Source organism: Micromonospora sp. WMMD723, from assembly GCF_049863385.1.
Lineage (GTDB): Bacteria > Actinomycetota > Actinomycetes > Mycobacteriales > Micromonosporaceae > Micromonospora > Micromonospora wenchangensis.
In genome coordinates this window covers 460,060-517,730 of sequence record NZ_JBMKNR010000001.1, presented here as the reverse complement: position 1 = coordinate 517,730, position 57,671 = coordinate 460,060, and the positions used below count along the sequence as shown (strand labels likewise).

Genomic DNA, 57,671 nt, shown 5'->3' with positions numbered 1-57,671 from the left:
TACCCCAAACCGACACAGGTGGTCAGGTAGAGAATACCGAGGCGATCGGGCGAACTGTGGTTAAGGAACTCGGCAAATTGCCCCCGTAACTTAGGGAGAAGGGGGGCCGGAGACGTGAAGCCCCGTGCGGGTGGAGCGTTGTATGGCCGCAGAGAGCAGGGGGAAGCGACTGTTTACTAAAAACACAGGTCCATGCGAAGAAGTAATTCGATGTATATGGACTGACGCCTGCCCGGTGCTGGAACGTTAAGGGGACCTGTTAGCTCTTTCGGGGGCGAAGCGGAGAACTTAAGCGCCAGTAAACGGCGGTGGTAACTATAACCATCCTAAGGTAGCGAAATTCCTTGTCGGGTAAGTTCCGACCTGCACGAATGGCGTAACGACTTCCCCACTGTCTCAACCACAGGCCCGGCGAAATTGCAGTACGAGTAAAGATGCTCGTTACGCGCGGCAGGACGGAAAGACCCCGGGACCTTTACTATAGCTTGACATTGGTATCTGAATGGACTTGTGTAGGATAGGTGGGAGCCGGTGAAACCTGTACGCCAGTATGGGTGGAGGCAATCTTGAAATACCACTCTGGTTGATTTGGGTATCTAACTTCGGACCGTTATCCGGTTCAGGGACAGTGTCTGGTGGGTAGTTTAACTGGGGCGGTTGCCTCCTAAAGGGTAACGGAGGCGCCCAAAGGTTCCCTCAGCCTGGTTGGCAATCAGGTGTTGAGTGCAAGTGCACAAGGGAGCTTGACTGTGAGACTGACAGGTCGAGCAGGGACGAAAGTCGGGACTAGTGATCCGGCACTTGCGTGTGGAAGCGGTGTCGCTCAACGGATAAAAGGTACCCCGGGGATAACAGGCTGATCTTCCCCAAGAGTCCATATCGACGGGATGGTTTGGCACCTCGATGTCGGCTCGTCGCATCCTGGGGCTGTAGCAGGTCCCAAGGGTTGGGCTGTTCGCCCATTAAAGCGGTACGCGAGCTGGGTTTAGAACGTCGTGAGACAGTTCGGTCCCTATCCGCCGTGCGCGTAGGATACTTGAGAAGGGCTGTCCCTAGTACGAGAGGACCGGGACGGACGAACCTCTGGTGTGCCAGTTGTCCCGCCAGGGGCACGGCTGGTTAGCTACGTTCGGAAGGGATAACCGCTGAAAGCATCTAAGCGGGAAGCCTGCTTCAAGATGAGGTATCCCACCCCACTTTGTGGGGGTAAGGCCCCCAGCTAGACGACTGGGTTGATAGGCCGGAAATGTAAGCTCGGTAACGGGTTGAGTTGACCGGTACTAATAGGCCGAGGACTTGATAACAAGGCTGCTACGCGTCCACTGTGCAACTCTGAACAAACACCAAACAACCCCCCACGGTGGTAGTGGTTTTTGTGGGTGTGTGTGTTGTTTGATATGTTCATAGTGTTACGGCGGTCATGGCGGAGGGGAAACGCCCGGTCACATTCCGAACCCGGAAGCTAAGCCCTCCAGCGCCGATGGTACTGCACTCGGGAGGGTGTGGGAGAGTAGGACACCGCCGGACAACCTTTCAGTTGAGGCCAACCCCACCCGGGGTTGGCCTCAACTGCATTCCACACCACATCCCCCCCGGAACTGGCCCGCGCCACCGGTAGGAAAGGCCCGCCACCGGAAGCGGAAAGGTCATACCCTCCGGGACGTCTCGCCCCAGAACTCCTCGTCCCACGCCAAGGGCCCAAGGATTAGGGGCCCGAGGGTCAAGGGCCCGAGGGTCAACGGCTGGTAGGCGGAAGAAGCGGCCATCCCGACACGGGATACCCCTACACCCCCGATGTCGGCGATAGGCAGCCCGACACGAAAAGCCCCGCCCTGGGCCCTCGCCCCTCCGAGACTCCTCGCGCCAGGCCGAGGCCCGGGGTCAGGGCTGATGGGGCGAAGAAACGGCCATCCCGACACGGAATACCCCTACATCCCCGATGTCGGCGATAGGCAGCCCGACGTGGAGCATGCCCACCCCCAGATCCAGCGCAGACTCAGCATGCGATACCCCGACTTCCCCGACGTTGGAGCAATCCACAGCTGCTGAAGCAATCGACGACGACCACGCCACGACGGCACACCGAGCGCCAAGCCGAGCGACCCGTCACCACCACCCACCCCGGCAGCCCTGCACGGCCATACCGGCCGGCGTCGTCACGACGGCCCCGACCGCCCGGGATCGGGGCGGTCAGCCCGGTCCCGTGGACAGGGACCCCTTGGGTGGCGACGTCGCGGTAATGCTCGGCTGGGAAGGCGCAACGTCGCCGACATGGCACGGTCAACGCAAGGCCCGCCGAGCGAGCCCTGGAGCGGCGAGGGTAACCGGGGGCCTGGGCCTGGGGACGATCAAAAAGGTAACGGGCGCGCTGGGTGAGGGGAGAGGCCCGGCGGCGGTCAGTCCCGGGTCTGGATGCCTTCGCGGAGCTGGCGGAAGAGGCCGGCCGAGTCGTCGACGGAACGGTTGGCGAACATGCCCATCGCCACGCTGCCGTGGTCGGCCCAGCCGCAGATCGCGAAGTCGCCGCCGTCGCCGCTGGTCCGGCCGCACTTCATCACGCCGCCGTACTTCCCGGCGGGCACGGTACGGACGTCGGTCACCCGGCCGGTCTCGTCGGCCATCAACCGGAACAGGCTGTCCAGGTCGCGTTCCGGCTGCCAGAGCAGCGTGGTGCCACCGAAGAACAGCACCGTCCGCTTCTCGTCGGCGGGGTCGCGGTAGACCGTACCGATGCTGCGGTCCAGGTCGATGTCGGCGGCGAATCCGGCGCGCAGGTAGTCGGCGGTGCTGCGGGCCCGGTCGGAGTCGTCGCGGGTGAGACCGGCGAGGTGGCCGGGCGGGTCCAGCCGGACGTCCTTCTGTTGGGCGATGCGCCAACCGGCGGTGCCGAGCGCGGCGGCGCCGACGAGGCCGACCACGAGTGCGACGGTCAGCGCGATCCGCCGGCGTCGGGACACCGGGCGCCGCCCCTGGGGGCTCTGCTCCGGGTCGTGGGTGCTCAACCGGATCGGCTCGTCGGTCAGCTCGACCGGTTCGGGACCCTCGATGAGCTGACGCTCGGTGAGATGTGCGTCGGACATGTTCGCCACCGTACGCGAATGACCGGTGGCGCACGTCGGGTCCGCCGAAGCGCTCCGTAGACTTTCACAGGTGACCGAGAGACTGGATGCCCGACGCCCCGACGCCCCGACCCTTGCCGGCCAGTACCAGCCCGGCGAGGTAGAGCAGCGACGGTACGAGCAGTGGGTAGCCGCCGGCCACTTCCGGGCGTCGGCGCAGAGTGACAAGCCCCCGTTCACCATCGTGATCCCCCCACCGAACGTCACAGGTGTGCTGCACATGGGCCACGCCCTGGACCACACCGTCCAGGACTCGCTGGTGCGCCGTAAGCGGATGCAGGGGTACGAGGCGCTCTGGCTGCCCGGCACGGACCACGCCGGCATCGCCACCCAGAACGTGGTGGAGCGGCAGCTCGCGGGGGAGGGGCTGTCCCGGCACGACCTCGGTCGGGACAAGTTCGTCGAGCGGGTCTGGCAGTGGAAGGCCAAGTCCGGCGGGGCGATCCTCGGCCAGATGCGCCGGCTCGGCGACTCGGTCGACTGGGACCGGGAACGTTTCACCATGGACGAGGGCCTGTCCCGGGCCGTGCAGACCATGTTCAAGAAGCTGTACGACGAGGGCCTGATCTACCGGGCGAACCGGATCATTAACTGGTGCCCGCGCTGCCTGACCGCCCTGTCGGACATCGAGGTGGAGCACACCGACGACGAGGGTGAGCTGGTCTCGATCCGGTACAGCGACGACGTGGTGGTCGCCACCACCCGGGCCGAGACCATGCTCGGGGACACCGCCGTGGCCGTGCACCCCGACGACGACCGTTACCGGCACCTGGTCGGCACCGAGGTCGAGGTGCCGTTGACCGGCCGGCGTATCCCGATCGTCGCCGACGAGCACGTCGACCCGGCGTTCGGCACCGGCATGGTCAAGGTCACCCCGGCGCACGACCCCAACGACTTCGAGATCGGCCAGCGGCACGACCTGCCCGCCCTGACGATCATGGACGAGCGGGGCGTCATCACCGCGCCCGGTCCGTTCCAGGGTCTGGACCGGTACGAGGCCCGCCCGGCGATCGTGGCGGCGCTGCGCGAGCAGGGCCGGGTCGTGGCCGAGAAGCGGCCGTACGTGCACGCGGTGGGGCACTGCTCGCGGTGTCGTACCACCGTCGAGCCGCGGCTGTCGCTGCAGTGGTTCGTCAACACCACCCCGCTGGCGAAGGCGGCCGGCGACGCGGTACGCGACGGCCGGGTGAAGATCGAGCCGGCCGAGCTGGCCAAGCGCTACTTCGCCTGGGTCGACAACATGCACGACTGGTGCATCTCCCGGCAGCTGTGGTGGGGCCACCGCATCCCGGTCTGGTACGGCCCGGCGGGCGAGATCGTCTGCGTCGGCCCGGACGAGACGCCCCCCACCGGCGAGGGCTGGGTCCAGGACGAGGACGTCCTGGACACCTGGTTCTCCAGCGGCCTGTGGCCGTTCTCCACCCTCGGCTGGCCGGAGCATACCCCGGACCTGGCCAAGTTCTACCCGACCAGCGTGCTGGTCACCGGCTACGACATCCTCTTCTTCTGGGTCGCCCGGATGATGATGTTCGGCCTGTACGCGATGGACGGCCGGCAGCCGTTCGACACGGTCGCCCTGCACGGCATGGTCCGCGACCAGTACGGCAAGAAGATGTCGAAGTCGTTCGGCAACGTGGTCGACCCGCTGGACTGGATCGACCGGTACGGGGCCGACGCGACCCGGTTCACCCTGGCCCGGGGCGCGAACCCGGGCGGGGACGTGCCGGTCAGCGAGGAGTGGTGCCAGGGCTCCCGCAACTTCTGCAACAAGCTGTGGAACGCCACCCGGTTCGCGCTGCTCAACGGCGCGCACACCGAGGGCCCGCTGCCGGCGGCCGACCAGCTCTCGACCGTCGACAGGTGGATCCTGTCCCGGCTGGCGCACGTCACCGCCGAGGTCGACGAGCAGTTCGAGGCGTACGAGTTCGCGAAGGTGTGCGACCTGCTCTACCACTTCGCCTGGGACGACGTCTGCGACTGGTACGTGGAGCTGGCCAAGCCGGTGCTCGCCGCCGACGGGCCGGCCGCCGACGCCACCCGCCGGGTCCTCGGGCACGTGCTGGACCAGTTGCTGCGGCTGCTGCACCCGGTGATCCCGTTCGTCACCGAGGAGCTGTGGACGGCGCTGACCGGGGGCGAGACGGTGATGACGGCGGCCTGGCCGAGCGCCGACCGTACCCTCGTGGACGACGCCGCGGAGCGCGAGGTCGGCGCCGTCCAGCGGGTGGTGACCGAGATCCGGCGGTTCCGCTCCGACCAGGGGCTGCGACCCACCCAGCGGGTGGCCGCCCGCCTCGACGGGCTGGCCGGGGTCCAGATCGCGGCGCACGAGCCGTTGATCCGTTCGTTGGCCCGGCTGGACGCCCCGGCCGACGACTTCCAGGCCAGCGCCACCCTCGCCATGCCCGGCGAGGTCAGCGTGGCGCTGGACACCCGGGGGTCGATCGACGTGGCCGCCGAGCGGGCCCGGCTCACCAAGGACCGGGCGGCCGCCGAGAAGGAGGTCGCGCAGGCCCGCGCGAAGCTCGACAATCCGGCGTTCGTCGGCAAGGCGCCCGAGCCGGTGGTCGCGAAGATCCGCGACCGGTTGGCGGTGGCCGAGGCCGACCTGGTCCGCATCGACGCCGCTCTGGAGGCGCTTCCCTCGTGACCGACCGTACCGATCAGCCCGCCCGGTCCGGCGAGGGGCGCGGTGAGTTCGCCGCCGTCGACGCGGAGTTGGCGGCGCGCGGGTTCACCCGCATGCACTTCTCGCTGGACCGCATCGAGGCGCTGCTCGACCTGCTGGGGAGCCCGCAGCGGGCGTACCCGTCGATCCACCTGACCGGGACGAACGGCAAGACGTCCACGGCCCGGATGATCGACTCGCTGCTGCGGGCCTTCGGCCTGCATACCGGCCGCTACACCAGCCCGCACCTGGAGACCGTCCGGGAGCGGATCAGCCTGGACGGGGAACCGGTCGACGAGGCCCGCTTCGTGGCCACGTACCGGGAGGTGAAGCCGCTTGCCGACCTGGTCGACCAGCGGTCGGCCGAGCCGCTCACCTACTTCGACCTGACCACCGCGTTGGCGTTCGCCACGTTCGCCGACGCGCCTGTCGACGTGGCCGTGGTGGAGGTGGGGCTGGGCGGCGCCGAGGACTCCACCAACGTGCTCCAGGCCGGGGTGGCGGTGCTCACCCCGATCGGGCTGGACCACACCGAATGGCTCGGCGACACCCTGGAGGACATCGCCCTGCACAAGGCCGGCATCATCCACTCCGGCGCGACGGTGGTCGCCGCCGCGCAGGAGGAGGAGGCGGCCCGGCCGATCCTGGAACGGTGCGCCGAGGTCGGTGCCACGGTCGCCCGGGAGGGCGCGGAGTTCGGGGTGCTGCGCCGGGCGGTCGCCGTCGGCGGCCAGGTGCTGACCCTCCAGGGGCTCGGCGGGGTGTACGACGAGGTGTTCCTTCCGCTGCACGGCGCGCACCAGGCGCAGAACGCGGCGGTGGCGCTGGCCGCCGTCGAGGCGTTCCTCGGGGCCGGGGCGAAGCGGCAGCTCGACGTCGAGGCCGTCCGGGAGGGTTTCGCCGCCACCAGTTCCCCGGGCCGGCTGGAGAAGGTGCGCAACGCCCCGACGGTGCTGCTCGACGGGGCGCACAATCCGCACGGGATGGCCGCCACGGTCACCGCGCTCCAGGAGGAGTTCGCGTTCAGCAAGCTGGTCGGGGTGCTCGCCGTGCTCGGCGACAAGGACGCCGCCGGCCTGCTGGAGCTGCTGGAACCGGTGCTCGACTCGCTCGTCGTCACCCGCAACAGCTCTCCCCGGGCGATGCCCGTCGAGGAGCTGGCCGAGCTGGCCCGGGAGGTCTTCGGGCCGGACCGGGTCCAGGTGGCCGACTCGATGCCGGACGCCATCGAGGCGGCCGTCGCCGAGGCCGAGTACGACGTGCCCGGCGAGTTGGCCGGGGTGGGGGTGCTGGTCACCGGCTCGGTGGTGACGGTGGCCGACGCCCGACGGCTGCTGAAGCGATGACCGGCCCGACCCCGGGCCGCCCGCACCCGGACCGCCGCCCTGCCGACCATCCGGAGCCGGCCGGAAGCGCCGGCCCGGCCGGAGGTGCCGGAACACCCGACCGCACCGCCCCGGCCGTAGGCACCGACCCGGCGCAGGTCACCGACCCGGCCGCAGGCAGCGCAACGTCCGACCGTACCGGCCCGGCCGAGGGCGGTGGCCCGGCCGAGGGCGGTGGCCCGGCCGGGCGGCGTTCGGGGTTGCGTAACCCCGAAGCGGCCGTCCGGGGGCTCGGGGCCGGGACGCTCGGCCTGGAGGCGCTGGTGCTGCTGCTGGCGATCCAGCCGATCCGGCTGGTCGGCGGGCACTTCGGCGGGGCGGCGATCGCGGCCACCGTGGCGCTGGCCGTGGCGGCGGTGCTGCTGGCCGGTCTGATGCGCCGCCCGTGGGCCTGGTCGGCGGGCACCGTGTTGCAGGGACTGCTGCTGCTCGCCGGCCTGCTGCACTGGTCGCTGTTCGGGCTCGGGGTCATCTTCGCCCTGGTCTGGGCGTACGCGTTGCACGTGCGGCGGGTCATCCTCGGCTGAGCCGGGTCACGCCTCGGCGCGTTCCCGCCACTGGGTCAGCGCGATGCCGTGCCCGTCCGGATCCCGGAAGGCGGCGGCCCACACCTCCAGTTTGGTGCCCCGGTTGACCACCCGGGGCGCGTAGGTGAACCGGACGCCGGTGTCCTTGAGCCGCCGGTACGCCGCCTCGATGTCGTCGACCTCCAGGTTGACGTGGACCAGCCGGCGGCTGATCGGGGCGGCCCCGGTCACCTCGCGCAGCACCAGCCGGGTCTGCCCGGAGGCGAGCACCGCGTTGCCGGCGCCCCGGTCGAACTCCTCGAAGCCGAGGTCCCGGTAGAAGTCCAGCGAGCGGGACAGGTCGGTGACCAGCAGGGTCAGCCCGACGCCGCTGATCGGGCCGGCCGCATCGTCGCCCCCGGGGGTCGCGGCGGCCGGGTCGTACCCGAAGATCGCCTCGTCCAGGTCGGGGTCGAGCCGGCCGTCACCGGTGGTGGGCCCGTCCAGCGGTACGTCGACCGGGTCGAGGATCGGCGCGTCGAACCGTTCCTCGGCGGGCGGCCGTGGGGCGGGCGCGGCCGTGGGCGCAGCGGTCGCCGGGCCGGCGGCGGCACCGGCGGGGGCGGTGCCGGCAGGGGCGGTGCCGGCAGGGCTGGTGCCGGCGGTGGACGCGGTGCCGGCAGTGGACGCAGAGGCGGCGGTGGACTTGGTGCCGGCGGTGGACGCGGAGGCGGTGGGGGCGGTGGCGCGGCGGGGGAGTTGGCCGGTCGCCGGCTGCTCGACCAGGGTGCCCTCCAGCACCACCGGGCCGCCCGGTCGCTGGTGCACCACCACCGGCTCCCGCTCGTCGGTCAGCACCTCCACGTCGTCGCGCAGCGGCTCGGACCGGACCGGGTCCGGGTGCGGTGGCTCGGCCCGGAGCGGGTCGGCGGGCGGCGGGTCGCGCAGGTCGTCCCGGAACTCGTCGTGGAAGTCGTCGTCGGCCGTGCGGCCCGCCCACGGCGGGGCCTCCTGCTGGATCAGCATGTCGTCGAGCGGCTCGGCGTCGGCGTACTCCGGGGGCAGGTCGGTCACGCCCGCGGCGGCCTCGGTGTGGGTCGGTACCTCGTCCCACAGGACGCGGACGTGCCGCTGGTCGTCCAGGGCCACCCGGATCGGCAGGGTCTGCCCCAGCGACGGCCACTTCGCCACCGGTACCCGGGGCTCGATGATCTTCTTGGACCGGGGCGGCAGGCCCGGCGCGTCGATCACCAACTGGAGCTCGCACCGGCCGAAGGAGTACTGGGTGGGGGGTTCGGAAGCGCTGTGCACGTGCCCGACGCCGACCACCCAGGTGCGTCCGCCGCCGCGTACGGTGCCCAGGGCGACGGCGAGCACGACCAGGGCCACGCCCAGCGCGACGATGGCCCAGCTGGTCATGCCCAGCCCGAACAGGACGACGAAGACCGCCACGGTGCCGAGCACCGCGGCGATCAGCTTGCGTACCGGCGCGATGGTGCGGTTCCCGCCATTCGCCACAGTGGACCTCCCAGGGGTCAGAGCCAGGCTAGGCCGCGCGGCGACCGAGGGAAAGAGCAGCCGCCGCGCCGGTGCCGGTACCGGGTCGCTAGGCTGACCGTACCCAGCCGAACCGCCTTGTGCGCACAGGAGGAACCCAGCGTGTCCAGCAGCAGCCCGGATGAGCGCACCCTCGTACTGATCAAGCCCGACGCGGTGCGCCGTGGCCTGGTCGGCGAGATCATCTCCCGCTTCGAGCGCAAGGGCCTGCGGATCGACGCGTTGGAGATCCGGACGCTGGACGGCGGGTTCGCCGACCAGCACTACGCCGAGCACGTGGACAAGCCGTTCTACCCGCCGCTGAAGACGTTCATGACCAGCGGGCCGCTGGTGTCGCTGGTGCTCTCCGGCGACCAGGTGATCGAGGTGGTCCGGGCGATGATCGGCAGCACCGACGGGCGCAAGGCCGCCGCCGGCACGATCCGGGGTGACCTGTCGCTGTCCAACCGGGAGAACCTGGTGCACGCCTCGGACTCCACCGACAGCGCCAAGCGCGAGATCGCGCTCTGGTTCCCCGCCCTGGGCTGACCCCGGGGCACCCGGCCGGCGGCCGGGGGCGCGCTAGGGGACCGGGCGGTCCCGGAACGGGCGACCCCGGCCGAGCGCGTCGGCGTACCCCCAGCGGCCCCTGATGTCGAGCAGCTCGATCTGGCCCAGTTCCTCGGGGACCGCGGCGTCGACGGCGAGATGGTCCTCGTACGGCTCCAGCCCGAGCAGCGCGCGCAGCAGCATCAGGGGCGCTCCGGCCGACGGCGCGTACGGGCTGTCGGTGAACCCGTGCGGGACGGGGACGTGGGTGGTGGCCCGGTCGTAGCCGGTGAGGTACGCCGGCAGCCGGCCTTGGAAGTGCCGGGCGGCGTCGAGCAGCCCGGTGGCGACCCGGGCGGCCTGCGCCCGGAACCCGGACCGGCGCAGCCCCCAGGCGATCAGCGAGTTCTCCCAGGGCCAGACCGCGCCGGTGTGGTGGCCCAGCGGGTTGTAGTCGGCCGCCGTGCTGGCCAGGGTGCGGATGCCCCAGCCGGAGTACAGCGCCGGGGACATCAGGTGCGCCACCATCTGCTCGGCGCGGTGCGGGGCGACGATGCCGGTGCACAGCAGCTGCCCCATGTTGGACGTGAGGGAGTCCAGCGGGACGCCGTCGAGCTGCACCGCCACCGCGTAGTGGCCCTGCTCGGGCAGCCAGAAGTCCCGGTCGAACCGTTCCCGCAGCCGGGCGGCGTCGCGTTCGAGCCGGTCGGCCCAGGCGGGATCGTCCCAGAACCGGCGGGCCATCCGGGCGGCCCGGCGGCGGGCCTCGAAGGCGTACCCCTGGATCTCGCAGATCGCCAGGGGGTAGGTGGGTGGATGGCCGTCGGCGAAGCAGATCGCGTCGGCGGAGTTGCGCCAGCTCTCGTTCTGCGGCCCGGTGCGGGTCGGGCGGCGGGTGGACCAGACGTAGCCGCTGTCGGCCCGGTCCGCGTCGTGGTCGAGCCAGCCGATGGCGGCCCGGACCTCGAACTCGAACCGGCGTACCAGTTCCGCGTCGCCGGTCCAGCGTTCGTACTCGTCGAGCAGGATGACGAAGGCGGCGGTGGTGTCGGCGGCGCTGAAGCTGGCCGACTCCGGGGTGTCGTTGAACGCGCCGGAGTCGCCGTACCGGCTCTCCTGGAGGATCTTGCCGGGTTGCTCGCCGCGGAACGGGTCGTGCCGGACGCCCTGGCTCAGCGCCAGGATGCGCAGCGTGTTGACCGCCCGCTCGGGCATGAAGGGCAGCGCCTGGAAGCTGCTGACCAGGCTCTCCCGGCCGAGCAGCGCCATCGACCAGGGCAGCCCGGTGGCGGGCAGCGCGGTCGGGAAGTTCAGCCCAGGGTAGTGCAGCGCGGCCAGGTCCCGCACGCCGTACTCGTACGCCCGCTGGAGCGCCTTGTGGTCGGCGCGCAGCCGGGGCACCCCGGCGGTGCGTTCGGTGATGTCCCGGCCCCGCTGGTGCTGGCTGCGCCCCACCGAACTGGTGAGCCGTTCCCGCAGGTCACGGCGGTGCAGGTCGCGCAGGAGGGCGAGTACCCGCAGCCGGGTGGACCAGGTGCCGTGGGGGTCGACGGTGAACGTCCAGGTCAGACCGTGCTCGTCGATCCTGGCCGGCGTGCTGGAGGTGATCACGGTCTCCCGGTGCAGGCCGGCCCGCTTGTAGTGCAGCCGTAGCGCGTCGTCGGCGATGGTGACGGTCACCGGCCGGGCCCGGCGGAAGCCGTCGCGGACCTCCAGCACCTCGGCGAAGTCCGCACCCACGTCGAGCCGGACGACGTAGCGCACCGGTTCGGGCGCGTAGTTGAACAGGGTGATCTCCTCCTCGTACTCCGGACCGACCCAGCGGTGCCGCAGCACGGAGGTGGTGGCGTTGACGTAGTGGGTGGGTTCGCCGGGGACCAGCCCGAACTTCGCCTCGTAGGTGGCGACGTCGTCGACGGAGAGCACCGAGAGGGACTCGGTGTCGATGGTCAGCGCCCAGGTGGACAGGAACCGGGTGTCGAAGGAGAAGAGCCCGAGCGGGGAGGTCGGCGTGGCCCGCACGTCCCCGTTCTTCCCGCTGATCATGAACATGTTGCCGGCGAAGACGCTGGTGACCTCGTGCAGCCCGATGACACCGGAGGCGGTGTGGGGGACCAGTTCGGCGGCGGGTTCGGTGCCCACGCTGTCGGCGGCGACCGGGAGCAGCCGCCGGAAGGTGAACAGCAGCGCCAGGTCGCCGGCGACCGAGGCGTCGCCGCGCAGCAGCATCGACACCATGTTGTCCCGGCCGGCAAGCAGCCGGACGAACGCCTCGGGTCGGACCTCGACCGTGCAGTCGGGGTGTTCGCCGGTGCGCGCGACCCGGATCTGTGCGCCGTCGAGCCGGACGAACCAGGTGGCGGTCTCGCCGCCCTCGGCGACGATGTCGAAGCGGAGCAGTCCGCTGGGGGCGACGGGCAACCGGCCCCGGCCGTCGGCGGCCAGGGCGGCGAAGAACTCGTCGATCCGCCCGTCCACGGCCCGCTCCCGTCCCACCGCTGCGCCACCCGAAAAGGTCCAGGTGTGCCAAAAGGAACAATACGCCGTGCCCTGTCCGACCGGGCGCGCTTAAGTGGAAGGACGCCACTACCTGCGAAAACACCGGGGAGGGTTCGACGATGGACGGGCAGACTGCCGCCGGGATGCGGTACTGGACGTACGGGCACGGCAGGCGGAGCACCTTCCTGCTGGTGCACGGCTGGTGCTGCGACCACGACTTCATGGCACCCCTGGCCCGGCACCTGGCCACCCGCCAGGACCGGGTGATCGCCGTCGACATGCCGGGCCACGGGGCCAGCCCGCCCCCGGCCGACGGCTACGCGGTCACCGCGATGGCCGGTCACCTGCGGGCCTTCGCCGCCGCGCTCGACCTGCGCCGGGTCTTCGTGATCGGGCACAGCCTGGGCGGGGTCTGGTCGCTGCAGGCCGCCGCCGGGGACCGGGACCGGTTCACCCGGCTGGGGCTGCTCGACTCCGCGGTGGCCGGGGCACCCGGTTCCGCCGCCGCGATCGCCCAGGTGGCGGCGTCGCTGCGGGAGGACACCTCGGGCGCGGTCCGGGAGTCGATCGTCAGGTCGTACTTCCCGCCGTACTCCGACCCGCGCCTGGTGGAGCGGGTGGTGGCGGCCACCGCCCGCCCGTCGACCGAGGTGGCGTACGCGCCGATCGCCGGGCTGGCCGACTGGATCGCCGCCGAGCAGGACGTGGCCGCCCTGCGCCGCTGGGACCGCCCGCTGCTCTTCGTGGGCAGCAACGCCCCGTTCGCCGACTACGCCCGGCTGGCCGAACTCGCCCCGCAGGCGTTCATCGGGCAGACCGTGGGTTCCGGGCACTTCGTGCAGCTCCAGGTGCCGGCGCAGGTCGACGCGATGGTCGACCGCTACCTGGAGGTCACCGGCTAGCGCCGCCGGCTCAGAGGGTGTCCAGCGAGGCGCGGCGACGGGACTCCGCCTCGAAGACCGTCAACAGCCCGGCGGCCAGCACGGCGTAGCCGACCCCGACGGCCAGCTCCGCGCCGATCGCCGGCAGGACGTCGCCCAGCGGAGCGCCGCCGGCCAGCCGCCGGGCCGCGTCGGCGGCATGGGTGATCGGCAGCACCGCGCCCACCGCACGGATGCCCGCCGGCAGGTCGTCGGCCGGCACGTTCACCCCGGTGAACAGCAGCAGCAGCGCCACCGCCACGTTCGAGATCAGGAAGACGTCCCGGAAGCGCAACCCCAGCGCGCCCAGGGTCAGGCCGAAGAAACCGCAGGCCAGCGAGGCGGTGGCCAGCGCCAGCAGCAGGCCGGGCAGGGCGGTGGCCGGGACCCGCAGGCCGAGCAGGAGCGCGGCCACGGTGAGCGTGCTCGCCGCGATCAGCAGGCCGTTGCCGGCGTACGGCAGCACCCGGCCGAGGAAGATGGCAGTGCGGCTGCGCGGGGAGAGCAGCACGTGCCCCAGGGTGCCGAAACGCCGCTCGTTGGCCACCGCCATGGTGCCGCCGTAGACGCAGGCCAGCGCGGCGGTGAGCACCGCGTTGCCGACGATGTAGAACCGGTCGTCGGCGACCCCGAACTCCCGCCCCAGGTAGGCGAAGAAGAAGAGCTGGAACAGCGGGCCCACCAGCAGGGTGCCCACGAAGATCGACGGGGTGGTCCAGTTGAACAGGGCCCGGTAGGCGATGACCCCGCCCACCCCGACCAGCCGCAGCAGCGCGCCCACCGGTGCCTCCTCAGGCCAGGGCCAGGGTCGCGGTGACCCGGGCCCGGCGCTCGACGTACGTCATCAGGGCCCAGCCGGCGGCCAGGCAGGTCAGGCTGATCGCCAGGCAGACCGCCAGCGCCGGCCACACCGGCCCGCCGGACGCGGCCTCGTGCACCGCGCGGGCGCCCCAGGTGGTCGGCAGCACCGCGGCGACCGGACCGGTCCAGCCGGGCAGCGCGGTGACCGGCACGAGCATCCCGGAGACCAGCCAGATCGGGTACTCCAGCATGTTCGCCAGCGCGTTGGCGTGCCGCAGCAGCACGAAGCCGGACGCCAGCAGCAGCCCGAACATGCCCAGCCCGGCGATGCAGCCGGCGACGGCCACCGGGAAGGCCACCGGGTGGGCGAAGTCGAGCGGGATGCCGTACAGCAGCCGGCCCCAGGCCAGCGTGGCGAGCATCGCGTACGTGCCGGTGATGCCGGTGGCCAGGGTGACCGGCAGCAGCACCAACGCCGGCGACCGGGGCACCAGCATGATCATCTCCAGGGTGCCCTGCCAGCGCTGGTTCTGGATCGCCCCGCCGGAGCCGAACAGCACCGTCGACCAGACCCCCATCAGGCCCGCGCCGACCGCCGCCTCCAGCAGCCGGTCCGGCTCACCGCCGGCCCGGAACAGGTAGACCGCCAGGGTCGCCTGGACCACCGGGACGAACAACGCGATGGCGATCTCGAACGGGGACCGGCTGAGCTGCTTGACGTGCAGCAGCGCACCGACCGCGATCATCCGCACGGTGTTCACGCCGGCACCGGCCCGGCCACCGGCGTCGGCGCCGCCGCCCGGTTGACGATCGCCACGTACGCGTCCTCCAGGGTGGGCTGCCGGGCGGTCACCCGGCCCAGCCGTACCCCGCCCAGCTCCCGCAGCACGTCGGCCTGCACGTCCACCCCCGCGTCGGACTGCACCCCGAGGACCTGCGCCGCCCCGTGCACCGCCAGGCTCACCTCGCGGACGCCAGGCCGGGCCCGGATGGCGGCCAGCTGCCCGTCGGTCACCCCGTACGCCTCCACCTCCAGCACCCGCCGGCCGTCGGCGTGGTGACGCAGCTCGGCGGGGGTGCCCAGGGCCTGGATCCGGCCGCCCGCGATCACCGCGATCCGACCGCACAACTCGTCGGCCTCAGCCATGTAGTGCGTGGTCAGTAGCACGGTGGTGCCGGTGGCGGCGAGGTCGGCGACGGTCTGCCGCAGCTCCCGGGCGGCCACCGGGTCGACCCCGATCGACGGCTCGTCGAGGAACAGCACCCGGGGCCGGTGCAGCAGCCCCCGGGCGATGTGCAGCCGCTGGCGCATCCCCCGCGAGTAGCCCTCGACCCGGTCGTCCTCCCGGCCGGTCAACCGGACCAGCTCGAACAGTTCGGCGATCCGGCGCTTCTGCTCCCGGCCCGGCACGCCGTACAGCTCGGCGAAGTAGCGCAGGTTGTCCCGGGCGGAGAGCCGGTCGTAGAGCCCCCGGTCGCCGCCGAAGACGTACCCGATGCGTCGGCGCACCTCCCGGGTCTGCCGGACCACGTCGAAGCCGCAGATCCTCGCCGCGCCCGCCGTCGGGACCAGCAGGGTGTTGAGCAGCTTGATGGTGGTGGTCTTGCCGGCGCCGTTCGGGCCGAGCAGGCCGAACAGCTCACCGTGGCCCACCGCGAGGTCGACCCCGGCGACGGCGTGCACCTCCCGGCGCTGCGGTCGTAGCCAGCCGGTCCGGCTGCGGTAGCTGCGGTGCAGCCCCACCGCCTCGATCGCGTGCTCACCCATGGCCGCGAATCTATGGGTCGGCCCGGCCGCCCGCACCCCCGTTACTCGGCGGCGGTGACCCGGACAGGTCGAGTATCCTTGCCGGTACAGGCGACGACCCGGCCATCACCGGTGAGCCTCCGGAAGAAAGGGCCCGCAGGGCCCGAGTAGAACCGGACGGGGCGGCCCGTCACAGCCGGCCAACGAGCGGGCGGTCGATCCTGACCGTCAAGCGGGGTGGTACCGCGGGCCCGGCCCGGGGCGTCGACGACGGCGTACCGGACAGGGCTCGTCCTCGCAGACCACGACTGAGTGAGCTGCCAGAGGAGAGCGACCCCCGATGGGCTATCCGCTGCACGACCCGACCGCCGCCGGCGTCCCGGCGAGCCCGGACCTGCCCGACGTCGAGCGCCGCGTCCTGGAGCACTGGCGCACCGACCAGACCTTCGAGGCGTCGGTGACGGCCCGGCCGGCCGGCGACGACGGTAAGAACGAGTACGTCTTCTACGACGGCCCGCCGTTCGCCAACGGCCTGCCGCACTACGGCCACCTGTTCACCGGGTACGTCAAGGACGTGGTGCCGCGCTACCAGACCATGCGCGGCCGGCACGTCGAGCGGCGCTTCGGCTGGGACTGTCACGGACTGCCCGCCGAGGTGGTGGCCGAGAAGCAGCTCGGCATCACCAGCAAGGCGGAGATCCTCGACCTCGGGGTGGCCCGGTTCAACGAGGCGTGCCGGTCCTCGGTGCTGGAGTTCACCCAGGACTGGGAGCGGTACGTCACCCGGCAGGCCCGCTGGGTCGACTTCACCAACGACTACAAGACCCTCGACCTGGACTACATGGAAAGCGTCATGTGGGCCTTCAGGACCCTGCACGACAAGGGCCTGGTCTACGAGGGCTTCCGGGTGCTGGCGTACTGCTGGCGGTGCGAGACGCCGCTGTCGAACACCGAGACCCGGATGGACGACGTCTACCGCGACCGGCACGACCCGACGCTGACCGTGTGGTTCGGGCTGACCGCCGACGAGTCCGCCCCGGAGTTGCTGCGCGGGCCGGTGAAGCTGGGCGTCTGGACCACCACGCCGTGGACCCTGCCGTCCAACCTCGCGCTCGCCGTCGGCCCCGACATCGAGTACGCGGTGCTCGACCGCGACGGGGAACGGTTCGTCGTCGGCGCGGCCCGGCTCGGCGCGTACGCCAAGGAGCTGGAGGGCTACCGGCAGGTCGGCACCGTGTACGGCCGGGACCTGGTCGGACGCCGCTACACCCCGCTCTACGACTTCCTCGTCGAGCAGGCCGGCGAGAACGCCTACCAGGTGCTCGGCGCGGAGTTCGTCACCACCGAGGACGGCACCGGGATCGTGCACCTCGCCCCGGCCTTCGGTGAGGACGACCAGAACGTCTGCAACGCCGCCGGCATCCCCACCGTCGTCACCGTCGACGACCACACCCGGTTCACCGTGCTGGTCCCGCCCTACCAGGGCGAGCAGGTCTTCGACGTCAACAAGCCGGTGATCCGGGAGCTGAAGGAGCGGGGGGTGGTGCTGCGGCAGGACACCTACACCCACTCGTACCCGCACTGCTGGCGCTGCGACACCCCGCTGGTCTACAAGGCGGTGTCGTCGTGGTTCGTCGCGGTGACGCAGTTCCGGGACCGGATGGTCGAGCTGAACCAGCAGATCAACTGGACGCCCGGCCACATCAAGGACGGCTCGTTCGGCAAGTGGCTGGCCAACGCCCGGGACTGGTCGATCAGCCGCAACCGGTTCTGGGGCTCGCCGATCCCGGTGTGGAAGTCCGACGACCCGACCTACCCCCGGGTCGACGTCTACGGCTCCCTGGCGGAGATCGAGCGGGACTTCGGCGTACGCCTGACCGACCTGCACCGGCCGGCCGTCGACGACCTGACCCGGCCCAACCCGGACGACCCGACGGGCCGCTCGACGATGCGCCGGGTGCCGGAGGTGCTGGACTGCTGGTTCGAGTCCGGGTCGATGCCGTTCGCCCAGGTGCACTACCCGTTCGAGAACGCGGACTGGTTCGAGCACCACTACCCGGGTGACTTCATCGTCGAGTACATCGGGCAGACCCGGGGCTGGTTCTACACCATGCACGTGCTGGCCACCGCGTTGTTCGACAGGCCGGCGTTCCGCAACTGCCTCAGCCACGGCATCCTGCTCGGCTCCGACGGGCGCAAGATGTCCAAGAGCCTGCGCAACTACCCGGACGTCTACCACGTCTTCGACGCGTACGGCTCGGACGCGATGCGCTGGATGCTGATGTCCTCGCCGGTGCTGCGCGGCGGCGACATGCCGGTCACCGAGCCGGCGATCCGCGACGCCGTCCGGCAGGTGCTGCTGCCGCTGTGGAACGTCTGGTACTTCTTCTCGCTCTACGCCAACGCCGACGGGCACACCGCCCGGCGGCGGGTGGACAGCACACACCTGCTCGACCGGTACGTGCTGGCCAAGACCCGGGAACTGGTGGAGACCGTCGGCGCGCAGATGGACGCGTACGACATCTCCGGGGCGTGCGGCACCGTCCGGTCCTACCTCGACGCGCTGACCAACTGGTACGTGCGTCGCTCCCGGGACCGGTTCTGGTCGGGCGACGCCGACGCGTTCGACACGCTGTGGACCGTGCTGGAGACGCTCTGCCGGGTGGTGGCGCCGCTGGCCCCGCTGACCGCCGAGGAGATCTGGCGCGGGCTCACCGGCGAGCGGTCGGTGCACCTGACCGACTGGCCGTCGGCGCAGGACCTGCCCGCCGACCACGACCTGGTCGCGGCGATGGACGCCACCCGGGACGTCTGCTCGGCGGCGCTGTCGCTGCGCAAGGCCAAGGGGCTGCGGGTCCGGCTGCCGCTGCCGAAGCTGACCGTGGCCTCCCCGGTCGCCGACCAGCTCCGGCCGTTCGCCGACCTGGTCGCCGACGAGGTCAACGTCAAGGAGGTGGCGTTCTCGGCGGAGGTCGCCAGCTACTGCCAGCAGGTGCTGACCGTGGTGCCCCGGGCACTCGGCCCCCGCGTCGGCAAGCAGGTGCAGCAGGTGATCAGGGCGGTCAAGGCGGGGGAGTGGGAGCTGCGCGACGGCGCCCCCGTCGCCGCCGGGGTCACCCTCGCCGAGGGCGAGTACGAGCTGCGCCTGGTCGCCGCGGACGCCGAGCACTCCGCGCCGCTGCCCGGTGGTGAGGGCGTGGTGGTGCTCGACACCGAGGTCACCCCGGAACTGGCCGCCGAGGGGCTGGCCCGGGACGTGGTCCGGGTGGTGCAGCAGGCCCGCCGGGACGCCGACCTGGACATCTCCGACCGGATCGTGGTGTCGGTGTCGGGCTCCGAGCAGGTCCGGGCGGCCGTGTCGGCGTACACCGGGTTCGTGGCCCGGGAGGTGCTCGCCGACACGGTGGACTTCGCCGACGGCGTCGACGGCTTCGCCGGTGAGGTCGGCGACGGCGAGCGGGTGACGGTGACCGTCCGCCCGGTGTGAGTCGTCGGTGGGGTCCCGGCCCGGCGGGCCGGGACCCCACGACCACCCGCGCCATCCAGCAGGCGGACGCGCGTGCACCCGTTGGGTCCTACGGGCGTCCGTCCGCTACCGTGACACCGCCTGTTTCACCGTACGACCGCCGGAGGACCCGTGCCGCTGCTCTACACCATCGGCAAGCTCACCGTGGGACCCGCGATGCGGCTGGCGTTCCGCCCGGTCGTGGAGGGGCTGGAGCACATCCCGGCGAGCGGCGGCGCGATCTTCGCGGGCAACCACCTCTCCGTCGCCGACGAGCTGCTGCTCGGCACCGTCGTTCCCCGGCACCTCGCCTTCTGGGCCAAGTCGGAGTACTTCACCGGCACCGGCCCGAAGGGCGCGCTGTCCAAGTTCGTGCTCACCGGCCTGGGGGCCATCCCGGTCGAGCGGGCCGGTGGCCGGGCCGCGCTGTCCGCGTTCGACGCGGCCATCCCCGCGCTGCGCGGCGGCGACCTGGTCGCCGTCTATCCCGAGGGGACCCGGTCGCCCGACGGCCGACTCTACCGGGGACGGACCGGCACCGCCCGGCTGGCGGTGGCGGCCGGGGTGCCGGTGATCCCGGTCGGGGTGACCGGCACCGACAAGGTCCAGCCGATCGGCACCCGGATTCCCCGCCCCGGCAAGGCGAAGATCATCATCCGGTTCGGTAAGCCGCTGGACTTCACCGGCCGCTCCGACGACCGCACCTCGCTGCGGGAGATGACCGACGAGCTGATGGCCGAGATCCAGAAGCTGACCGGCCAGGAGTACGTCCCCCGGTACGCCCCCCGCCGCGCCGAACCCACCTCGGGCGGTACGCCCACCGCCGGCAGCGCCCCGGCCTGACCGCCGCGCCCGCACCCGACCGGCGCGGGCCGGTGTGACCGGCACCGCCTGACCCACCTGCGGGACTGACCGCAGGACCGGCCCGGCCACCGTACGGGGGCCGGGCTCAGCCCTGCTTCGGGATGACGATCTGGGCGCGCATGGTGGCGAGCAGCCGGGCGCTGTCGTCCACCGAGAGCCTGGTGAACACACCCGTGGTGCTGCTGCCGTGGTCCACCGAGGTGCAGACCACCACGTCGGTGCCGTCGGACGAGCCGGTGGCGCAACGGTCGTACCGGCCCCGGACGCCGCTGTCGACAGGTTGGGGGGTACCCAGCTTGAAGGTGTCGGTCAGCCGCACCATCGCGTCGTCCGCGTCGGACTCCGGCCGGAGCCGGAAGCCGGTGTCACCGAAGACGATCACCCGTTTGCCGTCGGAGGTGCTGTAGATCCCGGCGTAGATGTCCTCGGCGAGCAGGTTCGCCTTGCGTACCTCGGTCTTGAGCTTGTCGACCTCGCTGCCGGAGTCCGACCGCAGGGTCAGGTCGGCCACCTGGGCGGGCAGGGCGGCGTCGGCCGGGTACTGCTGCCAGGCCGGCTTGCCGAACCAGGCGGGGCAGCCGCAGCAGCAGACCAGGCTGAGCAGCAGCACCCAGGGCCAGCGTCGCCGCTTGCGGCGGACGTACCCCTTGGGCGGCCGGTTGGGCGGTGGCTGCGGCGGCGGGGCGGGCGGCTGCGGGCGGACCCGCCGTTGCTTCGGCGTGCGGGGCGGCGCGGGCGGTGGCTGCGGCGGCGGTGACGCCGGGCGGGCCGGGGGTGGCGACACCGGGCGGGCCGGCGGCAGGGGTGCCGGCCGCGCGGCGGGCACCGGCGTGACCGGGTACGGCCGGGTCGGCGAGGGGGTGGCCGGTGCGGCCGGTGCCGCCGACGGGTACGGCGCCGCCGGGCTGTGCTGGCGGGGCGGGGTCGGTGTGTGCTGGCGGGGCGGGGTCGGTGTGTGCTGGTGGGGCAGGACCGCCGCGGCGGCGGGTGGCGGCTGGTCGACGTCGGTCGGGTAGGGACGGGTCGGCGGTGGCGCGTACGGCAGCGCCGCCGGCTCCGGATGGTGCACGTCCCAGCCGCCCGTGTCGACACCCGCCCACGGGTCGACCGGGGTGCGGTGTTCGGGCAGCTCCGGCGGGGGCGGCGGGGGTGGCGGAAGCGGCACGAACTGGACCGACTCGCCCCACGCGGGGCGACGCGGCGGCGGTGGGGGCACGGCGGCGGAACCGCTCCACCGGGGTACCGCGGGCTCCTCCAGCGTCGGGTCGGGCCGCTGCCCGCCCGGGTGCTGCTCCACCCGGGTGGCGTCCGGCCGCTGCGTCACCGGGGTGTCGTCGGGCTGCCGCTCGATCCGCGTCGGGTCGGGACGCTGCTCCGGCCACCCGGCGTCGGGTTGCTCCACCCGGGTGGCGTCCGGCCGGTGCGGTGCGCCGGGCGGGGTGGTCCGGCCCGGAACGGCGGCCGACCCCCGGGCCGGGGTGACCGGGCCGGGTGCGACCCCCCGCGCCGGCCCCGCCGACTCCACCGGATCGGTGGATGCGGCCGGGCTGCCCTGACCCGCCGGGCTGCCCTGACCCGCCGGGCTGCCCTGACCCGCCGGGCTGCCCTGGCCCGCCGGGCTGATCGGTTCCGGCGCGCTGGCCGCTTCCGGCGTGCCGGCCGGCTCCGGCAGGCCGGATCGAGTGGTAGGGCTGGTGGGTGCTGGCGGGTCGCCCTGCGTCGCCGCGTCGCCCTGCGCGGTCGAGTCGTCGTCGGTGACCGGGTCGTCCTGTGCGGTGGGGTCGTCCTGCGTGACCGGGTCGTGCTGGTCGGTCGGGGCCTCCGGTGCGGTGGGGAGGTCGACCGGCTCTGCGGGGGCGGTGGCGTCGCCGGCCGGGGCGGCGGGGTCGACCGGCGGAACCGGAACGGGCTCCGCAGCCGGCGTCGCCGGGTCGGTGGGGCCGCTGGGCGGCGGTACGGGGAGGTCGGCCGGACCGGTGGCGACCACCGGATCCTGCTGCCGACCCGGGACGGGACGGTCCCCGTCGGCCGGCCGGTCTGCTCCCGGCTGCGGCTCCGGCATCGCGGCAATCTCCTCTCGCACCGGTTGCGAGGTTAGTACCGGGCCGCCACCTCGACCAATCGGCCGCCCCCGGCCCCCCGCCGACCGGGAAGCCTCGCACAGCCGGCCCGGCACCCCGCCGGTGCGGTCTCCGCCGCCCGGCCGACCGACGACGGTGCATCGGGTGACGGGAGCGGGCAGGCCGGCGGTGCGGCGAGCCGTCCGCCGGTGGACGCGTACCCTTGGGCTCCATGAGTGCTCCGTCCACGACCCCGCGCCCCGCCGCGGCCCCGACCGACGACGCGGCGGTCGCGTCGCCGCACCACGACGCCACGTTGTCGGTGTGGCCCCGGCTGGAGGCGCTGCTGCCCCAGGTGACCAAGCCCATCCAGTACGTCGGTGGCGAGCTGGGCGCGGTGGTCAAGGACTGGGACGCGGCGACCGTACGGTGGGCGCTGATGTACCCCGACGCGTACGAGGTGGGGCTGCCCAACCAGGGCGTGCAGATCCTCTACGAGGTGCTCAACGAGCTGCCCGACGTGCTGGCCGAGCGGACGTACGCGGTCTGGCCGGACCTGGAACGGCTGATGCGCGAGCATGACGTGCCGCAGTTCACCGTCGACGCGCACCGCTCGGTGCGCCGGTTCGACGTGTTCGGGGTCTCGTTCTCCACCGAGCTGGGCTACACCAACCTGCTCACCGCGATCGACCTGGCCGGCATCCCGATGCTGGCGGCCGACCGCACCGACGCCGACCCGGTGATCGTGGCCGGCGGGCACGCCGCGTTCAACCCGGAGCCGATCGCCGACTTCATCGACGCCGCCGTGCTCGGCGACGGTGAGGAGGCGGTCCTGGAGATCACCACGATCGTCCGGGAGTGGAAGGCGGAGGGTTCCCCGGGTGGCCGGGACGAGCTGCTGCTGCGGCTGGCCCGCACCGAGAGCGTCTACGTGCCGCGCTTCTACGACGTGGACTACCTGCCCGACGGCCGGATCCAGCGGGTGGTGCCGAACCGCCCGGACGTGCCGTTCCGGGTGCACAAGCGCACGACGATGGACCTGGACGCCTGGCCGTACCCGAAGAAGCCGCTGGTGCCGCTGGCCGAGACGGTGCACGAGCGGTACGCGGTGGAGATCTTCCGGGGCTGCACCCGGGGCTGCCGGTTCTGCCAGGCCGGCATGATCACCCGTCCGGTGCGGGAGCGGTCGATCACCACCGTGGGGCAGATGGTGCAGCAGGGGCTGGAGTTCTCCGGCTTCCACGAGGTGGGGCTGCTGTCGCTGTCGTCGGCCGACCACTCCGAGATCGGTGACATGTGCTCCGGCCTCGCCGAGCAGTACGCCGGCACCAACGTGTCGCTGTCGCTGCCGTCGACCCGGGTGGACGCGTTCAACATCGACCTGGCGCAGGAGCTGTCCCGCAACGGCCGGCGCACCGGGCTGACCTTCGCCCCCGAGGGCGGGTCGGAGCGGATCCGCAAGGTCATCAACAAGATGGTGTCGAAGGACGACCTGATCCGTACGGTGGTCACCGCGTACACCAACGGCTGGCGGCAGGTGAAGCTGTACTTCATGTGCGGCCTGCCCACCGAGACCGACGCCGACGTCCTGGAGATCGCCGACATGGCGCACGAGGTGATCCGGGCGGGGCGGGCGGCCACCGGCTCCAAGGACATCCGCTGCACCGTCTCGATCGGCGGGTTCGTGCCGAAGCCGCACACCCCGTTCCAGTGGGCGTCGATGGAGCGGCCCGAGGTCATCGACGGCCGGCTCAAGCTGCTCAAGCAGGCCATCAACAGCGACCGTTCGCTGGGCCGGGCGATCGGCTTCCGCTACCACGACGGGGAGCCGTCGCTGATCGAGGGGCTGCTCAGCCGGGGGGACCGCCGGGTCGGCGCGGTGATCCACGAGGTGTGGCGCAACGGTGGCCGGTTCGACGGTTGGAGCGAGCACTTCTCGTACCAGCGCTGGATGGACGCCGCCGCGGCGGTGCTGCCGGGCTTCGGCGTCGACCTGGACTGGTACACCACCCGCGAGCGCGACGAGCTGGAGGTGCTCCCCTGGGACCATCTCGACTCGGGCCTGGACAAGGACTGGCTCTGGCAGGACTGGCAGGATTCGCTGGGCGAGTACGAGCAGGACGACTGCCGGTGGACCCCGTGCTTCGACTGCGGTGTCTGCCCGTCGATGGACACCGAGATCCAGATCGGGCCCACCGGCCGCAAGCTCCTACCGCTCACCCCGGTGACCGCGTTGAAGGTGCCCAGCGGCGCCCAGCAGTGACAGGCGACGGGACGGGGTGGCGCGCCACGGCGGGCCACCCGTCCCGTTCCGGCGGGTGTGCGGCTATCGTCACCGGCAGCCCGCGCCACGGGGACCGGTGACCAGACCGAGGAGTACGACGATCAGCAGGAAACCACAGCCGGAGGGCGGGCAGGCGCCTGTCGTCCAGCGTGTCCGCATCCGGTACGCCAAGCGCGGGCCGTTGCGGTTCACCTCCCACCGGGACTTCGCCCGCGCCTTCGAGCGCGCCCTGCGCCGGGCCGCCGTGCCGGTGGCCTTCTCCCAGGGCTTCACCCCGCACCCGAAGATCTCCTACGCCAGCGCCGCCCCCACCGGGGTGGCCAGCGAGGCGGAGTACCTGGAGGTCGGCCTCCAGGCGGTGGTGGACCCGGAGCAGCTACGGGTGGCCCTCGACGCGGCGCTCTCGCCCGGCCTCGACGTGCTGGACGTGGTGGTCGCGACCGGGGGCAGCCTGGCGGAGCGGATCGAGGCGTCGTACTGGCGCATCGAGCTGCCCGGGGTCGAGCACGCGGTGGCGCAACGGGCGGTTGCCGCCTTCGTGGCCGCCGACGAGGTGCAGGTCGAGCGGATGACCAAGCAGGGCCGGCGGACGTTCGACGCGCGGGGCGCGGTGACCCGTATCGATGTGTTGCCGCCGGTGCAGACGCCTTCCGGGGCAGCGGAGCCGTCGTGTGCGATACTCGAACTGGTCGTACGGCAGGTCACCCCGTCCGTGCGACCCGATGACGTCCTTTCCGGCCTCCGCGTGGTGGCCGCCCTGGAGCCGCCGGTCTCCCCGAGGGTGATCCGGCTGGCGCAGGGCGTGTTGACCGCGCAGGGCGCGATCGTGGATCCGTTGGACGCGGACCGCGACGGGGCAGCCATCGGAGAACGCTGACCGTCGGTCGGCGTTCTGGCAGGCAGACTTCGGCGGTCGCGCACGTCGCGCGCCCGGCGGAAACACTTTTGCGGCGATCCTGCGTGGCAGCGCTCACCCGCGCCCGGGGCCGCCAGAACTGGAGAACGTCCATGCTCGAGAACGAGCCCGAGGGCGGCGAACGGACCGGTTCCCAGCCGGCCGGCGACACCGCCGACAGCACCAGCGGCACCGGCGCGGGAGTCGCCGCCACGCCACCGGAGGGCGCTGCCGCGTCCACGGACGGCACGGCGGCACCGACCCGGCGGCGGGCCACCCGACGGCGGGTCGCGCCGCTGAGCCAGCCGGAACTGACCGGGGGAGCGCCCGCCGAGGCGTCCGGCAGCGCCCCGTCGGCCACCGACGAGTCGCAGCAGGCCGAGGTGATCGTTCCGGTCGCCGGTGAGCTGGACTCCGCGCCGAAGGCCACCCGCCGCCGTCGCAAGGCCACCCCGGCCAAGGCCACCGAGGAGCCGGTGGTCGTCGACGGGGTCGAGGAGGGCAGCGCGGAACTGGTGCCGCCGGTGAAGGTGACCCGGACCCGGCGGAAGAAGGCCGTCGCCCCGGCGGCGACCGAGCCGCCCGTCGAGGCCCCGGCGTCCCCGCCGGCCGCCGAGGCGGTGACCGGCCAGCCGTCGGTGGGTGAGGTTTCCGCAGCCCAGGGCGATGCCCCCGAGGAGGAGCCCGCCGTGGAGGCGGCTGCCCCGACCGAGCCGACCGTCGCCGACCAGGCCGAGGAGCCGGTGGCCGAGGAACCGGTGGCCGAGCAGGCCGTGGTCGCGGAGCCCGTGGCCCAGGAGCCCGCGGCCGACCGACCGGCCCCCGGGTCGACGTCGCCGGTCGCCGGTGGGCAGACCGGGGAGGTGTCACCGGGCGTCGCCGTGCCGGCCGCCGACGAGCCGGTGGAGCCGGCCGAGCCGCAGCCGCGTACCCGCCGGCGACGGGCCGCGATCGCCGCGCCGACCGTCCTGTTCATGGCCCCGCAGCCGGAGGAGCCGCCGGTCTTCCGGGTGGTCGAGCCCGGCCCGGTCGCCGAGGAGCCCGTCGAGGAACCGGTCGAGACCGGGCGGCGACGTCGCCGTGGCCGCCGTGAGGTCGAGCCGGTCGAGGCCGTCGAGCCGGTCGAGGTCGTCGCGGAGGAGCCCACCGGCGAGACCGAGGAGGGCGTCGACGACGAGGACGAGGACGACGACGAGTCGGCCGCCGCGCGTCGCCGTCGCCGCCGGGGCCGCCGGGGCCGGGGCCGGGGCAAGGGCGGTGCGGACGACACCGACGAGGACGAGACCGAGGAACCGGCCCAGGCCGAGGCCGAGGGGGAGGGCGACGACACCGAGGACGAGGGTGACGGGGACGGCCTGACCCGTCGTCGGCGTCGCCGTCGCCGTCGGGGTGCCGGTGACGTCGAGGGTGGCGCCGACGACGGCGTGCCCACGGTGGTCAAGATCCGGGAGCCCCGCAAGGCCGTCGACGAGGTGCAGGGCGTCTCCGGTTCGACCCGGCTGGAGGCCAAGCGCCAGCGCCGCCGGGACGGCCGCGAGCAGCGCCGGACCCGCCCGCCGATCCTGAGCGAGTCGGAGTTCCTGGCCCGCCGGGAGGCGGTCGACCGGGTGATGGCGGTGCGCCAGCGGGGCGACCGTACCCAGATCGCGGTCCTGGAGGACGGCGTCCTGGTCGAGCACTACGTCACCCGTAACTCGTCGGGCACCATGGCCGGCAACGTCTACCTGGGCAAGGTGCAGAACGTCCTGCCCAGCATGGAGGCGGCCTTCGTCGACGTCGGGCGGGGACGCAACGCCGTCCTGTACGCCGGTGAGGTCAACTGGGACAGCACCGGCCTGGAGGGGCGCTCCCGCTCGATCGAGCAGGCGCTGCGCTCCGGCGACTCGGTGCTGGTCCAGGTCACCAAGGACCCGATCGGGCACAAGGGCGCCCGGCTGACCAGCCACGTCGCGCTCTCCGGCCGGCACCTGGTCTACGTGCCCAACGGCAACGCCTCCGGGATCAGCCGCAAGCTGCCCGACACCGAGCGCAAGCGGCTGCGGGACGTGCTCAAGAAGCTGGTCCCCGACGGCGCGGGCGTGATCGTGCGGACCGCCGCCGAGGGCGCCAGCGAGGACGAGCTGGCCCGGGACGTCAAGCGGTTGCAGGCCCAGTGGGAGGACATCCAGGCCAAGGCGACCGCCGGTGGTGCCCCGGTGCTGCTCTACGAGGAGCCCGACCTGGTGATCCGGGTGGTCCGGGACCTGTTCAACGAGGACTTCCGCGAGCTGGTCATCGAGGGCGAGCAGTCGTACGGCATGGTCGAGTCGTACCTGTCGCACGTCTCGCCGGACCTGGTCGACCGGGTGCGCCGGTACGTCGGCACCGCCGACGTGTTCGCCGAGTACCGCATCGACGAGCAGATCATCAAGGGGCTGGACCGGAAGGTCTTCCTGCCCTCCGGCGGTTCGCTGGTGATCGACCGCACCGAGGCGATGACCGTCATCGACGTCAACACCGGCAAGTACACCGGCTCCGGGGGCAACCTGGAGGAGACGGTCACCCGCAACAACCTGGAGGCGGCCGAGGAGATCGTCCGCCAGCTGCGGCTGCGTGACATCGGCGGCATCGTGGTGATCGACTTCATCGACATGGTGCTGGAGTCCAACCGGGAACTGGTGCTGCGCCGGCTCACCGAGTGCCTGGGCCGGGACCGCACCAAGCACCAGGTGACCGAGATCACCTCGCTCGGCCTGGTGCAGATGACCCGCAAGCGGATCGGGGCCGGTCTGCTGGAGGCGTTCAGCGAGCCCTGCGAGTGCTGCAAGGGCCGCGGCCTGGTGATCCACACCGAGCCGGTGCCGGAGAAGCCGCGTACCGGTGGCGGCGCGGGCGAACGGGTCAAGGCCGTCGCCTCGGCGGTGACGACCCCGGCGGCCGAGCCGACGGCCACCGCGACCACCCCCTCCGCGCGGCGGCGCGCCCGCAAGGCGGCGACGGTGGAGCGGGCCGTGGTGGAGACCACCGAGACCCCCGAGGTCGAGGTCGCCGCCCCGGCGGCCGACAACGGCTACCACGACACCATGGGCTACGACCTGTCCCGATACGAGTCGCAGACCCCGGCCGCCCCGGCCGCGGCCGACGCCCAGACCGGCGAGTCGGCCCGGCTCGCCGGGGCGGACGATCCGGACGCGCTCGGCGACTCCGACTCCGACGGCGACGACGACGGGGAGGCCGGCACGGGCCGGCGGCGCTCCCGCCGGGGCGGTGCCCGCCGCCGTACCCGGCCGTGACCCGTTGAGCCGTACCCGGCCGTGACCGGCTGAGCCGTACCCGACGGCAGCGGACCCCTTCCCCGGCGTACCGCCGGTGGGAGGGGTCCTGCCGTGCCGTGGGTACGGCGATACCATCGGTCACCCCCGGCTAGGAGAAGACCATGCGCCGCCTGCCCGCCGCCCTCGTGGTGACCGCCGTCCTGCTGGCCGGTGTCGGCTGTTCCGGTGACCGGGCCGACGCGCCGACGGCCTCCGGTCGGCCGTCCGGTGCCGCCACCCCCGCCTCCGTGGTCCCGTCGGCGGCGGTGAGCGGCTCCCCGGCCGGCGGCAACGGGCCGCAGGTCTGCGCCGACGCCGAGGCGGCGTCGACCACGGCGGTGCGCACCTACGTCGAGGAACTGGGCAAGATGATCGCGGCGGTCGGCGCGAACGACAGCGCGGCGGCGGACACCGCCCGCAAGCGGGCGGAGACGGCGCTGACCACCTGGCGGACGGCGCTGCGGCAGCAGTCCGGCCGGGCCACCGACCCGCAGTTGAAGACCCTGCTCACCGACCTGGCCACCGAGATCGGCCGGCTCGGCACCGACGTCGACTCGATCGACGAGACCGAGCTGGACCGGCTCCAGCAGCGGCTGGACCAGCTCTGCGCCCGCTGACCGCGGGCCCGGCCGGGCGGGGGGTCGGTTTGGGTGGCGGGCGGGTGATGGCGTACTCTTTCCTGCGGCGCACTTTGGTGTGCCGAGTTCCCGCGTGCCCGCGCTGCCGGTGTCACAGCTACCCGGCGAGTTGCCATGGGAACGACCGCCAGCAGCCTCAACGACAGGGAGTCCGCCTCCGATGTACGCGATCGTCAAGACCGGCGGCAAGCAGTACAAGGTCGCCGAGGGCGACGTGATCGAGGTCGAGAAGCTCACCGGTGCCCCCGGTGACGCGGTGAAGCTCACCGCGGTGCTCCTCGTCGACGGTGACGACCTGGTGACCGACGCGGCGAAGCTTGCCAAGGTCGCGGTGTCCGGCGAGATCGCCGCGCACACCAAGGGCCCGAAGATCCGGATCCACAAGTTCAAGAACAAGACCGGCTACCACAAGCGCCAGGGTCACCGCCAGCCGCTGACCCAGGTCAAGGTGACCGGCATCTCCAGCGGGAAGTAGGTCGTCGGACAATGGCTCACAAAAAGGGTGCGTCCAGCTCGCGTAACGGTCGTGACTCCGCGGCCCAGCGACTCGGCGTTAAGCGCTTCGGTGGTCAGGTCGTCAGCGCGGGTGAGATCATCATCCGTCAGCGTGGCACCAAGTTCCACCCCGGTGACCTGGTCGGCCGCGGTGGCGACGACACGCTCTTCGCGCTGGCCGCCGGCTCGGTCCTGTTCGGCACCAAGCGGGGTCGCAAGACCGTCAGCATCGTGCCGCAGTAACACGCAGGCGAAGCGGGCCGCGGACCTGGGGGTCCCGGCCCGCTTCGCCGTTTCAGGTGGGGGATGCTCCCACCGCCGGGTGCCCGCCGCCGTCGCGGCGGGGCCCGGGGGGTGCTTTTCAGGTGCGGGGGCCGACCCCGCTGGAAGGATTGGCGTCGTGACGACGTTCGTTGACCGGGTCGTCCTGCACATGCAGGCCGGCGACGGCGGGCACGGCTGTGTCTCCATCCACCGGGAGAAGTTCAAGCCCTTCGGCGGCCCGGACGGGGGTAACGGCGGGCACGGCGGCAGCGTGTCGCTGGTGGTCGACCCGCAGGTCACCACCCTGCTCGACTTCCACTTCCGTCCGCACCTCAAGGCCGAGAACGGCAAGGGCGGCGCGGGCTCGAACCGGGACGGCGCCAACGGCCACGACCTGCTGATCAAGGTGCCCAACGGCACCGTCGTGCAGACCCTCGACGGCACGGTGCTGGCCGACCTGGTCGGCGCGGGCACCACCTTCGAGGCGGCCCGGGGCGGGCGCGGCGGCCGGGGCAACGCCTCGCTGGCCAACGCCCGACGCAAGGCCCCCGGCTTCGCCGAGCTGGGCGAGCCCGGCGACCGGCTCGACGTGGTGCTGGAACTCAAGAGCGTCGCCGACGTCGGTCTGGTGGGCTTCCCGTCGGCGGGCAAGTCGTCGCTGATCTCGGTGATCTCCGCCGCCAAGCCGAAGATCGCCGACTACCCGTTCACCACCCTGGTGCCCAACCTGGGCGTGGTCCGGGTGGACAACCACACGTTCACCGTCGCCGACGTGCCGGGGCTGATCCCCGGGGCGGCCACCGGCAAGGGGCTGGGCCTGGAGTTCCTGCGCCACGTCGAGCGGTGCGCGGTGCTCGTGCACGTGGTCGACACGGCGACCCTGGAACCGGGGCGGGACCCGCTGGCCGACATCGACACCATTGAGGCGGAGCTGGCCGAGTACGGCGGGCTGGCCGACCGGCCCCGACTGGTGGCGCTCAACAAGGTCGACGTGCCGGACGGGCAGGACCTCGCCGACATCGTCCGCCCCGACCTGCAGGCGCGCGGATTCCGGGTGTTCGACGTCTCCGCGGCGACCCGGGAGGGGCTCAAGGAGCTGACGTACGCGATGGCGGAGCTGGTGGACCAGGCCCGCCGCGCCGCCCCGCCGGCCGAGCCGACCCGGATCGTGATCCGGCCGAAGGCCGTCGACGACGCCGGGTTCACCATCGAGGCGCAGGCCGACGGCTCGTTCACCGTGCGGGGCGTACGACCCGAACGCTGGGTCCGGCAGACGAACTTCGACAACGACGAGGCGGTGGGTTTCCTCGCCGACCGGCTGGCCCGGCTGGGCGTGGAGGAGAAGCTGGCCAAGGCCGGCGCCAACCCCGGGGACCTGGTCCGCATCGGTGAGCGGGAGTTCGACTGGCAGCCCACCCTGTACGCGGGCGTCGACTTCATCCCCGGCAACCGGGGCACCGACGTCCGGCTGGAGGAGAAGTCGACGCGTCCCGCGGCGGCCGAGCGGTTGGCCGCCCGCAAGGCGCGTCGGCAGCGTCCGGAGGACGAGTTGGACCCGGCCCCGGAACCGGCGGACGACGACGAGGACGACGAGGAATAGCCCGGTACCGGTCGGGTCCGGGTCGTTTCCTGGAAACCTTCGTGAAACGGACCCGTCCTACCGTGGGCTGATGCTGATCGAGTCCCGTCCCGCCACCGACCCGGAGGTCGACGCGCTGGTCGCCGCCCAGCAGCGGGAGCTGCGCGAGGCCGACGGCGGGCTGGACGGGCAGGTCACCGTGGTGCACGACGACGTCCGCTACCTGGTGGTGGTCGGCGGCGGCCGGGTGGTCGCCTGCGGTGGCCTGCAGTCCCTCGACGACGGGACCGGCGAGTTGAAGCGGATGTACGTGCGGCCGGCCTACCGGGGGCGGGGGATCGCCAGGCAGTTGCTCAGCGCGCTGGAGGAGCTGGCGTTCCAGCAGGGCCACTCGGTGCTCTGCCTGGAGACGGGCAGTTACCTGCCGGCCGCGATCGGCCTCTACACCTCCTGCGGCTACCAGCCGATCCCGGTCTACGGCGAGTACGTCCACAACCCGTACAGCGTGTGTTTCGCCAAGCGGCTGCCGGTGGCGGCCTGACCCGAGCCGGCCGGGCACCTGTCTGACCCGGGCCGGCGGGGCGGTCACGCGCCGGTCTGGGCGTGCGCGGCGGTCACCGGCTTCGACTCCGGCGACGACGCCTGGCGCAGCACGATGCTCAGCAGGACCAGCGCCCCGACGGCGAGGAACTCGCTCTGCCAGTTCTGCATCGACTGGAACCAGAAGTCGCTGGTGTGCAGGAACTGCCAGGCGCTGATCGGGGCCGTGCCGCTCTGGAGCGCCTGCTCCTCGTTGTAGGCGGCCACCCCGCCGAACAGGTGCCCGACGAAGGACCCCGCGAAGATCAGCAGCAGGACCAGCGGGAGGCTGTGCCGGTACACGGCGAGCGGGAACCCGCCGGCCCGCACCGGCCACGGCGCGTCCGGCCCGGCCTCCCGTTCGTCGTCGGCGGCCCGGTCGGTGGTGTCGTCGGTCTTCGACTCGGCCGACCCCTTCTGCACCAGGTACGCGGTGAGCAGGACGTAGCCGCCCATCTGGAGGAACTCCGACTCCCAGTTCTCGAAGACGGACTCGGCGAAGTGTCCGCTGCCGAGGTAGGCCCACCAGCTCAGCGTGGGTGCGCCGTATCCGGTCAGCTCCTCGTTGTGGGTCTGCCAGCCGGTGACGCTCTGCAACACCAGGAAGACGGCGAACGCGCCCAGCATGGCCAGGCTCAGGGCGTTGTTCCGTAGCCAGCGCGCCATGGTGACCTCCTCGTCCGTCGATCCCGTGCCCCGGGTGCGTGGCGGGCAAACGCCGCCGTGGCACGCCGGGGTCGGGAACCACCCGCCCGGGTGACGGGAGGTCAGCCCCGGTCGAGGGGGACGTCCAGCCGGCCGCCGGTGCCGGCGTCGTTGGACAGCAGCAGGCCGACGGCGAGCATGCCGAGGCCGAGCCCCAGGTGCAGCCAGCTGTCCGCGCCGTTGACCGGGACGATGTTGGCCGGGGCGTCCCGGGAGACGGCGAAGCCGTACAGCCAGAGCGCCAGGTAGACCGCCCCGCCGACGGTGAGGTAGAGCCGGGCGCCACCGAGCCGGCGGGCCAGCACCAGGCCGACCAGCCCGAAGACCAGGTGCAGCAGGTTGTGCAGGACCGACACCTGGAACACCCCGAGCAGCTTCGCCCCGGAGTGGTGACCGGCGAAGGCCAGCTCGTCGTAGCCGGTGGTGACGCCGGGGACGAAGCCGAGGACGCCGAGCAGCAGGAAGACGGCCGCGACGGCGGCGGCGACCGTCTGGACCCGGGGCTTCGGGGCGGCCGGGGCGGGTCGTCGTACGGCGTGGGCCATCGCTGTCACCTCCAGGGAGCCAACTGCGCGGCACAGTCGGACGATCCTCACATTCTGGGCCGACCGGCGACTTTCAGCGGGGAAAACGCGAATTGTGCATGGACCCGCAAAGCGGGGGTAGGTCGAAAAGCACCGGCCGACGAGATCGGCACATCCCCCGCAACCACCGCGACGAGTATCCGAGCGGAAGGACCATCATGACGCACGATCTTTCGTCCACCACGTCATACGGACAGCAGAGCAACGGCACCGGCGTCCGGGAGCAGGCCCGCCAGGTCGGCACGGACGCCGCCCACGCCGGCGGGGCGGTCGCCCAGACCGCCCGGGAACAGGGGCACGAGGTGGTCGGCGAGGCCCGCCGCCAGGTGCGCAACCTCTACGGCGAGGCCCGTGACCAGCTCACCGCCCAGGGCGGCGAGCAGCAGCGTAAGGCGGCCGGTGGACTGCGGTCACTGGCCGAGGAGATGCGCTCGATGGCGCAGAACGGCGGGCAGGGCGGCCCCGTCACCGAACTCGCCCACCAGGCCGCCGACCGGGTCCACGGGGTGGCCGGCTGGCTGGAGGAGCGCGAGCCGGGTGACCTGCTCAACGAGGTCAAGACGTACGCCCGCCGCAACCCCGGTACGTTCCTGATCGGCGCGGCGGTGCTCGGTGTGCTCGCCGGCCGGCTCGCCAAGGGCCTCACCGCCGACGGTGGCCCCGGCGGACACGGCGCGACGGGCGGCTACGACCCGGAGCAGACCGCCGTCATTCCGACCCAGGCTCCGCCGACCGGCTACCTCGACCCGACCCCCGGCACCTACGCCGAGCCCGACCCGGGATACCCGGCCCAGGGTACGGCCCGACCCGACGGCGCGACCGGCCGCGCCGGTTACCCCGACGACGGCACCGGCACCGGCTACGCCGACCCGGCCGGCGGCATCGGCCAGCCCCTGCCGCCGGTGACCCAGACCGACCCGCTGCCCGGCGTGCCGGCCAGCGGCGTGACCCGTCCGTGAGCCGCGCGACCAGCCGAAGGGAGGCGACGGCATGACCGTGCCGACGCAGGGGTCCGGACTGGGCTCCGGATACCACCCCGCGGGTGCGCCGCACTCCGCGGACGAGGTCAGGAACAGCTCGCTGGGTGACCTGATGCGGTCGGTCACCGCCGACCTGTCCACCCTGATGCGCCAGGAGGTGGAGCTGGCCAAGGCCGAGATCCGCCAGGAGGGCAGGAAGGCCGGCAAGGCCGCCGGGTTGTACGGCGGAGCCGGCTTCGGCGGCTACATGGTCGCCCTCTTCCTCTCCATCGCGCTCTGGGCCGGGCTGTCCAACGTGCTGGACGCCGGGTGGGCGGGCCTGATCGTCGCCGTCGTCTGGGCGGGCATCGCCGCCGTCCTCTACTCGATGGCCAAGAAGAACGCCGCGCACGTGCGGGGCCTCAGGCAGACCAACGACAGCGTGCAGCGCATCCCCGACGCGCTGAAGCCGCACCCGGAGGGAGTCACCCGATGAGCACCGATCCCGACCAGATCCGCCGGGAGATCGAGGCCACCCGCAACAGCCTCAGCACCGACGTGGACGCGCTGGCGTACAAGGTCAGCCCCGGCCGCATCGTCGACGACCGCAAGCAGCGGGCGCGCAACGCGCTCCAGAATGTGAGGGACAAGGTTATGGGTACCGCTTCCGACCTCGGCCACGGCACCAGCCACGCCGCGCACTCGGTCGGCGACCGCGCCTCCGCGGCGGCCTCCGCCGTCGGCGACGGCGCCCACGCGGCGGCCTCGACCGTCGGCGACGCCGCCCACCGGGCCCCGCAGGTGATCCGGCGCAAGTCCGAGGGCAACCCGATCGCCGCCGGCCTGATCGCCTTCGGGGTCGGCATGCTGGTCTCCTCGCTGATCCCGGCCAGCCGACGCGAGCAGGAACTGGCCGCGCAGGTCAGGGAGAAGGCCGGCGAGCACGCCGGAGCCGTCAAGGAGAAGCTGGGCGCGGTGGCCGGCGAACTCACCGAAGAGCTGCGCGAGCCGGCCCGGCAGGCCACCGAGTCGCTGCGCGGCACCGCCGAGGAGGCCGTGCACGCCGTCCGGGACGACACCCGGTCGGCCGCCCAGGAGGTGAAGGACTCCGCGCAGCAGTCCCGCGAACAGGTACGCCACTGAAGCAGCACCGGCACCGGCCCGCGGCCACCCCCGGCATCCGCCGGTGGAGGGCCGCGGGCCGCGTGCGGTCAGCGGCCCCGGGCGGCCGGGTCGGCCCGGACCCACCGGGTCAGCTCGCCCGGCTCCACCGGGGCCATCCGGCGCCGTAGCGTCCGCACCGAGTGGGCCGGGCGGCGCACCCGCCGACCGGCGTAGCGCACCCCGCCACGGCCGACCCGACGGGCCACCGCGAGCCAGCCGCAGAGCCCGCGTTCGAGCAGCCAGAACGGCGCGGCCAGGGCGGTGGCCGGGGGGAACACCGCCGTTCCGCCGGCCCGCCGCCGGCCGATCTCCGCCAGCGCCACCGCACCGGCCACCCCGCCGGCCAGCAGCCCCGGTCGGCGGGCCACCGACGCGGCCACCACCGCAGGCAGCACCGCCAGCGTCACCAGCAACCGCGCCGGTCGGGCCAGCTCGTCGTACGCCTGGCGGACCCGCTGGCCCCGGAAGTGCGCCGCGGTCGGCGGCAGCCGGCGCACGTAGAGCCAGGCGGGGCTGGCCTCGGTGCCGCCGTACGCGCGCACCGTGCGGACCAGTTCCAGGTTCTCGAAGAGCACGTCCGGGTCGTAGCCGCCCATCGCCCGGAAGGTGCTGCGCCGCACCGCCAGGGTGCCCGGCCAGTCGACGCCGAACGCCCGGTTGAGCAGGGTCCGGCCGGTGTCCCACCAGGCGTGCCAGGGCAGCGGGTCGAAGTAGTTCTGCGGGCGGACCAGGTCGACGGTGTCCAGCAGCCGGTGCACCACCCGCAGCTCCGCCTCGGCGTACCGGACGTCGTCGTCGGCGATCACCACGTGCTCGTGCCGGGCCGCCGCCACCCCGGTCAGCACCCCGCGTACCTTGCCGTTGAGCCCGCGCACCGCCGGATCGGGGGGCAGGTGCCGCAGCAGGCCGTGCCAGTGGGCGGCGTGCCGGGCGAACACCGGCGGCGGCGAGCCGTCGACCACGGTCACGTCGACCAGCCGGCACAGGGTACGCAGGTAGCCGGTCAGCTCGGCCAGGCCGTCGTCGTCGGTCCGGTGCAGCGGCAGGACGTACTCGACGGGGAGCCGGGGCGGGCGTGGCGGGCCGCCCGGCGCGGCGGCCGGGCGGGACCCGGCCGGGGCCGGACGCGCCGACCCGGCGGGGGCGCTCATCCGCGAGCCCCGTGATGCCGGGCGGCCGGCCTGCTGCGGACGTCGGCGAGCACCAGGCCGCTGGGCGGCAGGGTCGGCACCTTGGACAGGTCCAGGGCGAGGTCCTGCGGCGGGAGCCGGTAGTCCATCGCCCCGGTCAGCAGGCCGACCGCCTGCTTCATCAGCTCGATGGTGATCCACTCTCCGGCGCAGCGGTGGCCGCCCAGGTGGCTGCCCCCGCCCTGCGGCACGAAACCGTACGGGTCGTCCCGCCAGCCGGCGAACCGCTCCGGGCGGAACCGCTCCGGCTCGGACCAGATCCCGGGGTGGTGGTTGGTGCCGTACAGGTCGAGCAGCACCCGGCGGTCGGCCGGGAAGTGGTGCCCCTGCCACTCGAAGGGGTGCCGCACCCGGGCGAAGGCGACCGGGAAGAACGGGTAGTAGCGGCGGACCTCCTGGACGAACCACTCGGTCGGCTCGTCGCCGGCGCGCACCCGGTCCCGCCAGTCCGGATGGTCGTGCAGGGCCAGGGCGGCGAACAGGACGTACCGGTCGACGGCGACGGTGGGACGCAGCACGTTGATCAGTTCCACGGCGGCGACCCGGCGGGGGAGCAGCCGCCCCTCGGCGTCGCGGTGCTCGGCGATCACCGCGAGCGCGCTGCCCTCGGGCGCGGCCAGGGTGCCGACCCGTACCCGTTCCACCAGGTCGGCGATCCAGCGTTCGGCCCGCAGCCGACCACGCAACCCGCGCCAGTGCCGGGGGCCGAGCGCGGCCGGTCCGTCGATCATGGCCTGCATCTGGGCGTTGCGCCGGCCGACCTCGCTCTCCGGCAGCGGTATGCCCGCCCAGGCGCAGACCGCCCGCAACAGCATCGGGCCCACCTCGTCGCGGAGCACCACGGGACCGCCGCCACCCCAGGCCGCCAGCCGGATCCGCCACTCGTCGGCGAAGAGCCGGCCGATCCGCCCGACCGCCGAGGGCGTCATGATCGACATGAACATGGCCTTGCGGTCGGCGTGGGCCGGACCGTCCAGCCCCTGCACCCCGCCCTGCCCGGTCAGCGTCCGCTGACCCCGCTTGGGTGCCGCACCGGCGCGCCGGAACCGCTGCGGGTCGTAGAACAGTTCCGCCGCGGCCCGCCCCCGCAGGAAGATCGTCGGCTCCAGGAGGAACCGGGCGGTGAAGATGTCCGTGTCGTAGCGCTCACACCTGTTGCTGATGAACCGGTAGCCCTCGCGAAAGAACGCCAGCGTGCTCTCCGGGCTGCGGTCGGCCGGTGTGGTGGCCATCGGGCTCTCCTGACGCGGTGACGGTGGGCGGACCCGGCTGGTCGGCCGCGGGTGGTCTACCCGGGTTCGGGGCCCTGAATCCCGCCGCGTCGCCGGACGGTGACCGGGTGCCCGCTGGCCCCTCCCGGGCCGCCGTGAACCTGGTTGAGTCGACACCGGCCACCACGGGCGGACGTGGGGCGTCGACGACGGGGAGGACCGGATGCGGGAGAACATGCCGCCGTACTGGCGTGAGCGACAGGTGGTCGACGTGCTCGGCCGGGCCGGCGGGCACCCCCCGCCGTGGCGGCCGCTGCTCGCCCGGCCGCGCCGGCCGTCCCGGCGGTTCACCGTGCACCTCGGGTTCACCGCCGACGGGCCGGAGCACGCCCGGGAGCTGGCGGTGGCGTACGCGGAGGCGCTGAGCCTGTTACGCCCGGAGTTGGTGCTGGCCTCGGTCGCGCTGTCCCCGGCCGACGCCTGGCGGGACGCGGAGCGGCTGTTCTGTTCCGCCGTCGGCCCGGACGGCGACCGCTGCGCCGACGTCGCCGGCCACCCCGGGTTCCACCACGCCCCGGGGCCGGGCGGGCTGGGCTGGGGCGAGGGGGACGGGTGAGCCGTCGTCCGGGCACCGCCGCGCCGGCCCGCGTCGGCGCGGGGCGGCAATCGCCGGACGGGCCGGTGCCCCCGGGCGCGGAGCGGTTCGCCGCGTACCGCCCGGGGGCCGCCGCCCGGCGGTCAGTCCAGGTCGAACTCGCCGTCCTGGGCACCGGCGACGAACGCGTCCCACTCGGCCTGAGTGAACACCAGCACCGGGCCGTCCGGCTCGGCCGAGTTGCGCATCCCGATCAGGTCGTCCACGAAGGCCACCTCGACCGCGCTGTCGGAGGTGTCGCCCTCGGCTCGCTGCCAGACCGCCCGGGACAGGTCGAAGTCGCCCTTGGGGTGCTGACCCATTGTTGATCCTCCATTGCCGCGCGTACCGGGGAGCCCGGCCGGCTCCCCGTCGGGCAGGATAAGCGGATGCCGAGCCTGACCCGTGTAGAGGCGACCGCGCGTCGCGCACTGATCGATGTCGAGTCCTATCAGGTGGACCTCGATCTCACCGGTGGCGACGAGCGGTTCCGCTCGACGACCACCATCCGGTTCCGTGCCGCCACCCCCGACGCCGAGACGTTCGTCGAGGTCAAGCCCGCGGTGCTGGAGGCGGTCCGGCTCAACGACCGGGAGCTGGACCCGACGGCCCTCGCCGACGGCCGGTTCCCGCTCACCGGGCTGGCGGCGGAGAACACCCTCACGGTCACCGCCGAGATGGCCTACACCAACACCGGCGAGGGGATGCACCGCTTCGTCGACCCGGCCGACGGCGCGACGTACCTCTACGCGATGTCCTTCCTGGACGAGGCCCCGCGCATCTTCGCCGCCTTCGACCAGCCCGACCTCAAGGCGCCGGTGACCCTCACCGTGACCGCCCCGCCGCAGTGGACGGTCGCGGCCAACGGCCCGCTCGCCGCCAACCCCGCCCCGGGGCGCTGGGAGTTCGCCCCCACCGCGCCACTGGCCAGCTACTTCGTCACGCTGATCGCCGGCCCCTGGCACGTACGCCGGGACAGCCATGGCGACATCCCGCTGGGCGTCTACTGCCGGCAGTCGTTGGCCGCGCACCTCGACGCCGACCTCGACGAGATCCTCACCGTCACCAAGCAGTGCCTGGACCGGTTCCACCAGCTCTTCGCCGAGCCGTACCCGTTCGCCAAGTACGACCAGGCGTTCGTGCCGGAGTTCAACGCCGGGGCGATGGAGAACCCGGGCCTGGTCACCATCCGCGACGACGACGTCTTCCGGTCGGCCGTCACCGACAGCGAGCGGGAGCAGCGGGCCACCACCATCGCCCACGAGATGGCCCACATGTGGTTCGGTGACCTGGTCACCATGCGCTGGTGGGACGACCTGTGGCTGAACGAGTCCTTCGCCGAGTACCTGGGCACCCGGGTCACCGCCGAGGCGACCCGGTTCGACCGGGCCTGGACGACCTTCGCGATCCGCCGTAAGGCGTGGGGGTACGCGGCCGACCAGCGCCCGTCCACCCATCCGGTCGCCCCGGCGGAGGTCGCCGACGCCGCCCAGGCCCTGCTCAACTTCGACGGCATCTCGTACGCCAAGGGCGCCAGCGTGCTCCGCCAGCTCGTCGCCTGGCTCGGCGACGACGCCTTCCTGGCCGGGCTCAACCAGCACTTCGCCGCCCACCGGTTCGGCAACGCCACCCTGGCCGACCTGCTGGCCAGCCTCAGCGCCGCCAGCGGGCGGGACCTCACCGACTGGGCCGACCGCTGGCTGCGTCAACCGCAGGTCAACACGCTGCGGACGGAGACCTCGGTGGACGCCGACGGCCGGTGGTCCTCGGTGGCGGTGGTGCAGACCGCGCCGTCGGAGCACCCGGTGCTGCGCCCGCACCGCATCGCGGTCGGCCGGTACGCCGCCGACGGCGCGGTGGAACGGGTCGAGGTCGATCTCGACCCGGCCGCCGACGACGGACGCACCGCGCTTCCCGCGCTGACCGGGCGGGCCACCGGGCTGCTCCTGCCCAACGACGGCGACCTCACCTTCGCCAAGATCCGGCTCGATCCGGCCTCGGTGGACGCGGTCGGCACGGTGCTGCCCACGCTCACCGATCCGCTGGCCCGTGCGCTGCTGTGGGAGGAGACGCTGGACGCCGCCACCGACGGCGAGCGGCCGGTGTCGGCGGTGGTGGCGCTGCTGACGGCGGCCCTGCCCACCGAGACCGAGGTGGCCGTCGCGGAGAGCGTGCTCGCCCGCAGCCGCAACCTGGTCGACCGCTACCTCGACCCGCTCGCCCGGGACGCCGCGCTGCTGCGTACGGCCGACGCCTGCGCCGCGCTGCTCGCCACCGCCCCGGCCGGCGGGTCGCTGCAACTGGCCGCCGCGCGGGGGCTGCTCTCCGCCACCGCCGACGCCGACCTGCTCGCCGGGTGGCTGGCCGGTCGGGGGGTGCCCGACGGGCTGGCCGTCGACGCCGAGCTGCGCTGGGCGCTGCTGCGCCGACTGGTGGTGCTCGGTGCGGCCGGCGAGACCGAGATCGCGGCCGAGGCGGCGACCGACCGCAGCGCGACAGGCGCGGAACGGGCGACCGGGTGCCGGGCGGCCCTGCCCGAGGTGGCCGCGAAGGAGGCCGCCTGGGAGATCGTCACCCGGGACACCACCCGCTCCAACCGGCTCGTCGAGGCGGCGGCCGAGGGGTTCTGGCAGCCGGAACAGGCCGAGCTGACCGGCACGTACGTCGACCGGTACTTCACCGAGATGCCGGCGGCGGCGCGGCGGCGTACCCCGTGGGTGGCCGAACGGGTCGCCCGGCTGGCCTTCCCCCGCTACGCCGTGGCGCAGCCCACGCTGGATTCGGCCGCGACCCTGCTCACCCGGGACGACCTCACCCCGGGGTTGCGCCGCAGCGTCGTCGACGCCGCCGACGACCTGCGCCGGGCCCTGGTCGCCCGCACGGCGGTCGCGGCGGCCGCCGCCTGACGGCCGGTTCGCGCCGGGCCCCGGCGGGCCCGGCGCGGGGCGGCCTACGATCATGGGGTGGAGGACGACATCCGACGGATCGGCATCATGGGCGGCACCTTCGACCCGATCCACCACGGTCACCTGGTGGCGGCCAGCGAGGTGGCCGACCGGTTCGGCCTGGACGAGGTGGTCTTCGTGCCGACGGGGCAGCCGTGGCAGAAGGCGGACACGCCGGTCAGCCCGGCCGAGGACCGCTACCTGATGACGGTGATCGCCACCGCCTCCAATCCCCGGTTCCAGGTCAGCCGGGTCGACATCGACCGGGGCGGCCCCACCTACACCGTCGACACCCTGCGGGACCTGCACCACGAGTACGGCCCGAAGGCGCAACTGCACTTCATCACCGGCGCCGACGCGCTGGAGCGGATCCTGTCCTGGAAGGATCTTGATGAGATCTTCGCGCTGGCCCACTTCATCGGGGTGACCCGGCCCGGATTCGAGCTGACCGACAAGCACCTGCCGGCCGACACCGTCAGCCTGGTGCAGGTGCCCGCGATGGCGATCTCCTCGACCGACTGCCGGGAGCGGGTCGGCCGGGGGGAACCGGTCTGGTACCTGGTGCCCGACGGTGTGGTGCAGTACATCGCGAAACGGCGGCTCTACCAGCAGTGATTACGCCCGGTTACTGCTACTTCGTCCCGGTAAGCGGCCAGAACTGACAAGTCGTCTCCGCGCCGGGTGTGAGACGCTTGACGGGTCGCACTGTTGATCGAAGGAGAACGGTGACAGTTTCCGAACGCGCTCACGAGCTGGCGATGGCCGCCGCCCAGGCCGCGGCCGACAAGAAGGCGCAGGACATCGTCATCATCGACGTGGGTGACCAGCTCGCCATCACCGACGCGTTCCTGGTGGCCTCGGCGCCCAACGAGCGTCAGGTGATGGCCATCGTCGACGCCGTCGAGGAGCGTCTGCTGGAGCTGCCCGAGAAGGCCAAGCCGATTCGCCGCGAGGGTGAGCGGGGTGGCCGCTGGGTGCTGCTCGACTACGTCGACATCGTGGTCCACGTCCAGCACACCGAGGAACGCGAGTTCTACGCCCTCGACCGGCTCTGGAAGGACTGCCCCCAGCTCCCGTTCGTCGACCGCGACCTGGTCGAGGCCGACGCCGCGGGTGCCGCCGCCGAATGACCCGCCTGATCATCTGGCGGCACGGCAACACCGACTGGAACGCCGCCGGTCGGGTGCAGGGGCAGATCGACGTACCCCTCAACGACCTCGGCCGGGAGCAGGCCAGCGCCGCCGCCCCGTTGCTCGCGGCGCTGCGCCCGGCCGTCGTCGTCGCCTCCGACCTGTGCCGCGCCGCCGACACCGCCGCCACGCTCACCCGGCTCACCGGTCAGTCGGTACGCCCCGACGCCCGGCTACGGGAACGGCACTTCGGCCAGTGGCAGGGCCTCGCCCTCACCGACGCCGCCGCCCGGTTCCCCACCGAGCACGCCCGGTGGCGGGCCGGCGACCCGGACCCGGGAGCGGGCATCGAATCCCTCGACGACCTCGGCAAGCGGGTCGGCGAGGCGTTGCTCGCCGCCGTCGAGCTGGCCGACGGGGGCACCGTCGTGGTCGCCACCCACGGGGGCGCGGCCCGGCAGGGCGTCGGTCAGCTGCTCGGCTGGGACCACACCGTGCTGCGCAGCATCGGCTCGCTGGCCAACTGCCACTGGACCGAACTACGCCACAACGACCTGCGGGGCTGGCACCTGCGCGCGCACAACGTCGGCCCGATCACCCCGCCGCCACCGGCCGAGCCCGCCTGAACCGACCGGTCCGCACCGCCCCGGACCGACCGGTCCGTGAGGTCCGTGCCGGCCGGCCGGGGCGGGTGGTCCCGGCATCGGCTAGCGTGCCGGGCATGTCCGTCGCGGTCGTCACCGACTCCACCGCCTACCTTCCACCCGGGCCGGTGCGGGCGCACCGGTTGACCGTGGTGCCGCTGACCGTCGTGCTCAACGGCGCGGAAGGGTTGGAGGGGGTGGAGACCCTCCCTGCCGACGCCACCCGGGCCCTCGGCGGCCGGCGGGTCTCGGTGAGCACCTCCCGGCCCTCCCCGGCGCAGTTCGCCGCCACGTACCGGCGGCTGCTGGCCGACGGCGCGGACGGCGTGCTGTCGGTGCACCTGTCGGCCGAACTGTCCGGCACGGTCGACGCGGCCCGGCTCGCCGCCGCCGAGGTCGGCGACCGCGTCGAGGTGGTCGACAGCAGGTCCACCGGCATGGGGCTGGGCTTCCCGGCGCTGGCCGCCGCCGGCGCCGCCGAGGCGGGCGTCGACCTGCCCGGGGTACGCGCGGCGGCGCTGGCCGCAGTCGACCGCACCACCATCTTCTTCTACGTCGACACGCTGGAGTTCCTGCGCCGGGGTGGCCGGATCAACGCGGCGGAGGCGCTGCTCGGCACCGCCCTGTCGGTCAAGCCGATCATGCACATGCCGGACGGCGCGATCGTGGTGCGCGACAAGGTGCGTACCGCCAGCCGGGGGATGGCCCGCCTGATCGACCTGGCGGTCGAGGCCGCCGCCGACGCCGAGGTGGACCTCGGGGTGCACCACCTGGCCGCTCCGCACCGCGCCGAGCACCTCGTCGAGGCGCTCACCGCCCGGCTCGGCGACCGCCTGCACGACACGTACGTCTCCGAGGTCGGTGCGGTGGTCGCCGCCCACGCCGGGCCGGGCCTGGCCGGTGTCGTGATCCACCGCAGGCAGGGCTGAACGGGTGGGCCGCCGTGCCCGTCGGCCGGTCCGGACCGGGTCGGTCGCAGGGCCCGTCGCTCGGGTTCCACATAGCAGATCCGGCCATGATCAGGCGGTTGTCCACAGCCACCGTCGCCGTCCACAACCGACCTCCGTCGGACCGAACGGGTGCCCTCCACCGGCCTAACCTCGCCCCGTGTCGGAGGACGAGGAAACCAGGGTGCGGGGACGGCTGTACCGGCTGACCGCCGGGGTGTCGGCGGTGGCACGGACGGCGGACCCGCCGCAGCCGCCACCCCGCCCTTACCGGCCGGGGGCGCTGCGCGTACCGGGCGCGGCGGGCGCGGGTGGGGCGTCGCCGTCGGAGGCGGGCACGGCCGGGACGGCGGCAGGTCGCCGTCCCCGGCCGGCCGCCGACGCCGGTTTCCGCGACGCCGGCTCCCTCGACCTCGGCGACTATCTCGACGATGTGCCACGCGGTCCCGGGCCGCATGGTGACGGCCCCTCCGACGCCGCTGCACGCCGACATGACGATGACTCTTCCGACGCCGGTGCACGCCGTCACGACGACGGTCCTCGCGACGCCGGTCCACGTCGCCACGACGACGGCCCTCGTGACGCCGGTGCACGGCGTCATGCGGGGGACGATCCGACCGTGTTCCGCCCCGGCGAACCGGACCACCGGCATCCCGCCGACGGTGACGACCCGGCACCGGCCGGCCGGTTGCCGGGTCCCGGTGTCTTCGACCCCGGTCGGCGCGGGGTCCGGGCACTGGCGGTCGTGGCGGTGGTCGTGGTGCTCGGCGCGGGATTCTGGGCCTGGCGGTCCCGCCCGCAGCCGGAACCGGTGCGCCCGGCGACGACCCTGGCCGGGCCGGAGTCCTCCGGCGGGCCCGCGTCGGGTCCGGCCGTCGCGCCGACCGGCGAGCTGGTGGTGGCGGTGTCCGGCCGGGTCCGCCGCCCCGGTCTGGTCCGGGTGCCGGCCGGGGCGCGGGTCGCCGACGCGGTCGAGGCGGCCGGCGGGGCGCTGCCCGGCACCGACGTGGCACTGCTCAACCCGGCCCGGAAGGTGGCCGACGGGGAGCTGATCCTGGTCGGCGTCACCGCCCCACCCGGCGCGGCAGGCTCCGGTGCGGCCCCGGCCGGGCCGACGGCGGCACCCGGCGGGGCCGCGCCGGGTGGCCGGGTCAACCTGAACACCGCCACGGTGGCCCAGCTCGACGCGTTGCCCGGGGTCGGCCCGGTGCTCGCCCAACGCATCCTCACCCACCGTGACCAGCACGGCGGCTTCCGCAGCGTGGGCGACCTGCGCCAGGTCGACGGCATCGGCGACGCCCGGTACGAACAGCTCAAGGATCTGGTGACGGTGTGACCGCCGACCGGGCACCCGACCTGCGGCTGGCCGGGCTGGCGGTGGCGGCCTGGTCGGCGGCGTTGGCCTGCCTGCACCTCACCACCCGCACGGCGGTCCTGCTCGCCGCAGGCGCCGCCGTCCTCGCCGCCCTGCTCACCGCACACCTGCTCGCGGTGCTGGGTACCCCGGCCGCCCCGGTCCGCCGGCACGGCTGGATCGCCGTCGCCGTGCTGCTCGGCGTGGTCTGCGGCGGTGCCGCCACCGCCGCCCGGCTGCACGTGCGGGACGCGGTACCACTGCGCCCGCTGGTCGACGAGCGGGCCCGGGTCACCGTCGACCTGGTGCTCCGCGACGATCCCCGCCCGGTACGCGGGGCGCCCGGCCGCCCGGCGACCCTGCTCGTCACCGCGCAGTCGGGCACCATCACCGATCCGCAGGGCCACCGCCTTCGGGTTTCGGTACGCCTGCTCGTGCTCGCCACCGACCCGGCCTGGCGGGGTCTGCTGCCGGGGCAGCGGCTGACCGCCGAGGGCAGGCTCGCCGCGCCCCGGGGCGGCGACCTCACCGCCGCCGTGCTGACCGTGTCCGGCCCACCGGTCCGGGACGGGCCCCCGCCGTGGCTCCAACGCGCCGCCGGCACCCTGCGGGCCGGTCTGCACCGGGCCTGCGCCCCGCTCCCGCCCGAGCAGGGTGGTCTGCTGCCCGGCCTGGTCGTCGGGGACACCAGCCGGTTGCCGGCCACCGTGGAGGAGGACTTCCGGGCCACCGGGATGACCCACCTCAACGCGGTCTCCGGGTCGAACGTGGCGATCGTGGTCGGTGCGGTGCTGCTGGCGGCCCGGTGGGCCCGTGCCGGCCCCCGGCTGGCGGCGGTCCTCTGCGGGCTCGCCCTGATCGGTTTCGTCGTCCTGGTCCGTCCCTCGCCCAGCGTGGTACGGGCAGCCACCATGGGGGCGATCGGGCTGGCCGCGTTGGCGGTCGGGCGGCCCCGGGCCACACTGCCGGCGTTGGCGGCGGCGGTGACCGTGCTGGTGCTCGTCGATCCGGAGCTGGCCGGGGACGCCGGATTCGCGCTGTCGGTCCTGGCGACCGGCGGATTGCTGCTGCTCGCCCCGGGCTGGCGCGACGGGCTGCGGCGGCGGGGCGTACCGGCCGGGTTGGCGGAGGCCCTCGCCGTCCCGGCGGCGGCCCAGCTCGCCTGCGGGCCGGTGGTGGCCGGCATCTCCGGCACGGTGAGCCTGGTGGCGGTGCCGGCCAACCTGCTCGTGGTGCCGGCGATCGCCCCGGCGACGGTGCTGGGGGTGACGGCGGCGGTGGTCTCGCCGGTGTGGCCGGTCGGGGCGGAGTTCGCCGCCTGGCTGGCGAGCTGGCCGGCCTGGTGGCTGGTCACCGTCGCCCGGGTGGGGGCCCGGTTGCCCGCCGGCACCCTGCCCTGGCCGGGCGGGCTGCCTGGCGCGTTGCTGCTGGCCGGGCTGACCCTGGGGCTGCTGCTGGCCGTCCGCCGGCCGCTGGTGCGCCGACTCGTGGCGGTCGGCGCGGCGGCGGTGGTGCTGGGCACCCTGCCGGTACGGCTGGTGGCGAGCGGATGGCCGCCGGACGGTTGGGTGGTGGTGGCGTGCGCGGTAGGTCAGGGGGACGCCGTCGTGCTGCCGGTGGCGGACGGCCGGGCGGTGGTGGTGGACGCCGGCCCGGAGCCGTCGGCGGTGGACGGTTGCCTGCGACGGCTCGGGGTACGCGAGGTCTCCCTGCTGGTGGTGAGCCACTTCCACGCCGACCATGTCGGTGGCGTGGCCGGGGTGACCCGGGGGCGGCGGGTGGCCACGGTGCTCACCCCGACCCTGACCGAGCCGGTGGCGGGGCGGGAACTGGTGGTGGCCGCCGTCGGGCCGGCGCGCCAGGTGGTGCCGGCGGCCGGGTGGTCGTACCGGTCGCCAGGGGTGGAGGTGGTCGTTCTCGGGCCGCCCTACCCGCTGCGGGGCACCCGGTCCGACCCGAACAACAACTCGCTGGTGCTGCGGGCCACGGTGGCCGGCGTACGCGTCGTGCTGCCCGGGGACGCGGAGACCGAGGAGCAACGGGCACTGCTGGACCGGGTGCCGCCGCACGCGTTGCGGGCCGAGGTGCTCAAGGTGGCCCACCACGGCAGCGCCTACCAGGACCCGGCCTTCCTCGACGCGGTCCGGCCGGCGGTGGCGCTGGTGCCGGTGGGGGTCGACAACGACTACGGGCATCCGAGCCCGGTGATCCTCGACCGGCTCGCCCGCTCCGGTGTGCGGGTGTTGCGGACCGACACCGACGGGGACGTGGCGGTGGTGGTGCGTTCCGGCCGGCTCGCGGTGGTCACCCGGGGCCTGCCGCCGGGCCGCCGATGATCCGCCGGTGGGGCCCGTCGACCCGGCACGTGAGGGGAACAGAAGCGAGAGAAAATCCGGACTGGAAGGGATATTGCGTGCACTAGCTGGCAATCGAGGTAAATGTCTATATTTGCGCTGAGTGCGGGGTGGGCCGTCGCAGCCGTCGATGAGCAGGCGCGATCCTCCGCCGCGCCGTGCCAAGATGAGCGACGTGACCGGCGTCGACCTTGCTCCTATTCTGCTCGTCCTCGGCGACGAGGAGCTGCTCGCCACGCGCGCGGTGACCGAAGCCGTGGCGAAAGCCCGCAGCGTCGACCCGCAGGTCGACGTCCGGGAGTACCAGGCCGGGATGTTGGCCGTCGGCGAGATCGCCGAGATGCTCAGCCCCTCGTTGTTCGGTGGCCGGCGGGTGCTGGTGCTCCGTTCCGCCCAGGACGCCCGCAAGGACCTGGTCACCGCGCTGCTCGACTACGCCCGCAATCCCGACCCGGACGTCCAGCTGGTGGCCCTGCACCTGGGCGGCGGCAAGGGCAAGGCGTTCGCCGACGGGCTGCGGGCCGCCGGCGCCACGGTCGTCCCGGCCGCGAAGCTCAAGGGACACCGCGAGCGGGTGGCGTTCGTCCGCGACGAGATCCGCCGGGGCGGGGGCAGGTGCACCGACGACGCTGCCGAGGCGTTGATCGCCGCCGTCGGCACCGACCTGCGGGAGTTGGCCGCCGCCTGCTCGCAACTGCTCGCCGACACCGACGGGCGGATCGGCGCGGACACGGTGGCCCGCTACTACCGGGGTCGGGTCGAGGTGAGCGGCTTCACCGTCGCCGACGCCACCATGATCGGCGACGTGCCGGCGGCCCTGGAGGCGTTGCGCTGGGCCCTGCACGTCGGGGTCGATCCGGTCCCGATCGCCGACGCCCTCGCCGACGGGGTCCGCACGGTGGCCCGGGTCGCCGCTGCCGGCCGGGGCGACCCCTACCAGCTGGCGAGCACCCTCGGCATGCCGGCCTGGAAGATCAAGAACGCCCAGCAACGGGCCCGGGGCTGGACGCCGGAGGGCCTGGTCGAGGCGATGCGGGCGGCGGCCGAGTGCAACGCGGCGGTCAAGGGCGGCGCCGACGACCGGGGGTACGCCCTGGAGAAGGCGGTCTTCTCGGTCGCCGCCGCCCGGCGGGGCAGCGCCCGGTGACCGGCCCCTCCCGCCCGGTGGTGGGGCACGGTGGGCGGGTGACCGGCCCTGCCCGCCCGGCGGCGGGGCGTGGCGGGCCCGGATGGTCGGTCGTACCGGCGGACGACCGCCGCTACCGGCCGCTCTACGCCCGGCTGCTCGGCCTGCGCATCATCAACCCCGGCGCGGTGCTCTGCTTCCTCTTCTTCGAGGGGGCGGTGGCGTTCGCGGTGCTCCTCGCCCTGGCCGAGCTGGTGAGCTGGTGGGCGGTGGCGGTGCTGCCGCTGGCGGTGGCGATCATGGTCAAACTCAACGATGAGGTCGCCGGGCGGGTGGTCCACTCGGCGGCACTGGTGCCGGAGCAGGAACGCGACCGGTTCCGGCGGGAACTCGAACCCATCGTCGGGCGGGCCCCGGTGCCGTACCCGCTACCCGGCACGGTGGTCACCGACGCGCCCGCACCGGGGAGGCCGACCGGGCCGCCGCTGCGCCCCCGGCGGTACCACGGCTAGCCCGACCATGGTCGTCGTCGTGCCACGACACACCCGGGACGGGACGCGGGCGGCCGTCGCCACGCACCGTCGCCAGGGAAGACGGCAGCGCACCGTCGCCAGGAAAAGCACAGCCGAGAGCCCCGGGGTGGTACCCCGGGGCTCTCGGTCAGGTGTGGGTCGCTCGGTCAGGCCGAGAACGAGTCGACGCGCTTCGCGATGGCCGACTTCCGGTTGGCCGCCTGGTTGGCGTGGATGACGCCCTTGCTGGCGGCCTTGTCGAGCTTGCGGGCGGCGTCACGCATCAGGGTGGTGGCCTTCTCGGTGTCACCAGCCTCCGCAGCCTCGTGGAACTTCCGGATGGCGGTCTTCAGCGACGACTTGACCGACTTGTTACGCAGCCGGCGCTTCTCGTTCTGCCGGTTGCGCTTGATCTGGGACTTGATGTTCGCCACGCGACAGCCTCGTCTTGATAGCTCGGTTTGGTCTGCAATCCGCGTACGACGTGCATGCGTCATCGCCACGCGAAAAGCCAGGCTACCAGGTCGGCCGGGACGAGCCAAAACGCCCTGCCCCGGGCACAGCGGGCCGGCCCGCCGTCGGTGGCCGACCGGTCCGGGGCCGGTCGGTGTCAGCGCCAGCCCCGCCGGGCGGCGAGCCAGCGGAGCGCCTGCTCCCCGCTGAACCGCCGGTGCGCCCCGAGCAGCGCGGACGTACCCGCCGGGTTCCCCCCGGGCGTCCCGGTGCCCGGCTCGGCCGTCCCCACGCCCGACGCGGGGGCGGCCGTCGCCGGCGGGCCGGCGGCGGTGAGGTAGTAGCCGGCGAGCGCGGCCAGGGTCACGTCCAGGGCGTCGGGCGGGGCGTCGGCCGCCGCCGGATGTGTGGCGAAGACGGCGTCCAGCCCGGCCCCGTCGGCGTACCCGGTGATCAACAGGCCGGCCAGGTCGAACCAGGCGGGGCCGTGGCACAGCCAGTTCCAGTCGCAGAACCAGGCCCGGCCGGCGGGGTCCAGCAGCACGTTGTCCACCCGCAGGTCGCCGTGGGCCAGGCCGGGCGCGGCTGCCGCGTACCCGGGCAGGCGGGACTCCAGCGCGACGAGTTCGGGCAACCGGTCGCGGGCCGGCGGGATCAGCGGGGGCACCGGCTCCCGCCCGGCGGCCACCTCCTCCCACCACAGGATGTCGGAGCGGGCCAGGTCGGCCAGCCGGGGCAGGCCGATCGCGGTCAGCCCGGCGGGCGGGTCGGCCAGCGCGGCGGCGACCCCGGCGTACCCGGCGAGCACGGCGTCCAGCTCGGCCGGGTCCCAGGGCAGGCGGGGTGTCCGCCCGTCGACGGCGTCCAGGCCGACCGCGTACCAGCCGGCCGCGTCGAGCGCCCAGTGCGGGCGGGGCACCGGCAGGCCGGCGGGCAACCGGGCGAGGACGGCCAGCTCCCGGGCGTACCAGTCGGCGAGGTGACGCTGGCGGGCCAGGTCGGCGGCCTTGACGAAGACCCGCGCGCCGGTGGCCGTGGTGAGCACGGCGGCGAAGCCGCCGGTGAAGCCTGCGGTCGCGGTCCGGGCCGCGACCACCGGCGCGCCGAGCCGGCCGCTGACCGCCTCCCGCAGGGCGTCGGGCAGGTCCGGCCAGTCGGGTCGCACGGCGGTCCGGTGGTACGGCGGCGGCGTCGCGGACACCCCACCATCGTGCCCGGTCCGGCCGGGCCCGGCCGGGTGGGGCCGGGGGCGGCGCGGGTCTGGGAGACTCCGAGCCATGAGGACCGACGACTTCTGGCAGTTGATCGACCAGGCCCGCGCCGGGGCCGGGGGAGAGGCCGACGCGGTCGCCGCGCGGGCGGTCGCGCTGCTCGCCGAGCGCACCCCGGAGGACATCGTCGGGTACGCGCACCACCAGCAGCGGGTGCTGGCCGCCTCGTACCGGGTCGACCTGTGGGGTGCGGCGTACCTGATAAACGGGGGTGCCTCCGACGACGGGTTCGAGTACTTCCGGGGCTGGCTGATGACCCAGGGCCGGGCGGTCTTCGCCGCCGCGGTGGCCGACCCGGATTCGCTGGCGGGGCTGCCCCGGGTGCGGTCGGCGGCGCTCAGCGGCGAGGAGTTCGAGTGCGAGGACATGCTGGCGGTGCCGTGGGACGCGTACCGCAAGGCGACCGCGGCTGAGTTGCCGGCGCAGCGGGACCCGGTGCGGATGCCGGACCTGAACGACTTCTGGGACTTCGACGACGAGGCGGAGGCCCGCCGCCGGCTGCCGAAGCTCGCCGCGCTCTTCGTCGAGCCGCCCGAGGAGTGAGCCGCCGGTGGAGCCGCCGCCGGGTACCCCAGGAGTGATCGGACCGCGTTCGGAGCGACGTGGGAGCATAGAGGGGGCCGGCGGCGTGTCGGCCCGCTCACGTCAGCCGACCAGAACGGACCGCTGTGCCACCGACGCTCGATCCCGGCGCGAACGCTCCTGGTGCCACCGACCCGGCGCGCATCCGGAACTTCTGCATCATCGCCCACATCGACCACGGGAAGTCGACCCTGGCCGACCGGATGTTGCAGCTCACCGGCGTGGTCGATCCCCGGCAGATGCGCGCGCAGTACCTCGACCGGATGGACATCGAGCGCGAACGCGGCATCACCATCAAGAGCCAGGCCGTCCGGATGCCGTGGACCATCCGCGAGGGTGAGCGGGCCGGTGAGCAGGCCGTCCTGAACATGATCGACACCCCGGGCCACGTGGACTTCACCTACGAGGTGTCCCGGTCGCTCGCCGCCTGCGAGGGGGCGCTGCTGCTGGTCGACGCCGCCCAGGGCATCGAGGCGCAGACGCTGGCGAACCTCTACCTGGCGCTGGAGAACGATCTCAAGATCATTCCGGTGCTCAACAAGATCGACCTGCCGGCCGCCCAGCCCGAGAAGTACGCCGAGGAACTGGCCCACCTGATCGGCGGCGACCCGGCCGACTGCATCAGGGTCTCCGGCAAGACCGGTGACGGGGTGCCGTACCTGCTCGACGAGATCGTCAGGCAGTTCGTCCCGCCGGTCGGCGACGCCGACGCGCCCGCCCGGGCGATGATCTTCGACTCGGTGTACGACGTCTACCGGGGCGTGGTCACCTACGTCCGGGTCATCGACGGCCGGATCAGCGCCCGGGACCGGATCAAGATGATGTCCACCGCCGCCGTGCACGAGCTGCTGGAGATCGGCGTCATCTCCCCCGAGATGGTCAAGGCCGACGCGCTCGGCGTCGGCGAGGTGGGCTACCTGATCACCGGGGTGAAGGACGTCCGCCAGTCCCGGGTCGGTGACACCGTCACCATCAACGCCCGGCCGGCCACCGAGGCGCTCGGCGGCTACAAGGACCCGAAGCCGATGGTCTACTCCGGCCTCTACCCGATCGACGGCTCGGACTACCCCAACCTGCGCGAGGCGCTGGACAAGCTCAAGCTCAACGACGCCGCGCTCGACTACGAGCCGGAGACGTCGGGCGCGCTCGGCTTCGGCTTCCGCTGCGGCTTCCTCGGCCTGCTGCACCTGGAGATCATCCGGGAGCGGCTGGAGCGGGAGTACAACCTCGACCTGATCTCCACCGCGCCGAACGTGGTCTACCGGGCCATCACCGACGACGGTGAGGAGATCGTGGTGACCAACCCGAGCGAGTACCCCACCGGCAAGATCGCCGAGGTGTACGAGCCGGTGGTGCGGGCCACCGTGCTCACCCCGAACGACTACGTGGGCGCGGTGATGGAGCTGTGCCAGGGGCGGCGGGGCAGCCTGCTCGGCATGGACTACCTCTCCGCCGACCGGGTGGAACTGCGCTACACCCTCCCGCTCGCCGAGATCATCTTCGACTTCTTCGACCAGCTCAAGAGCCGTACCAAGGGGTACGCCTCGCTGGACTACGAGCCCTCCGGCGAGCAGGCGTCCGACCTGGTCAAGGTGGACATCCTGCTGCACGGCGAGCCGGTGGACGCGTTCAGCGCGATCGTGCACAAGGACAAGGCGTACAACTACGGCACGACGATCGCGGCGAAGCTGCGCAACCTGATCCCGCGCCAGCAGTTCGAGGTGCCGATCCAGGCGGCCATCGGCAGCCGGGTGATCGCCCGGGAGACCATCCGCGCCATCCGCAAGGACGTCCTCGCCAAGTGCTACGGCGGTGACATCAGCCGCAAGCGCAAGCTGCTGGAGAAGCAGAAGGAGGGCAAGAAGCGGATGAAGATGGTGGGCCGGGTCGAGGTTCCCCAGGAGGCCTTCATCGCCGCGCTCTCCTCGGACTCCGCCGACGCCAAGCCGGCCGGCAAGAAGTAGCCGGGCGCGGACACCCGATCGGGTCGGCCGTGCCCCGCGTGGCCCGTCCCGTCCCGGTACCCACGACGGCCGGCGGCCCCGGTGATCCGACCGGGCCGCCGGCCGTCGGCGTGTGCGTACCCGGTGTCGTACGGACGAATTTTCCGCCCCGGTGCCGCTGCCGGATGGACTGGCGCGAGTGTCCTGAGCTGCGCGGACATCGACAGCCGGCAAACCGACGCAGCGGTGTCGGATCGACGTTCGGCGACATGTGTGGTGGTGAGTCGGTTTGGTTTTCCGGCGGGTCGGGAACCTAGCTGTCACGACAGGAACCACACATACCGTGTGACTCAATCTTCAGGAGGAGGGCGACCGTGGAGTTCACCGTCTGGGGCATCATCACCGCGCTCGTTGTTGGTCTCATCGTCGGCGCTCTGGGCCGTCTGGTCGTGCCGGGCCGCCAGAACATGCCGATCTGGCTGCACATGCTGATCGGCGTGGGCGCCGCCCTGCTGGGCACCGTGCTGGCCCGCGCCATGGGCATCGCCACGGAAACCGCCGGCATCGACTGGACGGAGCTGCTGGTGCAGGTCGTCCTCGCCGCCATCGCCGTGGCCCTGGTGGCCGGTGTGGGTCGCCGCCGCAGCGTCACCCACCGGTAAGTCAAGCGGCACCGCGCAGCGGGCGCCCGACCCCCACGGGGTCGGGCGCCCGCTGGCGTGTGGGGGCCGGGCGGCGCGGGCCGTCGCCGGTGACGGGCGGTCTAGACCAGATCGTTACCGGAGTCGGTTTGGAGATTATCCACTTCGGGAACCTATCGATCACCACAGCAACAAACACTCACCAACGACATATCTACTGAAGGAGGACGGCCGTGGAGTTCACCGTCTGGGGCATCATCACCGCGCTCGTCGTCGGTCTCATCGTCGGCGCGCTGGGTCGCCTGGTCGTGCCGGGCCGCCAGAACATGCCGATCTGGCTGCACATGCTGATCGGTGTCGGTGCCGCGCTGCTGGGCACCGTGCTGGCCCGCGCGATGGGCATCGCCACCCAGACCGCCGGCATCGACTGGGCCGAGCTGCTGGTGCAGGTCGTCCTCGCCGCCATCGCCGTGGCCCTGGTGGCCGGTGTGGGTCGTCGTCGGGGCGTCACCCACCGGTGACCCCGCCCGCCGGCCGGTTACCGGCCGGCGCGGACCAACCCAGCGGATGCCCGCCCCCGGTTCGGGGGCGGGCATCCGCTCGTCCGGATGGCGACCGTCGATCCCGTCGGGTCGTCGCGGGGCCTGCCTGAGCGGCCCCCGCCTGCGATACGGTCGCCTCGCCGAACGCCCCGCCGTCGGCCGCCGCACCGTCGGCGGTCCGCCCGCGCGGGGCGGCACCCACCCCCTGTCGTAAAGGAAATTTTCCTACTAGGGTGCGGCAGAGAAGGTAAGTGCCGGACGGTGCGAGGGAGATGTGGCGTGAACAGGTGGAAGCGGCTGGCCCCGGTCACCGCCGTCGTGGCCTCGGCCGCGATGGTGCTCGCCGGTTGCGGCGGTTCCGGCGACGACGAAGCCGCCGACGACAGCAAACTGACGGTCTGGATGATGGGCGAGGGGAGCGACGCCCAGACGGCGTTCCTCGACGGCGTCGAGACCGAGTTCCGGCAGCGGCATCCCGACACCGACGTGGTGGTCCAGTACATACCCTGGCTGGAGGCGCCGAAGAAGTTCCAGGCGGCGCTCGCCGGCGGCGAGGGCCCGGACGTCACCGAGCTGGGCAACACCGAGACCCAGGGCTGGGCGGCCCAGGAGGCGCTCGCCGACATCTCCGGCCGCTTCGGCGGCTGGGCCGACGGCAGGGACGTCCTGCCCGACCTGGTGCGCAACGCCCAACTCGACGGCAAGCAGTACGGCGTCCCCTGGTACGCCGGGGTCCGCGCCGTCTACTACCGCACCGACTGGTTCGCCGAGGCCGGCGTGCAGCCGCCGAAGACCTGGGACGAGCTGGTCTCGGTCGCCAAGGCGGTGCAGGCCAAGAAGCCCGGCAGCTACGGCATCGCCCTGCCGGGCAACTCCGAACTGCCCTTCTACTCCTTCCTCTGGGGTGCCGGCGGCGAGATCGCGACCGACCAGGGCGGCACCTGGAAGTCCGGTTACACCAGCCCGCAGGCCCAGCGGGCGGTGAAGTTCTGGACCGACCTGGTGACCGTGCACAAGGTCGCCCCGCCGGCCGCCGCCGGGTGGAACGAGATCGACGCCCGTACCCAGTTCGCCACGGGCAAGGCGGCGATGGCCTTCGCCGGCAGTTGGCAGGCCGGCGCGATCAAGAAGGACAATCCCGACATCGAGAAGGTGTGGGGGACCTTCCCGATCCCCGGCCCGGACGGCGGCCCGGCCCCCGCCTTCGCCGGCGGCTCCGACGTCGCTCTCTGGCAGGACAGCGAGCGGCAGGACCTGGCCTGGGACTACCTGACCGTGCTGTTGAGCAAGAAGAACGCGAAGACCTTCGCCGGCAGCCTCGGCTTCTTCCCGGTCTACTCCGACCTCGTGCAGGGCGGCGACTACGCCGACGACAAGCTGATGGCGGCGTTCGCCAGCACCATGCAGCGCACCCGGGTGACCCCGCTGACCCCGAAGTGGGTGGAGGTCAGCCGGACCAAGACGGTCACCCAGGCGATGAACAGCTCGGTCATCAAGGGCCAGAAGTCGGTGCAGCAGGCCACCGCCGACGCCGCCGCCGAGATGGAAAGCATCCTCAACGCCAAGTGAGCATCCGGACCGAGCACCCCGCGACGGCCGCCGCCCGAGACACCCCCACGCGGCGGCGGCCCCGGGTGGACCGCCTGCCGTACCTGCTCCTGTTGCCCTGCCTGGTCGTGATCGGGGTGCTGCTGCTCTGGCCGCTGGGCCAGGTGGTGGCGATGTCGTTCTTCCGGCTCAACAGCGTCCGGCAGCTGCGCGGGGACCGGGAGTGGCCGTTCGTCGGGCTGGCCAACTACACCCAGATCCTCGGCGACCCGTTCTTCCGTACGGTGCTGCGCAACACCGTGCTCTTCGCGGCGGCGAACGTGCTGCTGACGATGGTGCTGGGCACCCTGGTCGGGCTGCTGCTGCACCGGCTCGGCCGGAAGATGGCCACCTTCGTGGCCAGTTGCGTGATGCTGGCCTGGGCCACCCCGGCGCTGACCGGCACGATCGTCTGGAAATGGATCTTCGACGACACCTCCGGCCTGGTCACCTGGGCGTTCAATGCCCTGCCGGACGGGCTGTCGCAGGCGCTCTTCGGCCGCACCGACTGGTCGGGTTACGGCTGGTTCAACTCGCCGCTGCTGTTCTTCGCGATCCTGACCCTGGTGGTGGTCTGGCACTCGTTCCCGTTCATCGCGGTCAGCGTGCTCGCCGGGCTCAAGAGCGTGCCGAGCGAGCTGCACGAGGCGGCCCGGGTCGACGGGGCCGGCCCGTGGACGGTGTTCTGGAAGATCACCTTCCCGCTGCTGCGGCCGGTCTTCGGCATCCTGGTGGTGCTCTCCACCATCTGGGACTTCAAGGTCTTCACCCAGCAGTTCGTGCTGGCCGGCGGCACCCAGGACCGGCCGACGTTCATGCTGTCGATCTACTCGTACGCCGAGGCGTTCTCCCCGCCGCCCAAGTACGGCGTGGGCTCGGCCATCGCGGTCATCCTCACGCTGATCCTGCTGGTGGTGACCGGCCTGTACGTCCGGATGGTGCTCAGACAGGAGGACGCGTCGTGAAGAAGGTCGCCCTCAACGGCGCGGGCCTGCTGGTGGCGCTCT

Annotated in this window: 49 protein-coding genes and 2 rRNA genes (2 of these 51 only partly in view); 37 read left to right on the top strand and 14 right to left on the bottom strand. The window is 73.0% G+C overall.

Annotated elements, in window-relative coordinates; all coding sequences use genetic code 11:
* Together ACN261_RS02325 and rrf are read left to right on the top strand one after the other, a co-directional pair.
* A 23S ribosomal RNA gene (locus ACN261_RS02325) occupies positions 1-1,304 on the top strand (it extends 1,809 nt beyond the left edge of the window).
* A 106-nt stretch (positions 1,305-1,410) separates the two neighbouring features.
* Positions 1,411-1,527 (top strand): 5S ribosomal RNA (gene rrf / locus ACN261_RS02320).
* A gap of 869 nt (positions 1,528-2,396) precedes the next feature.
* Here rrf and ACN261_RS02315 read toward each other — a convergent pair.
* On the bottom strand, positions 2,397-3,080 hold the full coding sequence (locus tag ACN261_RS02315; protein WP_425848173.1) for a hypothetical protein: 684 nt from the start codon (positions 3,078-3,080) through the stop codon (positions 2,397-2,399).
* A gap of 70 nt (positions 3,081-3,150) precedes the next feature.
* On the opposite strand from ACN261_RS02315, the gene ACN261_RS02310 reads away from it, so the two are divergent.
* The 3 genes from ACN261_RS02310 to ACN261_RS02300 all read left to right on the top strand — a co-directional run bounded on the left by ACN261_RS02310 (position 3,151) and on the right by ACN261_RS02300 (position 7,699).
* Positions 3,151-5,769, top strand: coding sequence for a valine--tRNA ligase (locus tag ACN261_RS02310; protein WP_425848170.1), 2,619 nt, complete (start codon positions 3,151-3,153; stop codon positions 5,767-5,769).
* Positions 5,770-5,861: 92 nt separating this feature from the next.
* Positions 5,862-7,133, top strand: coding sequence for a bifunctional folylpolyglutamate synthase/dihydrofolate synthase (locus ACN261_RS02305; protein ID WP_421486901.1), 1,272 nt, complete (start codon positions 5,862-5,864; stop codon positions 7,131-7,133).
* Positions 7,130-7,699 carry a DUF4233 domain-containing protein gene (locus ACN261_RS02300; protein WP_425848167.1) on the top strand — a complete coding sequence of 190 codons (570 nt, stop codon included), beginning with the start codon at positions 7,130-7,132 and terminating at the stop codon, positions 7,697-7,699. Before ACN261_RS02305 ends, ACN261_RS02300 begins: the two co-directional genes overlap by 4 nt.
* Positions 7,700-7,705: 6 nt before the next feature.
* Here ACN261_RS02300 and ACN261_RS02295 read toward each other — a convergent pair whose 3' ends face one another.
* Positions 7,706-9,196: a VOC family protein gene (locus ACN261_RS02295; protein ID WP_425848165.1), complete on the bottom strand. Its 1,491-nt coding sequence runs from the start codon at positions 9,194-9,196 to the stop codon at positions 7,706-7,708.
* Positions 9,197-9,337: 141 nt separating this feature from the next.
* On the opposite strand from ACN261_RS02295, the gene ndk reads away from it, so the two are divergent.
* The gene (gene ndk / locus ACN261_RS02290; RefSeq protein ID WP_204926261.1) at positions 9,338-9,763 is read left to right on the top strand and encodes a nucleoside-diphosphate kinase; all 426 of its coding nucleotides are present in this window, start codon (positions 9,338-9,340) and stop codon (positions 9,761-9,763) included.
* A gap of 33 nt (positions 9,764-9,796) precedes the next feature.
* On the opposite strand, the gene ACN261_RS02285 is transcribed toward ndk, so the two are convergent.
* Positions 9,797-12,241 (bottom strand): glycogen debranching N-terminal domain-containing protein, encoded by a 2,445-nt coding sequence (locus tag ACN261_RS02285; protein ID WP_421483753.1) that lies wholly within the window; start codon positions 12,239-12,241, stop codon positions 9,797-9,799.
* A gap of 140 nt (positions 12,242-12,381) precedes the next feature.
* Between ACN261_RS02285 and ACN261_RS02280 the strand changes: the two genes are divergently transcribed.
* Positions 12,382-13,164: an alpha/beta fold hydrolase gene (locus ACN261_RS02280; RefSeq protein WP_425848160.1), complete on the top strand. Its 783-nt coding sequence runs from the start codon at positions 12,382-12,384 to the stop codon at positions 13,162-13,164.
* Positions 13,165-13,174: 10 nt separating this feature from the next.
* Here ACN261_RS02280 and ACN261_RS02275 read toward each other — a convergent pair whose 3' ends face one another.
* Genes ACN261_RS02275 through ACN261_RS02265 form a run of 3 tightly spaced genes read right to left on the bottom strand, consistent with a single transcriptional unit; the run spans position 13,175 to position 15,751 of the window.
* A complete protein-coding gene (locus ACN261_RS02275; protein WP_425848159.1) occupies positions 13,175-13,963 on the bottom strand; it encodes an ABC transporter permease in 789 nt (262 codons plus the stop codon).
* 10 nt (positions 13,964-13,973) lie between these two features.
* Positions 13,974-14,744, bottom strand: a complete 771-nt coding sequence (locus ACN261_RS02270) for an ABC transporter permease (RefSeq protein ID WP_425848157.1) — start codon at positions 14,742-14,744, stop codon at positions 13,974-13,976.
* Positions 14,741-15,751, bottom strand: a complete 1,011-nt coding sequence (locus tag ACN261_RS02265) for an ABC transporter ATP-binding protein (RefSeq protein WP_425848156.1) — start codon at positions 15,749-15,751, stop codon at positions 14,741-14,743. The genes ACN261_RS02270 and ACN261_RS02265 overlap by 4 nt, the downstream gene beginning before the upstream one ends.
* A gap of 319 nt (positions 15,752-16,070) precedes the next feature.
* On the opposite strand from ACN261_RS02265, the gene ileS reads away from it, so the two are divergent.
* On the top strand, positions 16,071-19,217 hold the full coding sequence (ileS, locus tag ACN261_RS02260) for an isoleucine--tRNA ligase (RefSeq protein WP_425848154.1): 3,147 nt from the start codon (positions 16,071-16,073) through the stop codon (positions 19,215-19,217).
* Positions 19,218-19,367: 150 nt separating this feature from the next.
* On the top strand, positions 19,368-20,078 hold the full coding sequence (locus ACN261_RS02255; RefSeq protein WP_421483747.1) for a lysophospholipid acyltransferase family protein: 711 nt from the start codon (positions 19,368-19,370) through the stop codon (positions 20,076-20,078).
* A 106-nt stretch (positions 20,079-20,184) separates the two neighbouring features.
* Here the strand turns inward: ACN261_RS02255 and ACN261_RS02250 are convergent, their stop codons facing one another.
* Positions 20,185-22,182 (bottom strand): hypothetical protein, encoded by a 1,998-nt coding sequence (locus ACN261_RS02250; protein WP_425848153.1) that lies wholly within the window; start codon positions 22,180-22,182, stop codon positions 20,185-20,187.
* 209 nt (positions 22,183-22,391) lie between these two features.
* Between ACN261_RS02250 and ACN261_RS02245 the strand changes: the two genes are divergently transcribed.
* From ACN261_RS02245 to ACN261_RS02210, 8 genes are all read left to right on the top strand, one after another.
* A complete protein-coding gene (locus ACN261_RS02245; RefSeq protein ID WP_425848151.1) occupies positions 22,392-24,422 on the top strand; it encodes a TIGR03960 family B12-binding radical SAM protein in 2,031 nt (676 codons plus the stop codon).
* Positions 24,423-24,600: 178 nt separating this feature from the next.
* On the top strand, positions 24,601-25,320 hold the full coding sequence (locus tag ACN261_RS02240) for a TIGR03936 family radical SAM-associated protein (RefSeq protein ID WP_421486900.1): 720 nt from the start codon (positions 24,601-24,603) through the stop codon (positions 25,318-25,320).
* 131 nt (positions 25,321-25,451) lie between these two features.
* The gene (locus tag ACN261_RS02235; protein ID WP_425848149.1) at positions 25,452-28,610 is read left to right on the top strand and encodes an Rne/Rng family ribonuclease; all 3,159 of its coding nucleotides are present in this window, start codon (positions 25,452-25,454) and stop codon (positions 28,608-28,610) included.
* Between the two features lie 143 nt (positions 28,611-28,753).
* Positions 28,754-29,248, top strand: coding sequence for a hypothetical protein (locus tag ACN261_RS02230; protein ID WP_421483743.1), 495 nt, complete (start codon positions 28,754-28,756; stop codon positions 29,246-29,248).
* A 181-nt stretch (positions 29,249-29,429) separates the two neighbouring features.
* Complete coding sequence (gene rplU / locus ACN261_RS02225) at positions 29,430-29,744, top strand: 50S ribosomal protein L21 (protein ID WP_067312477.1); 315 nt, start codon at positions 29,430-29,432, stop codon at positions 29,742-29,744.
* 11 nt (positions 29,745-29,755) lie between these two features.
* Entirely contained in the window at positions 29,756-30,007 is a 252-nt protein-coding gene (gene rpmA, locus ACN261_RS02220; protein WP_421483742.1) for a 50S ribosomal protein L27, read from the top strand.
* 157 nt (positions 30,008-30,164) lie between these two features.
* Positions 30,165-31,628, top strand: coding sequence for a GTPase ObgE (obgE, locus tag ACN261_RS02215; RefSeq protein ID WP_421483741.1), 1,464 nt, complete (start codon positions 30,165-30,167; stop codon positions 31,626-31,628).
* Positions 31,629-31,698: 70 nt separating this feature from the next.
* Positions 31,699-32,148 carry a GNAT family N-acetyltransferase gene (locus ACN261_RS02210; protein ID WP_425848145.1) on the top strand — a complete coding sequence of 150 codons (450 nt, stop codon included), beginning with the start codon at positions 31,699-31,701 and terminating at the stop codon, positions 32,146-32,148.
* Between the two features lie 44 nt (positions 32,149-32,192).
* Here ACN261_RS02210 and ACN261_RS02205 read toward each other — a convergent pair whose 3' ends face one another.
* Both ACN261_RS02205 and ACN261_RS02200 read right to left on the bottom strand, forming a co-directional pair.
* On the bottom strand, positions 32,193-32,852 hold the full coding sequence (locus ACN261_RS02205) for a DUF6766 family protein (protein WP_425848142.1): 660 nt from the start codon (positions 32,850-32,852) through the stop codon (positions 32,193-32,195).
* 101 nt (positions 32,853-32,953) lie between these two features.
* The gene (locus ACN261_RS02200; protein ID WP_421483738.1) at positions 32,954-33,436 is read right to left on the bottom strand and encodes a DUF4383 domain-containing protein; all 483 of its coding nucleotides are present in this window, start codon (positions 33,434-33,436) and stop codon (positions 32,954-32,956) included.
* A gap of 197 nt (positions 33,437-33,633) precedes the next feature.
* On the opposite strand from ACN261_RS02200, the gene ACN261_RS02195 reads away from it, so the two are divergent.
* Genes ACN261_RS02195 through ACN261_RS02185 form a run of 3 tightly spaced genes read left to right on the top strand, consistent with a single transcriptional unit; the run spans position 33,634 to position 35,577 of the window.
* Entirely contained in the window at positions 33,634-34,434 is an 801-nt protein-coding gene (locus ACN261_RS02195; RefSeq protein WP_425848139.1) for a hypothetical protein, read from the top strand.
* Between the two features lie 31 nt (positions 34,435-34,465).
* Positions 34,466-34,930 carry a phage holin family protein gene (locus ACN261_RS02190; RefSeq protein WP_421483736.1) on the top strand — a complete coding sequence of 155 codons (465 nt, stop codon included), beginning with the start codon at positions 34,466-34,468 and terminating at the stop codon, positions 34,928-34,930.
* Positions 34,927-35,577: a DUF3618 domain-containing protein gene (locus ACN261_RS02185; protein WP_421483735.1), complete on the top strand. Its 651-nt coding sequence runs from the start codon at positions 34,927-34,929 to the stop codon at positions 35,575-35,577. Before ACN261_RS02190 ends, ACN261_RS02185 begins: the two co-directional genes overlap by 4 nt.
* Before the next feature lie 68 nt (positions 35,578-35,645).
* On the opposite strand, the gene ACN261_RS02180 is transcribed toward ACN261_RS02185, so the two are convergent.
* Together ACN261_RS02180 and ACN261_RS02175 are read right to left on the bottom strand one after the other, a co-directional pair.
* Positions 35,646-36,749 carry a glycosyltransferase gene (locus ACN261_RS02180; RefSeq protein ID WP_421483734.1) on the bottom strand — a complete coding sequence of 368 codons (1,104 nt, stop codon included), beginning with the start codon at positions 36,747-36,749 and terminating at the stop codon, positions 35,646-35,648.
* Positions 36,746-38,020: a cytochrome P450 gene (locus tag ACN261_RS02175; protein ID WP_425848135.1), complete on the bottom strand. Its 1,275-nt coding sequence runs from the start codon at positions 38,018-38,020 to the stop codon at positions 36,746-36,748. Before ACN261_RS02175 ends, ACN261_RS02180 begins: the two co-directional genes overlap by 4 nt.
* A 202-nt stretch (positions 38,021-38,222) precedes the next feature.
* Between ACN261_RS02175 and ACN261_RS02170 the strand changes: the two genes are divergently transcribed.
* Positions 38,223-38,615, top strand: a complete 393-nt coding sequence (locus tag ACN261_RS02170) for a hypothetical protein (RefSeq protein WP_425848132.1) — start codon at positions 38,223-38,225, stop codon at positions 38,613-38,615.
* A 122-nt stretch (positions 38,616-38,737) separates the two neighbouring features.
* Here ACN261_RS02170 and ACN261_RS02165 read toward each other — a convergent pair whose 3' ends face one another.
* Complete coding sequence (locus tag ACN261_RS02165) at positions 38,738-38,956, bottom strand: DUF397 domain-containing protein (RefSeq protein ID WP_067312494.1); 219 nt, start codon at positions 38,954-38,956, stop codon at positions 38,738-38,740.
* 66 nt (positions 38,957-39,022) lie between these two features.
* Here ACN261_RS02165 and pepN point away from each other — a divergent pair, with 66 nt between their 5' ends.
* From pepN to ACN261_RS02120, 9 genes are all read left to right on the top strand, one after another.
* Positions 39,023-41,539 (top strand): aminopeptidase N, encoded by a 2,517-nt coding sequence (pepN, locus tag ACN261_RS02160; protein ID WP_421483731.1) that lies wholly within the window; start codon positions 39,023-39,025, stop codon positions 41,537-41,539.
* Positions 41,540-41,596: 57 nt separating this feature from the next.
* Complete coding sequence (nadD, locus tag ACN261_RS02155) at positions 41,597-42,193, top strand: nicotinate-nucleotide adenylyltransferase (RefSeq protein ID WP_421483730.1); 597 nt, start codon at positions 41,597-41,599, stop codon at positions 42,191-42,193.
* A gap of 110 nt (positions 42,194-42,303) precedes the next feature.
* Positions 42,304-42,708: a ribosome silencing factor gene (gene rsfS, locus ACN261_RS02150; protein WP_204926278.1), complete on the top strand. Its 405-nt coding sequence runs from the start codon at positions 42,304-42,306 to the stop codon at positions 42,706-42,708.
* Positions 42,705-43,334, top strand: coding sequence for a histidine phosphatase family protein (locus ACN261_RS02145; RefSeq protein ID WP_421483729.1), 630 nt, complete (start codon positions 42,705-42,707; stop codon positions 43,332-43,334). Before rsfS ends, ACN261_RS02145 begins: the two co-directional genes overlap by 4 nt.
* Positions 43,335-43,429: 95 nt before the next feature.
* Positions 43,430-44,281 (top strand): DegV family protein, encoded by an 852-nt coding sequence (locus tag ACN261_RS02140; protein ID WP_425848125.1) that lies wholly within the window; start codon positions 43,430-43,432, stop codon positions 44,279-44,281.
* A gap of 451 nt (positions 44,282-44,732) precedes the next feature.
* On the top strand, positions 44,733-45,635 hold the full coding sequence (locus ACN261_RS02135; RefSeq protein WP_421486899.1) for a helix-hairpin-helix domain-containing protein: 903 nt from the start codon (positions 44,733-44,735) through the stop codon (positions 45,633-45,635).
* Positions 45,632-47,989, top strand: a complete 2,358-nt coding sequence (locus ACN261_RS02130; RefSeq protein WP_421483727.1) for a ComEC/Rec2 family competence protein — start codon at positions 45,632-45,634, stop codon at positions 47,987-47,989. The genes ACN261_RS02135 and ACN261_RS02130 overlap by 4 nt, the downstream gene beginning before the upstream one ends.
* 184 nt (positions 47,990-48,173) lie before the next feature.
* A complete protein-coding gene (gene holA, locus ACN261_RS02125; protein WP_421483726.1) occupies positions 48,174-49,154 on the top strand; it encodes a DNA polymerase III subunit delta in 981 nt (326 codons plus the stop codon).
* 38 nt (positions 49,155-49,192) lie between these two features.
* The gene (locus ACN261_RS02120) at positions 49,193-49,645 is read left to right on the top strand and encodes a hypothetical protein (protein WP_421483725.1); all 453 of its coding nucleotides are present in this window, start codon (positions 49,193-49,195) and stop codon (positions 49,643-49,645) included.
* Positions 49,646-49,812: 167 nt separating this feature from the next.
* Here the strand turns inward: ACN261_RS02120 and rpsT are convergent, their stop codons facing one another.
* Positions 49,813-50,079, bottom strand: a complete 267-nt coding sequence (gene rpsT / locus ACN261_RS02115; protein WP_088644372.1) for a 30S ribosomal protein S20 — start codon at positions 50,077-50,079, stop codon at positions 49,813-49,815.
* Positions 50,080-50,255: 176 nt separating this feature from the next.
* Entirely contained in the window at positions 50,256-51,299 is a 1,044-nt protein-coding gene (locus tag ACN261_RS02110) for a phosphotransferase family protein (protein ID WP_421483724.1), read from the bottom strand.
* Between the two features lie 76 nt (positions 51,300-51,375).
* Between ACN261_RS02110 and ACN261_RS02105 the strand changes: the two genes are divergently transcribed.
* The 7 genes from ACN261_RS02105 to ACN261_RS02075 all read left to right on the top strand — a co-directional run.
* On the top strand, positions 51,376-51,912 hold the full coding sequence (locus ACN261_RS02105) for a DUF4240 domain-containing protein (protein WP_357932098.1): 537 nt from the start codon (positions 51,376-51,378) through the stop codon (positions 51,910-51,912).
* A 125-nt stretch (positions 51,913-52,037) separates the two neighbouring features.
* On the top strand, positions 52,038-53,915 hold the full coding sequence (gene lepA / locus ACN261_RS02100; RefSeq protein ID WP_088644374.1) for a translation elongation factor 4: 1,878 nt from the start codon (positions 52,038-52,040) through the stop codon (positions 53,913-53,915).
* A gap of 353 nt (positions 53,916-54,268) precedes the next feature.
* Entirely contained in the window at positions 54,269-54,556 is a 288-nt protein-coding gene (locus ACN261_RS02095) for a GlsB/YeaQ/YmgE family stress response membrane protein (RefSeq protein ID WP_204959569.1), read from the top strand.
* A 212-nt stretch (positions 54,557-54,768) separates the two neighbouring features.
* On the top strand, positions 54,769-55,056 hold the full coding sequence (locus ACN261_RS02090; protein WP_088644376.1) for a GlsB/YeaQ/YmgE family stress response membrane protein: 288 nt from the start codon (positions 54,769-54,771) through the stop codon (positions 55,054-55,056).
* A gap of 300 nt (positions 55,057-55,356) precedes the next feature.
* Positions 55,357-56,646 carry a sugar ABC transporter substrate-binding protein gene (locus tag ACN261_RS02085; protein WP_421483723.1) on the top strand — a complete coding sequence of 430 codons (1,290 nt, stop codon included), beginning with the start codon at positions 55,357-55,359 and terminating at the stop codon, positions 56,644-56,646.
* Positions 56,643-57,629, top strand: a complete 987-nt coding sequence (locus ACN261_RS02080) for a carbohydrate ABC transporter permease (RefSeq protein ID WP_421483722.1) — start codon at positions 56,643-56,645, stop codon at positions 57,627-57,629. The genes ACN261_RS02085 and ACN261_RS02080 overlap by 4 nt, the downstream gene beginning before the upstream one ends.
* On the top strand, positions 57,626-57,671 hold the beginning of the coding sequence (locus tag ACN261_RS02075; protein WP_421483721.1) for a carbohydrate ABC transporter permease. It continues 785 nt past the right edge of the window; 46 of the gene's 831 nt are visible here — the first part of the coding sequence; it begins with the start codon at positions 57,626-57,628; its stop codon lies beyond the right edge, outside the window. The genes ACN261_RS02080 and ACN261_RS02075 overlap by 4 nt, the downstream gene beginning before the upstream one ends.

Coding starts and splice junctions, on each gene's coding strand:
- ACN261_RS02315 (WP_425848173.1), bottom strand. CDS start 3,080: ATGTCCGACGCACATCTCACCGAGCGTCAGCTCATCGAGGGTCCCGAA.
- ACN261_RS02305 (WP_421486901.1), top strand. CDS start 5,862: ATGCACTTCTCGCTGGACCGCATCGAGGCGCTGCTCGACCTGCTGGGG.
- ACN261_RS02300 (WP_425848167.1), top strand. CDS start 7,130: ATGACCGGCCCGACCCCGGGCCGCCCGCACCCGGACCGCCGCCCTGCC.
- ACN261_RS02280 (WP_425848160.1), top strand. CDS start 12,382: ATGGACGGGCAGACTGCCGCCGGGATGCGGTACTGGACGTACGGGCAC.
- ACN261_RS02265 (WP_425848156.1), bottom strand. CDS start 15,751: ATGGGTGAGCACGCGATCGAGGCGGTGGGGCTGCACCGCAGCTACCGC.
- ileS (WP_425848154.1), top strand. CDS start 16,071: ATGGGCTATCCGCTGCACGACCCGACCGCCGCCGGCGTCCCGGCGAGC.
- ACN261_RS02245 (WP_425848151.1), top strand. CDS start 22,392: ATGAGTGCTCCGTCCACGACCCCGCGCCCCGCCGCGGCCCCGACCGAC.
- ACN261_RS02235 (WP_425848149.1), top strand. CDS start 25,452: ATGCTCGAGAACGAGCCCGAGGGCGGCGAACGGACCGGTTCCCAGCCG.
- ACN261_RS02230 (WP_421483743.1), top strand. CDS start 28,754: ATGCGCCGCCTGCCCGCCGCCCTCGTGGTGACCGCCGTCCTGCTGGCC.
- rplU (WP_067312477.1), top strand. CDS start 29,430: ATGTACGCGATCGTCAAGACCGGCGGCAAGCAGTACAAGGTCGCCGAG.
- rpmA (WP_421483742.1), top strand. CDS start 29,756: ATGGCTCACAAAAAGGGTGCGTCCAGCTCGCGTAACGGTCGTGACTCC.
- ACN261_RS02210 (WP_425848145.1), top strand. CDS start 31,699: ATGCTGATCGAGTCCCGTCCCGCCACCGACCCGGAGGTCGACGCGCTG.
- ACN261_RS02205 (WP_425848142.1), bottom strand. CDS start 32,852: ATGGCGCGCTGGCTACGGAACAACGCCCTGAGCCTGGCCATGCTGGGC.
- ACN261_RS02200 (WP_421483738.1), bottom strand. CDS start 33,436: ATGGCCCACGCCGTACGACGACCCGCCCCGGCCGCCCCGAAGCCCCGG.
- ACN261_RS02195 (WP_425848139.1), top strand. CDS start 33,634: ATGACGCACGATCTTTCGTCCACCACGTCATACGGACAGCAGAGCAAC.
- ACN261_RS02190 (WP_421483736.1), top strand. CDS start 34,466: ATGACCGTGCCGACGCAGGGGTCCGGACTGGGCTCCGGATACCACCCC.
- ACN261_RS02185 (WP_421483735.1), top strand. CDS start 34,927: ATGAGCACCGATCCCGACCAGATCCGCCGGGAGATCGAGGCCACCCGC.
- ACN261_RS02180 (WP_421483734.1), bottom strand. CDS start 36,749: ATGAGCGCCCCCGCCGGGTCGGCGCGTCCGGCCCCGGCCGGGTCCCGC.
- ACN261_RS02175 (WP_425848135.1), bottom strand. CDS start 38,020: ATGGCCACCACACCGGCCGACCGCAGCCCGGAGAGCACGCTGGCGTTC.
- ACN261_RS02170 (WP_425848132.1), top strand. CDS start 38,223: ATGCGGGAGAACATGCCGCCGTACTGGCGTGAGCGACAGGTGGTCGAC.
- ACN261_RS02165 (WP_067312494.1), bottom strand. CDS start 38,956: ATGGGTCAGCACCCCAAGGGCGACTTCGACCTGTCCCGGGCGGTCTGG.
- pepN (WP_421483731.1), top strand. CDS start 39,023: ATGCCGAGCCTGACCCGTGTAGAGGCGACCGCGCGTCGCGCACTGATC.
- ACN261_RS02145 (WP_421483729.1), top strand. CDS start 42,705: ATGACCCGCCTGATCATCTGGCGGCACGGCAACACCGACTGGAACGCC.
- ACN261_RS02140 (WP_425848125.1), top strand. CDS start 43,430: ATGTCCGTCGCGGTCGTCACCGACTCCACCGCCTACCTTCCACCCGGG.
- holA (WP_421483726.1), top strand. CDS start 48,174: ATGAGCGACGTGACCGGCGTCGACCTTGCTCCTATTCTGCTCGTCCTC.
- ACN261_RS02105 (WP_357932098.1), top strand. CDS start 51,376: ATGAGGACCGACGACTTCTGGCAGTTGATCGACCAGGCCCGCGCCGGG.